Here is a 56,555-nt window from a genome sequence, read left to right as displayed (position 1 = left end):
TGACGGTGGTCACGACATGAAGCGCGGCGACGCGCCAGGCGTCCTCAGGCAGCCGCGCCTGCATTGCCGCGATCGCCGCCTCAGGTTGCTGAATGTGCATAATGCCTTCGGTCAAAATGAAATGCGCGCCGCGGTCCTCGGCAGCCCACCGCAGCACCGGGTCCCAATGCTCGCCCTGACGCGCGATCAGCGCATCGGGAAAACTCGCGCGATAGAACAAGAGGTCCGAGCCGACATACTTCGCAATATCGTCGGCAACCGCCGGCACGTCGTCGGCAACGCCGTCGATCACGCTGTTGGCGAGGCGCGTCAGCGGCATCGACATCGGATCGATGGTTTCCTTCTGGGCGTCCCATTCCGCCGCCATCGCCTCGGCCAGCGAACGAACAGGCGCGGCCAGCGGACGCTTGCCCGGCGTGCGCACAGTCTTGCCGTCCAGCGTCACCGCGAAGCTGCCCGCCTCCTCGCTCACGCCGGTCGTCTTGTAGAAACGATTGCGCAGCGGCGTGCGCGACGATTTGCGCGATGCCTCGCGCGGATCGAGCGGCGACTTGCCGGCGACTTCGTCGAACAGTTCACGCATCGAATCGGTCCATCTATCGGTTAGCGCAGCTGCGCGAATATTCAGAACGTTCGCTGGGCCCCAGCCCCATCGCCGCGCCCTCGTCCAGGCAGCGGGTGACGCGATCGCCGAACGACGAGCGTCTGGAGCCGCGCACGTATGGTGTCTTAGGCACTGTATCGGTGCGCACCCGGCCCGGTGTGGTGTTCTGCAGTTTGAACGGCGGCGGCGAGTCCATCCTCGGCACCTCCGGCACCTCGATCTTCGGCGGCGGTGGCGGCGGAGGTGGCGGCGGCAAGATCGACGGCGGTGGCGGCGGCGGAATCTGACTCACCGCGGCGACAGGCATGAATGCGAACGCGATGGCAGCAGCCACCAGGACGGAACGGATCATATGCATCGACATTATGTCGGAGCGCCGGACCATTCGCGCAAGGTCACTCTTCAGGTGCATCTTCGATCGGATCGAAGCGGTCAGCTTCGAGCCCAAGCAGGTTCCACGATTGCAGCATATGTGGCGGCAGCGGCGCGGTCACGTCGATCACGCCGCCGCGAGGATGCGGAATGACGATCCGCCGCGCCAGCAGATGCAACCGCTTCTGGATGCCGCCCGGCAACTGCCAGTTCTCCTTGTTGAAGTATTTCGGATCGCCGACGATGGCGTGGTCGATATGCGCCATGTGGGCACGCAACTGATGGGTGCGGCCGGTCACCGGCTTGAGCGATACCCAGGCGAGTTTCTGCGCCGAGGCTTCGACGACAGCATAATACGTCACCGCATGGGCTGCGCCCTCGTCTCCATGGGCGGCAACGCGCATGATCGAATCTTCTTCGTTCTCGTCCTTCGCGAGATAGGTCGAGATGCGGCCCTGCTTCGGCTTCGGTACACCGGCGACCAGCGCCCAGTAGATCTTGCGCGCGGAGCGATGGCGGAACGAACCGGTCAGCGTGGTCGCGGCGAAGCGCGTTTTCGCAACCAGCAGGCAGCCTGACGTTTCACGATCGAGGCGGTGCACCAGACGCGGGCGCTGGCCCTTGGCGTCGCGCATCGTCTCCAGCATCTGATCGACATGCTTCGACAGGCCCGAGCCGCCCTGCACCGCAAGGCCCGCGGGCTTGTTCAGCACCATGACATCGGCATCCTCGAACAGGATCATTTTCTGCAGTTCGTCGCGCACCTTGGTCGCAGCTTCCGACAGGGTTCCGGCCACCTTCGGCGCATCGAGCTTGAGCGGCGGAATCCGAACACTCTGCCCTTCCTCAAGACGATCCTTGCTGTCGGCGCGACGGCCGTTCACCCGCAGTTCGCCTTTACGGACGATCCGTTGGATATGAGAGAACGACAGACCGGGAAAGCGCGCCTCGAGAAAGCGATCGACGCGCATGTTGTTCTCGTCGGCGGTGACGGTGACCGTCTGCACCTTGGTAGGCAGCGGCGCGACAGGCGCGGCTTGGACGACCTCTTCCCTCACCTCATCACGCGGCGCGCGTGGTCGCGTTTCGGCGCCTGGCCGACGCGGCGCGAGCTTCGCTGAAGGACGCTTGTCGCCGAACCGCTGGTCGGCGGCGTGCTTGCTCATCACGCGTTTTTCGGCGCTGCGCGTGCTTTTCTCCGGGCTGCGTTTGGCCGGCGCACGCTTATCTCCGCGCTTCGCCTCACGCACCGACTTTTTCTCAAGGGGCTTCCGGAACCGGCGGCTCATGACGATCTGTCTTTTCTCAATTTGGCCCAGTATTCCAGGCGCTTCCTGATTTCACGCTCAAAGCCGCGATCCGGTGGATTGTAGAAGGTTTGCCGCCCCAAAGCTTCCGGGAAATAGTCCTGCCCCGAAAAAGCGTCCGGCGTGTCGTGGTCGTACTGATAGCCGTCGCCGTAGCCTTCGGACTTCATCAATTTGGTCGGCGAATTGAGAATGTGCTTGGGCGGCAGCAGCGAGCCGCCCTCCTTCGCCGTGCGCATCGCCGCGCCGAAGGCCTTGTAGGCGGCATTCGATTTCGGCGCGGTGGCGAGATAGATCACCGCCTGCGCGATAGCGAGTTCACCCTCGGGTGACCCGAGGAAATCGTAAGCGTCCTTGGCGGCGTTGGCGATCACCAGCGCCTGAGGATCGGCAAGACCAATGTCCTCCACTGCCATCCGCACCACGCGGCGAGCGAGGAACAGCGAGTCTTCGCCGGCATCCATCATGCGCGCGAGATAATACAGTGCCGCATCCGGGTCGGAGCCGCGCACCGCCTTATGCAGCGCGGAGATCAGATTGTAATGGCCGTCGGCGGATTTGTCGTAGATCGGCGCACGACGTTGCAGAATGTCCTGCAGCTCGGCTGCGCCAAACACTTCATCGGCGCGCGCCGAGCGCCAGACTTCTTCCGCCAATGTCAACGCGGCGCGGCCATCGCCATCAGCCATGCGCACCAGAACCGCGCGGGCCTCTGCATCAAGCGGCAGCTTGCGGCCTTCGACCTGCTCGGCGCGGGCATAAAGCTTTTCGATTGCCGCTTCGTCGAGCGACTGGAACACCAGCACACGCGCACGCGACAGAAGCGCCGCGTTGAGCTCGAACGACGGATTCTCGGTGGTGGCCCCGACCAGCACCACGGTGCCGTCCTCCATCACAGGCAGAAACGAATCCTGCTGGGCACGGTTAAAGCGATGAACCTCATCGACGAACAGCAGAGTGCCCTTGCCGGTTTCGCGACGGGCACGCGCGGCATCGAACACTTTTTTCAGGTCGGCGACACCGGAGAACACGGCCGAGATCTGCTCGAAATGCAGCTCGGTCGCGTCGGCCAGCAACCGCGCAACCGTGGTCTTGCCGGTGCCGGGTGGCCCCCAGAACACCAGCGAGCCGAGCGTGCGCGTTTCCAGCATCCGCGTCAGCGCACCGTCAGGCCCGAGAACATGATCCTGCCCCACCACATCGGCAAGCGTGCGCGGCCGCAGCTTCTCCGGCAGCGGACGCGGCGCATCCTTCTCCAGCCCCGCCGCGGCGAAGAGATTGGGTCCCGATTGTTTGAGACGCTCAGCCATATTGAACCATGAACTCGTCATGGCCGGGCTCGTCCCGGCCATCCACGCAAATCCCGGCATTGCGAAGACGTGGATGCCCGGCACAAGGCCGGGCATGACGACAACTCAAGCCGAGCCGTTATCCTCCCAGCGTCACCGATAATTGCTGGCCGCCGCGCATCACGGTGATGCGCCACAGCCGCGATGGTTCGCTGGTGATCCGTTCGAGGTCCCCGGTCTTCGAGATTTTCTTGCCGTTGACCGCGACAATGATGTCGCCCTTCTGGAAACCGACATTGGCCGCCAGCGCGTTATCCGCCAGCGCCGTCACCACCACACCCTCGGTACCGGAATCGAGCCGCAGTTCGTCGGCGAGCGCCGGGGAAATATTCGCGACCCTCGCGCCCTGGAACGGCGAGCGTGCTTTCAGCACGATCTCATCGCGGCCGGTGTCCGGCGCCACTTCCAGCGGCACTTTCAATTTGATGACCGTGTTCTGACGACGCACGTCGACTTCGGCCGCGCCGCCGAGCGGCCGGGTTGCGAAGCGATAGTCGAAGCCGTTGGGATCGTCGATCGGCTGGCCTTCGATCGACACGATCAGATCCGACACCTTCATGCCGGCCTTCGCGGCGGGACTGTTCGGCGCAACGTTGACCACCAGCGCGCCGGTCGGGCGCGGCAGGCCGAGCGTTTCCGCGATCTCCGGCGTCACCGCCTGCAGACGCGCGCCGAGCCATGGGCGCTTCACATCCTTGCCGCCGCTCTTCGCCGACGCCACGACGACGCGAACCATGTTGGCGGGAATCGCAAAGCCGATGCCCTGCGAGCCGCCCGAGCGCGAGAAGATCGCGGTGTTGATGCCGACCAGCTTCCCGGTCATGTCGACCAGCGCACCACCGGAATTGCCGGGATTGATCGCCGCGTCGGTCTGGATGAAGAACTGATAATCGGTGATGCCGACCTGGGTGCGCGCCAGCGCCGAGACGATACCGTGCGTCACGGTCTGGCCGACGCCGAACGGATTGCCGATCGCGAGCACGACGTCGCCGACCTGCAGCTGATCGGAATTGGCGAAATCCAGCGTCGGGAATTTCTCGTGCGCGCCTTTCAGCCGCAGCACCGCGAGGTCGGTGCGGCTGTCTTTCAACACCAGTTCAGCCTCGAACTCGCGCTTGTCGGACAGTGAAACCTTCACCTGATCCGCACCCTCGATGACGTGATTGTTGGTGACGACGAGGCCCGAGGAATCAACCAGCACGCCGGAGCCGAGTGAACGCTGGACCTGCTCGCGCTGCTGGCCCGGCACGCCGAAGAAGCGGCGGAAGACCGGATCATCGAGCAACGGATTGCGGTTCTTCACCGCCTTGGCGGCATAGACATTCACAACGGCCGGCTGCACATGCTGCACGATCGGCGCATAGGACAGCCGCAACTGGGTCTGCGATGACGGAACGATACGCTCCTGCGCCAGTACGGGACCGGCAACGATCGAAGAGACGGCAAGGATCGTGAGCGCGCGAGTAAAGTTCATGAATGAATTCCCGAATGCGATGGCAGAGATATAGTCGGCCTGCCGTTCAAAGAGAAGCGATGGCGTGGGCCGAATCGGATCGCCCGCCCGCCGTCATGCGGCCTGTTTCCGCAATGTTTTGGGCCTTTTCGCGGTGGCCGCAACGCTCTGCCGGGCCCGATGGTCCTCCCCCCAGGCGCGCAGCGCATCGATCACCGGCCGCAGACGCAGTCCGGTTTCGGACAACTCATAGTCCACGCGCGGCGGCACCTCGGCATAGACCTTGCGGATGATGAGATCGTCCTGCTCCAGTGCGCGAAGCTGCTTGGTCAGCATCCGCTGGGTGATGCCGGGCAGCCGCTTGCGCAGTTCACCGAAGCGGAGCCGGCCTTCCTGCAGATGATACAGGATCACGCCCTTCCATTTGCCGTCGATCAGGTCGAGCGTGACCTCGACCGGACAGCCCGGCCCGCAGCCGAAATCCTTGCGTTTCATGCGGCTTCTTTCATTAGTATACAATCGGGGCCTATATCACAAAAACGACAGTACTTGCAATAAACTGCCTACAAAGGCAGAACCAGCGGGCGCCGCGCCGGTGGCGCTTTTTCCGGAGACCGTTCCATGAAAGCCGTCGGATACAAGAAATCGCTGCCGATCGATGCCGCGGACTCGCTGATCGATTTCGAGACCGAAACACCCGAACCGCGCGGGCGCGACATCCGCGTCGCGGTGAAGGCAATCTCGGTCAACCCGGTCGATACCAAGGTGCGCAAGCGCGCCGAACCGCCGGCGGGCGAAACCAAGATCCTCGGCTACGATGCGGTCGGCGTGGTCGATGCGGTCGGGCCTGATGCGACGTTGTTCAAGAAAGGCGACGAAGTCTATTACGCCGGCTCGATCCAGCGCCAGGGCACCAATTCAGAATTTCATCTGGTCGATGAGCGCATCGTCGGCCACAAGCCGAAGTCGCTGTCGGTGGCACAAGCGGCAGCCTTGCCTCTCACCTCGATCACCGCATGGGAATTGCTGTTCGACCGCCTCGCGATTGCGCCGGGTAAAAAGATCGAGCCGCGCACGCTGCTGATCACCGGCGGCGCTGGCGGCGTCGGCTCGATCATGATCCAGCTCGCCCGCCGCCTCACCGGCCTTGCGGTCATCGCCACTGCCTCGCGCCCTGAATCGACCAAATGGTGCCTCGATCTCGGCGCCCATGCGGTGATCGATCATTCCAAGCCGATGAAGGAGCAGATCGAGAAACTCAAGCTGCCGCCGGTCGGCCTGATCGCCAGCCTCACCGGCACCGACCAGCATTTCCCGGCCCTGACGGACATCCTCGCGCCGCAAGGCAAGATCGGCCTGATCGACGATCCGGCAACGCTCAACGCGTCACTGCTCAAGGGCAAAGCCGGATCGTTGCATTGGGAATCGATGTTCACGCGCTCGTCGTTCCAGACCGCCGACATGGTGGCGCAGCATCGCCTGCTCGACGATGTCGCCAACCTCATCGACAACGGCGTGCTGCGCACCACGCTCGACAAAGTGGTCGGCAAGATCAACGCTGCGAACCTGAAGACTGCCCATGCCGCGATCGAAGGCGGCCGCTCGACCGGCAAGCTGGTGCTCGAGGGGTGGTGAGCGCAAGGATTTTGCGCTGCCGCTCTATCTCAGCGCGACCCCGCGCCATCAGGACTCTCAGTTGTCATGCCCGGCCCTGTGCCGGGCATCTCACTTAGGGACGCACGGTGCCCACCTAAGCGGGGTCACCGGGACAAGCCCGGTGACGACATCGGAGTTGGAGCAACCTACGTCCCAAATTGATTCCTCATCCTATGAGAATCATCACGCGATCGTCGGCACCAGCCCGCCTTCGGCCCGCAGCGCCGCGCCGTTGGTGACGGAGGCTTCGCGCGACGACACATAGACCACCATGTTGGCGATCTCGTCGACGCTGGCGAAGCGCTGGATCAGCGACGTCGGCCGGTGCTCCTTGATGAAATTCGCGGCGGCGGTCTCGATCGACTGGCCGTTCTGCTTGGCGAGATCCTTCACGAAAGTCTCGACGCCCTCCGACATCGTCGGCCCCGGCATCACCGCATTGACCGTGACTGCGGTGCCTCGGGTGAGTTCGGCAAGACCGCGCGAGACCGACAACTGCGCCGTTTTCGTCATGCCGTAGTGAATCATTTCCTTCGGAATCATGATGGCGGATTCGGACGCAATGAAAACGATGCGGCCCCAGTTACGCTTGAGCATGCCTTGCATATACGCGCGCGACAGCCGTATGCCGGACATCACGTTCACATTGAAGAAGCGCTGCCAGTCCTCGTCGGGAATATCGAAAAATTCCTTCGGCTCGAAGATGCCAGTGTTGTTGATCAGAATATCGACATCGGGCACCTCCTTGACCAGCGAGGCGCAGCCCTCCGCTGTCGACACGTCGGCTGCGACGCCCTCGATTGCCGCACCGCTCACGGCCTTCTTGAGCGCGGCCACCGCCGCATCGACCTTGGGCTGCGAGCGCCCGTTGATGACGACCTTCGCGCCCGCTGCCGCGAGCCCCTTGGCGATGGCATGGCCGATGCCCGAGGTCGAACCGGTGACGAGAGCCGTGGTGCCGGACAGATCGATCTTCATGGAGTGCTCCTGTGTGACAGCGCTCGATATGGTCGTGATGAAAACGAATGCCACTGCTGCGGCCGTCACGATGACGTGCGGCAAACTCTCGGACATCGTCCCGCGCAGGCGGGGACCCAGTCTGATCTGTTCTCAATATTACCAATGTAGCGATCTGGGGGAACCGGGCAGAGTATCCAAATCGCAAGCCGAATAGCTCTGGGTCCCCCGCCTGCGCGGGGACGACACCGAGGTATGTCCGGCCTCGGGTGACTCATGCGAGACCGCAACAAAAAAGCGGCGCCCGAAGGCGCCGCTTTCAAAACTCGATATCGGAGAAAGGCTTACGCCGCTTCCGATTGTTTTTCCTGCACCGGACCCGAATCCTGGCCCTTGGCGTCGACGTCGCGATCGACGAACTCGATCACCGCCATCGGGGCGTTGTCGCCGTAGCGGAAACCGGCCTTGATGATGCGGGTGTAGCCACCCTGACGATCCTTGTAGCGGGTCGCCAGCACGTCAAACAGCTTGCGGACCTGATCCTGGTCGCGCATTTCGCTGATGGCCTGACGGCGCAGCGCGAGGCCGCCCTTCTTGCCGAGTGTAACGAGCTTCTCGACAATCGGGCGAAGCTCCTTTGCCTTCGGCAGCGTGGTGACGATCTGCTCGTGCTTGATCAGCGCGGCCGCCATGTTGGCGAACATCGCCTTGCGATGTTCAGCAGTGCGGTTGAGCTTCCGATGAACCTTGCCGTGACGCATGATGACTTCCTTGTTCTCAATTTGTCACGACGGCTCGTCGGACATGTTGCTCAGGTGGGCTGCCTGCGTTCGCCCGTCGTGTCATGGCCGGAATGGTCCGGCCACAACGTACTTCGCTCAGTAGTGATCTTCGAAGCGCTTGGCCAGTTCGTCGATGTTCTCCGGCGGCCAGCCGGGCACTTCCATGCCGAGGTGCAGACCCATCTGGGCCAGCACTTCCTTGATTTCGTTCAGCGACTTGCGGCCGAAGTTCGGGGTACGGAGCATTTCCGCTTCCGACTTCTGCACCAGGTCGCCGATGTAGACGATGTTGTCGTTCTTCAGGCAGTTCGCCGAACGCACCGACAGTTCGAGTTCGTCGACCTTCTTGAGGAAGGCCGGGTTGAACGCGAGATCCGGAATGACTTCGGCGGCAACCTCCTTGCGGGGCTCCTCGAAGTTCACGAACACATTGAGCTGGTCCTGCAGGATGCGCGCCGAATAGGCCAGCGCGTCTTCCGGCGAGATCGCGCCGTTGGTCTCGATCGTCAGCGTCAGCTTGTCGTAATCGAGGATCTGGCCCTCGCGGGTGTTCTCGACCTTGTAGGAAACCTTGCGGACCGGCGAGAACAAGCTGTCGACCGGAATGAGACCGATCGGCGCGTCCTCGGGGCGGTTGCCGGCGGCGGCAACGTAGCCCTTGCCGGAATTGACGGTGAATTCCATACGGATTTCAGCGCCGTCGTCCAAGGTGCAAAGCTGGAGGTCTGGATTGAGAACGACGACATCGCCGACGGTCTGAATGTCAGCGGCGGTGACGGCGCCCGGGCCCTGCTTCTTCACAACCATGCGCTTGGGGCCTTCGCCCTGCATCTTGATCGAGATGTCCTTGATGTTGAGCACGATGTCAGTCACGTCCTCGCGCACGCCGGCGATCGAGGAGAATTCGTGCAGCACGCCGTCGATGTGAACGGACTGGACAGCAGCGCCTTGCAGCGACGACAGCAGCACGCGGCGCAGCGCGTTGCCGAGCGTCTGGCCGAAACCGCGCTCGAGCGGCTCCGCAACCAGGGTCGCGAAACGGGTCGGGTCCGAACCAGGCGTCACCTGCAACTTGTTCGGACGGATGAGTTCTTGCCAATTCTTCTGGATCGTCACTGGGTCACCCATGCCTTTCGGCGTCTTGGCGTTGGAGGGTTTGGCGGCGCGGAAGATTCCGCGTCATCGCTTTCAAAAACAAACGCGGGCACCAACCGCCCGCGGTAGAAAAATCAGACGCGCCGGCGCTTGCGCGGACGGCAGCCGTTGTGCGGGATCGTGGTCACGTCGCGGATCGACGTTACGGTGAAGCCCGCCACCTGCAGAGCGCGCAGTGCCGATTCACGGCCCGAACCCGGACCCGCGACCTCGACTTCGAGCGTGCGCATGCCGTGCTCTTGGGCCTTCTTCGACACGTCCTCGGCGGCAACCTGCGCCGCGTACGGGGTCGACTTGCGCGATCCCTTGAAGCCCATCGTGCCGGCCGACGACCAGGCAATGGTATTGCCCTGCGCGTCGGTGATGGTGATGGTCGTGTTGTTGAACGACGAATTCACGTGCGCAATGCCGGACGCGATATTCTTGCGTTCGCGACGGCGGACGCGAGTAGCCTCTTTAGCCATTGTAGTTCCTTCTTGCGATCTCAACGCCGCCGTAGTGCCAGCGGCTACACCAGAATGGAAAGCGCGGACGAAACCGCCCGCATCTTTCCGCTTGAATCAGGTCTCTTACTTCTTCCTGCCGGCGATGGCCTTCGCCGGACCCTTGCGGGTGCGGGCGTTGGTGTGGGTGCGCTGACCGCGCACCGGCAGGCCGCGACGATGGCGCAGGCCGCGATAGCAGCCGAGGTCCATCAGGCGCTTGATGTTCATGCCGACTTCACGACGAAGGTCGCCCTCGACGAGATAGTCGCGGTCGATCATTTCGCGAATCTGCAAAACTTCCTGGTCGGTCAGCTGCGAGACACGACGGTCCAGCGGAATCTTGACCTTCTCCATGATGTCGGCCGCGTTCTTCTGGCCGATTCCGTGGATGTACTGGAGCGCGATGACGACGCGCTTGTTGGTCGGGATATTGACGCCTGCGATACGGGCCACAGTCTTAACTCCTGTCACCGTCCATTCGGAGCGGCTGATGTTTATTGAAGCCAGAACATGAAGTTGTCCAAAAACCGCTTCACACGTTTCGGCCTCATGCTCCTGTCGGGCGTATGTCCACAAACGCGAACACGACGCCCTCCCCATTGTCCTTCGGGGCCCGGCATCGTCTGAAACTTATCCGACTTGATGCGGGCTTATTAAAGGATTCAACGACGTTTCGTCAACCGTTTGGCGGTATTGGCTCGCCCTTTCGTGACCTTTTTGGTGCTCTTCCGAGCCGGGTTCCGGGCGGCCTTCGCAGCCCGTCCGGACTTGGCCGTTGAGGGGCGCTTCCGGGCGGCTACAGCCATCCTTCCCGTCGCCTTCTTGACCCCCTTGGCGGCCTTCCGGGCTCCCTTGGGGGCCGATTTAGTCGCCTTGGAGGCCTTTTTCACGGTCTTTCCGGCCTTTTTCGTCGATTTGGCAGCCTTTTTGGGCGGCTTGGCAGTGGGTGTTTTGCTCTTCGCGGCCTTCCCGGGGGCGGCTTTGGCAGCCTTCCCGGACGGCTTTTTGGCGGCCTTCCGGGCTTTGGCAGCAGCCTTTTCCGCGGCAGAGGCGCTCAAGGCCTTCAAAACGTGCTCGATCTGGTGGCTGACCTGCTCGATGCTCATCATACCGTCGATGGTAACGAGCTTGCGCTTCTCCGAATAATAGTGAACCAGCGGCTCGGTCTGGGCGCGATAGCTCGCGAGGCGCTTCGACAGCACCTCCGGCGTGTCATCGATTCGCACCTCTTCACCGCGCTCGCGCATTTGCGCCACCCGGGCTTCGACCCGGTCGAGCAATGCGCTTTCGTTGACACGCAGTTCGACCACCGCGTCGAGCTTGAGATGTTTCTTCTTGAGCAGTTCGTCGAGCGCCTGTGCCTGCGGCACGGTGCGCGGAAAGCCGTCGAGAATGAAGCCGGCCTTGGCATCCGGCTGTTCGATACGGTCCGAGATGATACCAACCACGACTTCGTCGGGCACCAGCCCGCCGCTCGCCATGATGTCCTTCACCTTGAGGCCGACAGCTGTCTCCGCAGCGACTGCGGCGCGCAACATCTCACCGGTGGAGAGCTGAACGATGCCGTGTCGTTGAACCAGCTTGTGTGCTTGCGTTCCCTTGCCCGCCCCCGGCGGCCCGAGAAGAATCAACCTCATTTACGGCGGCCCCTCAATTTGGATTTCCGGATCAGTCCTTCATATTGGTGTGCGAGCAGATAGCCCTGCACTTGCGCCACCGTATCCATCGTCACGCTGACCACGATCAGCAGAGACGTGCCGCCGAGATAGAACGGCACCGAGGCGTATGAAATCAGGATTTCCGGAATCAGACAGACAACTGCCAAATAAATAGCACCGACGACAGTGATGCGAGATAGCACATAGTCGATGTATTCGGCGGTACGCTCGCCCGGACGGATGCCCGGAATGAAGCCGCCATGCTTCTTGAGGTTGTCCGCAGTCTCGGTCGGGTTGAAGACGATCGCGGTGTAGAAGAACGCGAAGAAGACGATCAGCGCGAGATAGAGCAGCAGGAACAGCGGCCGGCCATGGCTCAGCTGGGTGGTGAGCCACTGGAACCACTCCGGCCCGGTGCCGGCGTTGAAGCTTGCGATCGTGGTCGGCAACAGCAGCAGCGACGACGCAAAGATCGGCGGAATAACGCCCGAAGTATTGAGCTTGAGCGGCAGATGCGAGGACTGGCCCTCGAACATCTTGTTGCCGACCTGACGCTTCGGATACTGGATCAGCAGGCGGCGCTGCGCGCGCTCGACGAACACGATCAGGGCGATGACCGCAACGGCCATCACGATGATCGCGAGAATCAGGAATGTCGAGAGCGCACCCTGACGGCCGAGTTCGAGCGTGCCGGCGATCGCCGACGGCAGCTCGGCCACGATGCCGGCCATGATGATGAGCGAGATGCCGTTGCCGATACCGCGCGAGGTAATCTGCTCGCCGAGCCACATCAGGAACATGGTGCCGCCGGTCAGCGTGATCAGCGTCGAGATGCGGAAGAAGAAGCCGGGATCGGAAACGACGTTGCCCGCACCTTCGAGGCCGACGGCGATGCCGTACGCCTGGAACGCTGCGAGCACCACGGTGAGGTAACGAGTGTACTGGTTGATGACCTTGCGGCCCGCCTCGCCCTCTTTCTTGAGGGCTTCGAGCTGCGGCGACACAGTGGTCAGAAGCTGAATGATGATCGATGCCGAAATGTACGGCATGATGTTGAGCGCAAAGATCGCCATGCGGTTGATACCGCCGCCCGCGAACATGTTGAACATGCCGAGGATGCCGCCGGCCTGCGACTTGAAGATCTGACTCCAGATCTGCGGATCGATGCCGGGCAGCGGGATGTAAGTGCCGAGCCGATAAACAAGCAGCGCACCCAGCGTAAACCAGATGCGCTTCTTGAGTTCATCGGCCTTCGCGAGCGCCGAAAAATTGAGGTTTGCCGCTAATTGTTCAGCCGCAGAAACCATGTGCGAGGCTCCTCATTCTTTTGTTCGTCGTGAGCGGGCCCGCCCGGTCATCCACGCTCCGGAAACTTCTTACCAGAAGTAGCGTCGTGGGTGCCCGTCACAAGGCCGGGAACGACGAAATCAAGCCGCCTCGCCTTCGTCCTTCTTCGGCGCCAGGATCTTCACCGATCCACCGGCCTTTTCGACCGCTTCGATGGCCGATTTGGACGCGCCGTGGACTTCGATGGTCACCTTTGCCGTAATCTTGCCACGACCCAGCAGCCGCACGCCATCTTTCGAGCGGCGCAGGATGCCGGACTTCACCAGCGTCTCGGCGTTGATGGTGTCCTTGGCGTCGAGCTTCTTGGCATCGATCGCGGTCTGGATACGATCGAGGTTCACCTCGGTCAGATCGAGCCGGAAGATGTTGTTGAAGCCGCGCTTGGGCAGACGGCGATGCATCGGCATCTGGCCGCCTTCGAAACCCTTGATGCGCACGCCCGAACGCGCGGTCTGGCCCTTGCCGCCGCGGCCAGCCTGCTTGCCCTTGCCGGAGCCAATGCCACGACCGACCCGCATGCGCTTCTTGCGCGAACCCGGGTTATCGGCGATCTCGGTGAGCTTCATCGCCCTTCTCCTTACTTCTCGTCGACGATGCGAACGAGGTGCTGAACCTTGGCGATCATGCCGCGAATCGCAGGCGTATCCTGCAACTCGGCGACGCGGCCGATCTTGTTGAGACGAAGACCGATCAACGTCTCACGCTGCGAGTGTTGGCGGCGGATCGCGCTGCCGGTCTGCTCGACCTTGATTGTCTTTGCGGCCTTGGCCATCTTCAATCCTCTCGCCCGCGCCCTTAGTCGGCAGCGGCTTCTGCGTCGCCGCCGACACGGCGCGACTGCAATGTGGATACTTTCAGGTTGCGGCGGTTCGCGACCGAGCGCGGCGAATCCTGATGCTTCAGCGCGTCGAACGTCGCGCGAACCATGTTGTAGGGATTCGACGAGCCGACCGACTTCGCCACCACGTCCTGAATTCCGAGGGTCTCGAACACCGCGCGCATCGGGCCGCCGGCGATGATGCCGGTACCAGCCGGCGCCGCGCGCAGATAAACCCTGCCCGCGCCGTGACGGCCGGCAATGTCGTGATGCAGCGTGCGGCCTTCGCGCAGAGCGACGCGCGTCAGGTTGCGCTTCGCCGAGTCGGTCGCCTTGCGGATGGCTTCCGGCACTTCGCGTGCCTTGCCATGACCGAAGCCGACGCGGCCCTTCTGGTCGCCGATGACGACGAGAGCCGCGAAGCCGAAGCGCTTGCCGCCCTTGACGACCTTCGCCACACGATTGATGTGCACGAGCTTGTCGACGAATTCGCTGTCGCGCTCTTCCCGACCGCCCCGATCGCGTCCGCCGCGTTCGCGTTCACCTGCCATGGTGTTTTCCAATCCTTAAGAGGCGGATGCCTCTGTCCTTGTGTCCGTTTAAATCAGAAGCTCAATCCGCTTTCGCGGGCCGCATCGGCCAGCGCCTTGACGCGGCCGTGATAGAGATAGCCGCCGCGATCGAAGACCACTTCCTTGACGCCGTTCTTCACCGCGCGCTCCGCCAGCAGCTTGCCGACGGCCTTGGCCGCATCGATGTTGGCGCCGGTCTTGGCACCTTCGCGCATCGACTTTTCGAGCGACGAGGCCGACGCCAGGGTTTCGCCCTTCAGGTCGTCGATGACCTGGGCGTAGATGTGCTTCGACGAGCGAAACACCGACAGGCGCGGACGGCCGTTGGCCGAGCGGCGCAGCGAAAGCCGCACGCTCTTCTGGCGCCGGGCATTCGTAATCTTGAGTTTCGACATGACCGGCTCCGTTACTTCTTCTTGCCTTCCTTGCGGAAGATGAATTCGTTGGCGTACTTCACGCCCTTGCCCTTGTACGGCTCCGGTGGACGATAACCGCGGATTTCCGCGGCGACCTGCCCGACCTTCTGGGAGTCGTTGCCGGTAATGGTGATTTCGGTCGGCTTCGGCACAGTCACCGTGATCCCTTCCGGGATCGGATAAATCACATCGTGGCTGTAGCCGAGCGCGAGCTGCAGGTTCTTGCCCTGCAGCGCGGCGCGATAGCCGACGCCGGTGATTTCAAGCTTCTTTTCGAAGCCTTTGGTGACACCCTCGACCAGGTTTGCGACCTGGGCGCGGGCGGTGCCATAAAGCGAACGCGAACGCTTGGTTTCGAAGCGCGGCGCGACGCGAATCGTACCGTCCTTCATCTCGACCGCAACGTCGTCGTGCACGATGAACTGAAGCGCGCCTTTCGGGCCCTTCACCTTTACGGTCTGTCCTTCAACGGACGCGGTCACACCCGACGTTACCGCGACCGGTCGTTTGCCTACGCGAGACATCGTTCTTTCCTTCCTTAGAACACCGTGAAGAGAACTTCGCCGCCCACGTTCGCGTCACGCGCCTCGTGGTCAGCCATGATTCCCTTCGGCGTCGACAGCACCGAGATGCCGAGACCGTTCTTGACGCGCGGCAGGTTCTTCACCGATGCGTAAACCCGACGCCCAGGCTTCGATACCCGCTCGATCTCGCGGATCACGGGCTCGCCATCGAAATACTTCAGCTCGATCTCAAGCTCGTTCTGGCCCGACGCGTGTTCGACGCTGGCGTAGCCGCGGATGTAACCCTCGGTCTTCAGCACTTCGAGTACGTTGGCGCGCATCTTCGAGCCCGGGGTCGAAACCTTGGACTTGGCGCGCATCTGCGCGTTGCGGATGCGGGTGATGAGATCGCTGATAGGATCGTGCGTTGACATGACCGACCCTCCTTACCAGCTTGACTTGACGAGGCCGGGAACCAGGCCCTTGGAGCCGAGTTCACGCAGCGCGATGCGGCTGAGCTTGTTCTTGCGATAGACCGCGCGCGGGCGGCCGGTGATTTCGCAACGGTTGCGAATCCGGGTCGCCGACGAGTTGCGTGGCATCTCGGCAAGCTTGATGGTCGCCGCGAAACGCTCTTCCATCGGCTTGGTCTTGTCGGCGATGATCGCCTTCAGCTTCGCGCGCTTGGGAGCCGCGTTCTTCGTCATCTTCTGACGCCGGTTGTTCTTCTCGATCGAACTTTTCTTCGCCATACGAGTAGTCTCCATACCTTTCCGCGTTTGAGACGCTAAATCAGTGTCTCACTGCCGGAACGGAAAATTGAATGCGGTCAGCAGCGCCCTCGCCTGCTCGTCGTCGGGCGCGGTGGTGCAAACCGTAATGTCCATGCCCCAGCTCTCGCCGGATTTATCGTAGTCGATTTCCGGGAACACGATGTGCTCTTTCAGACCGAGCGAATAGTTGCCGCGGCCGTCGAAGCTCTTGGGATTGAGGCCACGGAAGTCTCGCACGCGCGGCAGCGCGACGTTCACGAGACGATCAATGAACTCATACATCTTCGCCTTGCGCAGCGTAACCTTGCAGCCGATGGCCTGGCCTTCACGCAGCTTGAAGGTCGCGATCGCCTTGCGCGAATGCGTCACGATCGGCTTCTGGCCGGCGATCAGTGCGAGGTCGCTGGCAGCCAGCTCGACCTTCTTGCGGTCGTTGACAGCCTCGCCGACGCCCATGTTGAGCACGACCTTCTCCAGCACAGGCACCTGCATGACATTGCTGTAGCCGAACTGCTCGGTCAGCTTGCCGCGGATTTCCTTGTCGAACTGCGCGCGCAGGCGCGGAACGTATGCGGTCTCAGCCATCGATCTCAGCTCCCGAACGCTTGGCGACCCGCACCTTGGTGCCGTCTGCCTGAATCTTGAAACCAACGCGGGTCGGCTTGCCGTCCTTGCCGACGATGGCAACTTTCGACAGGTGGATCGGCGACTCCTTGGAGATGATGCCGCCTTCCTGCGCCTGCGTCTGCTTCTGGTGACGTTTGACGAGGTTGACGCCACGCACCAGCGCACGACCCTCGGTGGGGCGCACTTCAAACACTTCGCCGGTCCGGCCCTTGTCACGGCCGGACAGCACGATGACCTTGTCACCCTTGCGGATCTTGGCAGCCATTACAGCACCTCCGGCGCAAGCGAGATGATCTTCATGTGGTTCTTGGCGCGCAGCTCGCGCGGCACGGGCCCGAAAATACGGGTGCCGACCGGCTCCGACTGGTTGTTGATCAGCACGGCCGCGTTGCGGTCGAAACGGATCACCGAACCATCCGCACGGCGGATGTCCTTGCTGACGCGAACGACGACCGCCTTCATGACGTCGCCCTTCTTCACCTTACCACGTGGAATGGCTTCCTTGATCGAGACGACAATAATGTCGCCCACCGTCGCATAGCGGCGCTTGGAACCTCCAAGAACCTTGATGCACATGACACGGCGCGCGCCGGAGTTATCGGCCACGTCGAGGTTGGTCTGCATCTGAATCATTGATGCACCTCGTCCTCTTTCTGATGCGCTACTTGCGCTTAAGCTGTTTTCTTCTTTTCACCCTGGACGACTGTCCAGCGCTTCAACTTCGAGAGCGGCTTGCTCTCTTCGATCCGGACCGTATCGCCCGACTTGAACTCGTTGTTCTCGTCGTGCGCGTGGTAGTTCTTGGAACGGCGGATCGTCTTCTTGTAGATCGGGTGGGTGAAGCGGCGGTCGACACGCACGACAACAGTCTTGTCTTGCTTGTCGCTGACGACGACGCCCTGGAGAGTACGCTTCGGCATCTTTCGCCCCTTACTTCTTCGTTTCCGCGGCGCGCTTCTGCGCCGCGACAGTCTTGATGCGTGCGATGTCGCGGCGAGCCTCACGCAGGCGCGAGGTGTTCTCGAGCTGCCCGGTGGCACGCTGGAAGCGCAGGTTGAACCGCTCCTTCTTCAGATTGAGGACAGCGTCCTCCATCTGGTCAGGGCTCATCGCGCGAATGTCTTCGACCTTCATCTGGGTCATGTCCTTACTCCGCAATGCGCGCGACGAAGCGCGTCTTGATCGGAAGTTTAGCGGCAGCCAGGGTCAGCGCCTCACGCGCGGTCTGGTCGGTGACGCCGTCGATCTCGAACAGGATGCGGCCGGGTTTGACCCGCGCCACCCACAATTCCGGCGCACCCTTGCCGGAGCCCATCCGCACTTCGGCGGGCTTCTTCGACACCGGAACATCCGGGAAAACACGGATCCAGACGCGGCCGACACGCTTCATGTGACGGGTCAGTGCACGGCGAGCGGCTTCGATCTGACGCGCGGTAATACGCTCCGGCGCCATCGCCTTCAGGCCGAACTGGCCGAAAGACAACGTCGCGCCCGACGAGGCGACGCCGTGGATACGGCCCTTATGCGCCTTGCGGAACTTTGTCTTCTTAGGTTGCATCATGGCTTACGCCCTCGAACTTTCTTGTCTTGACCTGATCAGGCTGCATCGCGACGCGGACGCCCGCTGTCGCCTTCAGCCATACGCTTGTCCTGGGCCATCGGATCGTGCTCGAGGATTTCCCCCTTGAAGATCCAGACCTTGACGCCGCAGGTGCCGAAGGTGGTGAACGCAGTGGCGACGCCGTAATCGACATCGGCGCGCAGCGTGTGCAGCGGCACCCGGCCCTCGCGATACCATTCCATGCGGGCGATTTCCGCGCCGCCGAGACGACCCGAGCAGTTGATGCGGATGCCTTCGGCGCCCAGACGCATCGCCGACTGAACGGCGCGCTTCATGGCGCGGCGGAAAGCCACGCGGCGCTCCAGCTGCTGCGCGATCGATTCGGCGACCAGCGTCGCATCGAGCTCCGGCTTGCGGATTTCGATGATGTTGATGACGACGTCGGACTCGGTAATCTCGGCAACCTTCTTCCGCAGCTTGTCGATGTCGGCGCCCTTCTTGCCGATCACCACGCCCGGACGGGCCGAGTGGATCGACACGCGGCACTTCTTGTGCGGGCGCTCAATGACGATGCGTGCGACAGCCGCCTGCTTCAGCTCCTTCATCAACACTTCGCGAATCCGCACGTCCTCATGGAGGAGCTTGGCGTATTCGGCCTTGTTGGCGAACCAGCGGGAGTCCCAGGTCCGGTTGATGCCGAGACGCAGCCCGATTGGATTGATCTTCTGACCCATCGTTCTCTCCCGCGCCTTAAGCGCCAGCCTCCGCCTCGACCTGACGAACAACGATCGTCAGCTGCGAGAACGGCTTGAATACACGACCCGAACGGCCACGGCCGCGCGGAGCAAAACGCTTCATCACGATGCCGTTGCCGACATGCGCTTCGGAAACGATCAGCGCGTCGACATCGAGGTCGTGGTTGTTCTCGGCATTCGCGATCGCCGATTCGAGGCACTTCTTAACATCGACTGCGATTCGCTTGCGCGAGAACTGCAGATCGGCGAGCGCCGACGACGCCTTCTTGCCGCGGATCAACTGCGCGACAAGATTCAGCTTCTGCGGCGAGACGCGAAGCATGCGGGCGACGGCCTTGGCCTCGTTATCCGGGAGAACCCGTTCGCGCTTTGGTTTGCTCATAACTCAGTCCTCAGGCCTTCTTGGCTTTCTTGTCGCCGGAATGACCGTGGAAGGTCCGGGTCGGCGAGAACTCACCGAACTTGTGACCGACCATTTCTTCATTCACGGCAACCGGAACGTGCTTTTGACCGTTGTAGACGCCGAACGTGAGACCCACAAACTGCGGCAGGATCGTCGAGCGACGGCTCCAGATCTTGATAACGTCATGACGGCCGGACGCGCGCGCGGCATCTGCTTTCTTGAGCAGCGAGCCTTCGACGAACGGGCCTTTCCAGACTGAACGAACCATGTCCGGCGATCCTTACTTCTTCTTCCGCTTGTGGCGGCTGATGAGAATGAACTTGTTGGTGGACTTGTTGGAACGGGTCTTCTTGCCCTTGGTCGGCTTGCCCCACGGAGTCACCGGGTGACGGCCGCCCGAGGTGCGGCCTTCGCCGCCGCCGTGCGGATGGTCGATCGGGTTCATGACAACGCCGCGGTTGTGCGGACGCCAGCCCATCCAGCGGGTTCGACCAGCCTTGCCGATCGAGGTGTTCATGTGATCCGGGTTCGACACCGCACCGATGGTGCCGGTGCAGCGGCCATGAACCAGGCGCTGTTCGCCCGAGTTGAGGCGCAGAATAACGTAGTCGTGGTCGCGGCCGACGATCTGGGCGTAGGTGCCGGCGGAACGTGCGATCTGCCCGCCCTTCCCGATCTTCAGCTCGACGTTGTGGACGATAGTGCCGACCGGCATGTTGCCGAGCGGCATGACGTTGCCCGGCTTCACGTCGACATAGTCGCCGGCGATCACAGTGTCGCCGACAGCCAGACGCTGCGGCGCCAGGATGTAAGCCTGCTCGCCATCTGCGTACTTGATCAGCGCGATGAACGCGGTGCGGTTCGGATCGTATTCCAGACGCTCGACCTTGGCCGCAACGTCGACCTTGGTGCGCTTGAAGTCGACCATGCGGTAGGTCTTCTTGTGACCGCCGCCGCGGAAACGCACGGTAATGCGGCCGGTGTTGTTGCGGCCACCGTTCGAGTGCTTGCCCTCGGTCAGAGCCTTGACCGGCTTGCCCTTGTAGAGCGCCGAACGATCGACCATCACCAGCTGGCGCTGGCCCGGCGTCGTGGGGTTGAATGTTTTCAATGCCATCGTCGTTCGCCTTACAGCCCGGTGGTCACGTCGATGCGATGACCCTCTTCAAGGGTCACGACCGCGCGCTTGGAATCCGACTGAGAACCGAACTGGCCGCGGAAGACTTTCGTCTTGCCCTTGCGGACCAGCGTGTTGACGCTCTTCACCTTGACGTCGAACAGCTTCTCAACCGCCTCTTTGATCTGTGGCTTGGTCGCCTTGGCGGCCACCTTAAACACCACCTTGTTGTGCTCGGATGCGACCGTCGCCTTCTCGGTAATCACCGGCGAGACGATCACATCGTAATGACGCGCATCCATCGTCTTCATTTGAAGCGCGCCTCCAACGCATCGAGAGCGGCCTTGGTCAGAACGAGTTTCTGACGGCGCAGAATGTCATAGACGTTGATGCCCTGGATCGGCAGCACGTCGATTTGCGGAATGTTGCGCGCGGCGAGCGCGAAACCGTTGTTGACCTCAGCGCCGTCGACGATCAGCGCGCTGGTCAGGCCGAGACCGGAGAAGTGCCCGATCAGCGCCTTGGTCTTGGGATCCTTCAGCTCGGCATTGTCGATCACGACCAAGCTGCCGTCCTTGGCCTTCGCCGACAGAGCATGGCGCAGGCCGAGCGCACGAACCTTCTTCGGCAGATCGTAAGCATGGCTGCGCACGACCGGGCCGAATGCACGGCCGCCACCGCGGAACTGCGGAACGCGGGCCGAACCGTGACGAGCACCGCCGGTGCCCTTCTGCTTGTACATCTTCTTGCCGGTCCGCCAGACCTCGGAGCGATCCTTGGTCTTGTGGGTGCCGGCCTGACGCTTGGCGAGCTGCCAGTTGACGACGCGCTGGATGATGTCAGCGCGCGGCTCGAGACCGAAGATCTCGTCCGAAAGCTGAACCGACCCGGCGGTCTTGCCTTCAAGAGTTGTGACGTTCAATTCCATGTCACGCGCCCTCCTGCTGGGCCGGGGCTTCCGCCGCCGGCGCTGCCTGATCGGTGCCGCCAGCCAGCTTGAACTTGCCGGGCTTCGGCGCATCCTTGGGCAACGACTTCTTCACCGCGTCACGAACTGTGATCCAGCCGCCCTTGGAGCCGGGAACGGCGCCTTCGACGAGCAGCAGGCCGCGCGCGACGTCGGTCTGGACGACGCGCAGGTTCAGCGTGGTGATGCGATCGACGCCCATATGGCCGGGCATCTTCTTGTTCTTGAAGGTCTTGCCGGGATCCTGACGGCCGCCGGTCGAACCGATCGAACGGTGCGAGACCGAGACGCCGTGGGTGGCGCGCAGACCGCCGAAGTTCCAGCGCTTCATGCCGCCCGCGAACCCCTTACCGACCGAGGTGCCGGTGACGTCGACAAACTGGCCGACGACAAAGTGGTCAGCCTGGATTTCGGCGCCGACCGGGATCAGGGAATCCTCGGAGACGCGGAATTCCGCGACTTTACGCTTGGGTTCAACCTTGGCGACGGCGAACTGGCCACGCTCGGCTTTGGGCATGTAAACGGATTTGCGCGCGCCCGAGCCGAGCTGGAGCGCGACATATCCGTTCTTGTCCGTGGTGCGGTGGCCGACAACCTGACAGTTGCCCAGCTTCAGCACGGTCACAGGGATATGTTCGCCGGCCTCTGTAAAGACCCGCGTCATCCCGACCTTTTGTGCGATCACTCCGGAGCGCATCGGCGTGCTTCCTGTTCTTTCTGTCCCGAGGGACTAACCAAAATTCGTGGCGGGCAAGGTCCGGTCCGAAAACCGGTGCCCACTATCGGGGTCTTAGAGCTTGATCTCGACGTCGACACCGGCGGCGAGATCGAGCTTCATCAGCGCGTCCACGGTCTGCGGGGTCGGATCGACGATATCGAGAAGGCGCTTGTGAGTGCGCATCTCGAACTGCTCGCGGCTCTTCTTGTCGACGTGCGGCGAACGGTTCACGGTGAACTTCTCGATGCGCGTCGGCAGCGGGATCGGTCCACGAACCTGTGCCCCGGTGCGCTTCGCCGTGTTCACGATCTCACGGGTCGACGTATCGAGAATTCGATGGTCGAACGCCTTGAGTCGAATGCGAATATTCTGGCCGTTCATTGCCGTTGTCTTTCTTGGTCCGTCCGGCCGGTCAGCCCGGCCACTCACGTCTACGATAGAAGGTCGGGAACACCCGGCCTTGCGGCCGGGCATTCGACGGATCGTTTATTACTCGATGATGCTTGCGACGACGCCTGCACCGACGGTGCGGCCGCCTTCGCGGATCGCGAAGCGAAGCTTTTCTTCCATCGCGATCGGCACGATCAGGTGCACTTCCATCGCGATGTTGTCGCCCGGCATCACCATCTCGGTGCCTTCCGGCAGATGAACCACGCCCGTCACGTCAGTCGTGCGGAAGTAGAACTGCGGGCGGTAGTTGGTGAAGAACGGGGTGTGACGACCGCCCTCTTCCTTGGTGAGGATGTACGCCTCAGCCTTGAACTTGGTGTGCGGCTTGACCGAACCCGGCTTGCAGAGAACCTGGCCGCGCTCGACTTCCTCGCGCTTGGTGCCGCGCAGCAGCGCGCCAATGTTGTCGCCAGCCTGGCCCTGATCGAGCAGCTTGCGGAACATTTCAACGCCGGTGACGGTCGTCTTGACGGTCGGCTTGAGGCCGACGATCTCGATTTCCTCGCCAACCTTGACGATACCGCGCTCGACACGGCCAGTGACGACGGTGCCGCGACCCGAGATCGAGAACACGTCTTCGACCGGCATCAGGAACGGCTGGTCAACCGGACGCTCCGGCTGCGGAATGTAGGCGTCGACCGCCTTCATCAGCTCGAGGATGGCGTCGTGGCCGAGCTTCGGATCCTTGTTCTCAAGCGCGGCGAGCGCCGAACCTTTGATGATCGGAATGTCGTCGCCCGGGAAGTTGTACTTCGAGAGCAGTTCGCGGACTTCCATCTCGACCAGTTCGAGAAGTTCCGGATCGTCGACCATGTCGCACTTGTTCATGAACACGACGAGCGCAGGCACGCCGACCTGACGGGCGAGGAGGATGTGCTCGCGGGTCTGCGGCATCGGGCCGTCGGCAGCCGACACGACCAGGATCGCACCGTCCATCTGCGCAGCACCGGTGATCATGTTCTTCACATAGTCGGCGTGGCCGGGGCAGTCGACGTGGGCGTAGTGACGGTTCGGGGTCTCATACTCGACGTGAGCGGTCGAGATGGTGATGCCGCGAGCCTTTTCTTCCGGCGCCTTGTCGATCTGATCATAGGCCGTGAACGTCGCACCGCCGGCTTCCGCCAACACCTTCGTGATAGCCGCGGTCAGCGACGTCTTGCCATGGTCGACGTGACCGATGGTGCCGATGTTGCAATGCGGTTTGTTACGTTCGAACTTCTCTTTAGCCATGACGTTCTCCGTTCAACTTTGACTTACGTCAAAGAAATCAAGCGAATTTCTTCTGGACTTCTGCCGACACGTTGGCCGGCGCTTCAGCGTAGTGATCAAATTGCATCGTGAAGGTCGCGCGGCCCTGACTCATCGAGCGCAAGGTGTTCACGTAGCCGAACATGTTCATGAGCGGCACCATCGCATTGATGACGTTGGCGTTGCCGCGCATGTCCTGCCCCTGGATCTGGCCGCGGCGGGAGTTCAAATCGCCGATGACCGAGCCGGTGTAGTCTTCAGGGGTCACGCACTCCACCTTCATGATCGGCTCGAGCAGCACTGACTTGCCCTTCTGCAGCGCATCGCGGAAAGCCGCGCGCGATGCGATTTCGAAGGCCAGCGCCGACGAGTCGACATCGTGGTAGGCACCGTCGATCAGCGTCACCTTGACGTCCACCACCGGGAAGCCGGCGACCACGCCCGAGGTCATCACGCTGTTGAGGCCCTTTTCGACGCCTGGGATGTATTCCTTCGGCACCGAACCGCCGACGACCTTCGATTCGAACTCGAAGCCCGCACCCGGCTCATTCGGCTCGACGATAAACTTCACGCGCGCGAACTGGCCGGTACCGCCGGTCTGCTTCTTGTGCGTATAGTCGACCTCGGCGCGCTTGGTGATCTTCTCGCGGAACGCAACCTGAGGCGCGCCGATGTTGGCATCGACCTTGTAGGTGCGCCTGAGAATGTCGACCTTGATGTCGAGATGAAGTTCGCCCATGCCCTTGAGGATGGTCTGACCGGATTCATGATCGGTCGACACACGGAACGACGGATCTTCCGCAGCCAGCTTCGCCAGAGCGACGCCGAGCTTTTCCTGGTCAGCCTTCGACTTCGGCTCGATCGCGATTTCGATGACCGGCTCCGGGAATTCCATCTTTTCAAGGATGACTGGTTGATCCGGATCGCACAGCGTGTCGCCGGTGCGAGCTTCCTTGAGGCCGGCCAGCGCGACGATGTCGCCGGCATAGGCTTCCTTGATGTCTTCGCGGTTGTTCGCATGCATCAGCAGCATACGACCGATACGTTCTTTCTTCTCGCGGGTCGAGTTGACGACGCCGGTGCCGCTCTGAAGAACGCCGGAATAGATGCGGCAGAACGTGATGGTGCCGACGAACGGGTCGTCCATGATCTTGAACGCGAGCAGAGCCAGCGGCTCCTTGTCGTCAGCATGACGAACGACTTCGTTGCCATCTTCGTCGACGCCCTTGATCGCAGGCACGTCGAGCGGCGACGGAAGATAGTCGACCACGGCGTCGAGCAGCGGCTGGACGCCCTTGTTCTTGAAGGACGAACCACAGAGCACGGGATAGAACGCGCCGGTCAGCACAGCCTTGCGGATGAGGCGCTTCAGGGTCGCCACGTCCGGTTCGTTGCCGTCGAGGTAAGCAGACATGGCGTCGTCGTCGAGTTCGACGGCGGCTTCCACCAGCTTTTCGCGATATTCCTTCGCCTTGTCGGCGAGATCGGCCGGGATTTCGGCGACGTCATACATCGCGCCCAGCGACTCGTTGTTCCAGACGAGCGCCCTCATCTCAACGAGATCGACCATGCCCTTGAAGTTGTTCTCGGAACCGATCGGCAACTGGATCGCAACCGGCTTGGCGCCGAGACGATCGATAATGTCCTGCAGACACTTGTAGAAGTCAGCGCCGGTCTTATCCATCTTGTTGGCGAAGACGATGCGCGGAACTTTATACTTGTCGCCCTGACGCCAGACGGTTTCGGTTTGCGGCTCGACGCCCTGGTTGGAGTCGAGAACGCAAACGGCGCCGTCGAGCACACGCAGCGAACGCTCGACTTCAATAGTGAAGTCGACGTGGCCGGGGGTGTCGATGATGTTCAGGCGCTTGCCGTTCCAGAACGCGGTGGTCGCAGCCGAGGTGATCGTGATGCCACGCTCCTGCTCCTGCGTCATCCAATCCATCGTCGCGGCACCTTCGTGCACTTCGCCGATCTTATGGCTCTTGCCGGTGTAATAGAGGATGCGCTCAGTCGTCGTGGTCTTGCCAGCGTCGATGTGCGCCATGATACCGAAATTACGGTAGTCCTCGATGGCATGAAGGCGGGGCATGGGTTGTCCTTAAATATCCGTTCGTTTCGCCGTTACCAGCGATAGTGCGAGAAGGCACGGTTGGCTTCCGCCATCTTGTGCACGTCTTCCCGCTTCTTGACCGCGTTCCCCCGGTTGTTCGACGCATCGAGCAACTCCGCGGAGAGACGCTCGGTCATGGTCTTTTCGTTACGGCCGCGCGCGGCTGCGATGATCCAGCGGATCCCCAGCGCCTGACGGCGGGTCGCACGAACCTCGACCGGAACCTGATACGTGGCACCGCCGACGCGGCGCGAACGCACTTCGATGGTCGGCATCACGTTATCGAGCGCCTGCTCGAACACGGTGATCGGGCTCTGCTTGGTCTTGGACTCAATGGTGCCGAGCGCGCCGTACACGATGTTTTCGGCGGCAGACTTCTTGCCGTCGTACATGATCGAATTCATGAACTTCGTGATGACGATGCTCCCGAACTTCGGATCCGGGTTCACTTCACGCTTTTCAGCAGAATGGCGACGAGACATCGATATTCCCCGGTTACTTCGGACGCTTCGCGCCGTACTTCGAACGACGCTGCTTACGGTTCTTGACGCCCTGCGTATCGAGAACGCCGCGGAGGATGTGATAACGCACGCCCGGCAAATCCTTGACGCGGCCGCCGCGGATCATGACCACCGAGTGCTCCTGAAGGTTATGGCCTTCACCCGGAATGTAGCCGATGACCTCGAAGCCGTTGGTCAGGCGCACCTTGGCGACTTTACGAAGCGCCGAGTTCGGCTTCTTCGGAGTGGTCGTATAGACGCGCGTGCAAACGCCACGCTTCTGGGGCGACTGCTGCAGAGCAGGCACCTTCTTGCGCGACTTCTGCGCTTCGCGTGGATTTGCGATCAGCTGGTTGATCGTCGGCATCGTTCGCCTTCACCCTTGTTCGCGCGAAACCTTCAAGTGAGCCCTGAAGCCTTCGCAAATTTCGTTGGAGCAACCTGCCCCGCTCGCCTCCGCTCCACACGTTCGACCGCGCAAAACGAAATCGCGCCATCCGTTCATCGCTGACCGGAAAGCGCTAAACCGCCACAGAGGACCTCAGCTCGCCTGCAGGGTTTGCACCCGAGACTGACCGAGGTCGTGCATCCCAAACGAGTCTCAAGAGCGGTTGCCCGAGAGACCAACATCGTCCTGGCATTGCCTGGCTAGTACCGACAGCGTTTGAGCGACATTCGTCGAGGTTGGTGCCCACTCATCTCATTGGCGAACCAATGGGATAAGGGGTGATCCGTTCCGACGCAGGGAAGCTCACCGCCTGTCGAGAAGTGGCCGGGTTTTATAAGCCGAGTCCGCTTAAGTCAAGGATAAACGCATCATCAAAAGCGCAAGCGGCAGAGCCACTTCTTGCATCCCTCTCGCGAACGCAAAACACGTTTGCGCAATCTTATCCGGGATCGGATTCGGCGGCAGAATCACCCGCCCCACTGGCCTGATGGAGGCGGCAGCGCACCGCCTGACACCTGCCATCCGCCCGACCCGGACTTTGGCCTGGTCGCCACGACGAGCACCCAGATCGACGAATATCGATGAATTACAGCAGCTTAGATAGGGAGACTCGACCGGAGAATCAACTCGTTCCGGTCTGGCGCTTCCTGGCCGGCAGCCACTTCGCCGCCCGGAGCGTGTCCCGCAGGGCCTTGAGCTTCGTATAACCGAGTTGCCGTGCGGCTTCGGCAATGAAGGCCGCCGATCGCCGGGACCCGACATCCACCAGCAGGCCAACCATCGTCCGGCGCCCGGCCCAGATCTGCCCCATGAAACCGCCGGCCGGCGAGCAGGAATCGATCGCCTGAACCGGACCGGAAGCCAACAACTCCCCCGTCAACCGGTCGATCAGAAGCATGCCCGGCGAATACCGGGCGTAGGCCGGGTCGAACGCGGTTTTCCACGTGTAGGCCACTGACCCACAGTACAAGACCACCTGCGCCGCGATGGCGCGGCCGTCGAGCATCAGCAGCGCCACCGAGGCATTGCCCTGCTCTGCCAGATTGCCGATCAGCCGCCGGACGAAAGCCGCGTCGCGGTCATCGCACAGCAACGCCGTCCCCTCGGCCCCCTTCCAGCTTCCGTGTTCGAGTTCGAGGAAGGTCTCGAAGGCCTTGAGCACGTCCTCACGTTCATTGACGACGTCCAGCGCCCCTAGCGCCGACAGCCTGTTCCAGTCCTGCCGCAGTTTCTTGCGGGTCGAGCCGGAAGATTTGACGCCGAATTCCCGCGATACCACCGGCCGCACACCTTCGGAAAATTCGAGACACGGGTGGCGCCCCGCGCCGACCGTTTTGCGGATCGCGGCACAAGACGCGGCCTCGCCGTTCATCTCCTTGATGCTGATCACGTTCGGCAACGCTTTGCTGTCGCGGATCGCGGCGAAGAACGCGGCTATCACCCCATCGGTGAACGCCGGATCGATCACCGGGCTTGAGAGGAAGGCGTAATGAAACGGCAACGCCTCAAGCAACGCCGGCCAGAACGGCAGGGTGCTGCGCTCCTGCAGCCCCCACAGCCCGACCAGCCGTGGCGGCTCGACGGCCATATCCCATGCCAGCAGCACATGAACCACCGCGAACAGCGTGTCCGCTGCAGCCTTCAGCGCGGCCGGATTCATGAACACGTTCGCCGACGCCCGCTGGACAAGATCATCCCACTCCGCGGCGGAAACCGCTTCAGGCGAACGACGTGTGACTGAGATCATGAACCGAGTATCCGCAGCGAGTGCCGGCACCGCATCGTTAGATTGGCGGCATTGCGGTTCCGTTAAATCGATTGCAGAGAGACGGCCATATGCCACTCAGGCAATCCGCGCCTTAAACGCGGTGGCGGTGCAACCGTTCGTTAACCATACCCTCGGATCGTTTACCCTTTTTTATTCAAATCCATCGTTTCAGGAACCGTAATGGTACTGTGCGTCGAAGAGGCGCACATGCGAGTGACAGACATTGCCATTGTTGGCGGCGGCCTTGCCGGATCGACGGCGGCGGCGATGCTCGGACGCGCCGGAATCTCCACCATCCTGATTGATCCGCATACAGCGTACCCACCGGATCTGCGCTGCGAAAAACTCGACAGTTCGCAGGTCGACATCCTGAAGAAAACGGGGCTTGCACCATCGGTGCTGCCGGCGACGACGCGGGACGACACGGTTTGGATCGCGCGCTTCGGCCGCGTCATCGACAAACGGCCCGGCGATCAGCACGGCATCATGTATCATGATCTCGTCAACACCATGCGCGCGGCAATTCCAGCGACTGTCGAAATCATCCACGACAAGGCCGTCGACATCGCAACCGGCAGCGAGCGGCAATGCATCAGGCTGTCAAATGGAGACGAAGTTTCAGCGCGCCTGATCGTGCTCGCCAACGGCCTCAATGTCGGCTTGCGTCACAACATCGGATTGACCCGCACCATCATCAGCGCATGCCATTCGATCACGATTGGATTCGATCTCAAGCCGGTTGCGCGCCCGCGGTTCGATTTCGGCGCCCTGACCTACTATCCGGAAAGCGCCGCCGATCACGCCGCGTACCTGACGTTATTTCCGATCGGCTCATCGATGCGTGCCAATCTCATGGTCTATCGCCCGATGGAGGATCCATGGCTGCGCGAGTGCCGCAGCGATCCGCAGAAGGCGCTGTTCGATCTGATGCCAAACCTGCGGCGCATCACCGGTGAAGTCGACATCGTCGGCCCGGTGAAAGTACGACCGGCCGATCTCTACGTCACCGAAGGTCATCGCCAGCCGGGCATCGTTCTCGTCGGCGACGCCTTCGCAACCTCGTGCCCCGCAGCGGGGACCGGCACCAGCAAGGTGTTCACCGATGTCGAACGTTTGTGCAACGTCCACATTCCGTCATGGCTTGCGACCAACGGTATGGGCACCGACAAGATCGCAACGTTCTACGACGACCCGGTGAAGCAGGCTTGCGATAGCGCCTCGCGCGAAAAAGCCTACGATTTGCGTTCGATCTCGATCGGCACCGGTTTGACATGGCACGCACACCGCTGGCTGCGCTTCGTCGCACGTCTCGGTGTCGGCACACTGCGTCAAATGCGCGAGGCGATGTCTCCACGCGTCCCCGCCCGGCAATAAACCAATCCCGCCAGCGTTTCGGCCGACGTTGACTGCTGTCCTGAAGATGGGGTGGCGGAGCGGATGGCAGGAATTGAACCTACACCTTCGGCCTGGAAGACCAATGCTCGACCGTCAAGCTACATCCGCACGGGATGACAATAGCACCGGGCCGAACCGGCGTAAGTAAAGCTGGCGTGCTACACAAAATCAGAGTTAACGCGCACCTCGTCGAAAGACGAAACCTGCTATTCATCCTCGTCGTCATCATCGTCGTCGCCGTGATGCGATTTGTGGAGTTGGTCGTCCCATAGCCGGCGATACACTCCGCCCTTCGCCAGCAATTCCTTGTGCGATCCACGCTCGATCGCCTGACCGCCGCTGATCACGATAATTTCGTCCATGTCGACCACCGACGTCAGACGATGCGTCGAGAAAATCATGGTGCGCCCCTTGGCGACCTTGAGCAGCGTGCGATTGATTGCCGCCTCCGTGGTCTGGTCGAGCGCCGATGTCGCCTCGTCGAGCAGCAGCACAGATGGATCGCGGATGATGGCGCGGGCAATCGCGATGCGCTGGCGCTGGCCGCCGGACAGCGTGTCGCCGCGTTCGCCGACCAGCGTGTCATATTTCTGCGGCAGCGACATGATGTGGCGGTGGATCTCGGCCTTTTTCGCGGCCACCTCGACTTCCTTATCGGTCGCTCCCTCCTTGCCGAGACGAATGTTCTCGCGGATCGACATGTTGAACAGCATGTTTTCCTGGAACACCACCGCCATGCTGGCGCGCAGCGAGTCGCGCGTCACCTTGCGGATATCGACGCCGTCGATCGTCACCTTGCCTTCGCTCGGCATATAAAGCCGCAGGATCAAATTCAGCAGCGTGCTTTTGCCCGAGCCGCTCGGGCCGACGATGGCGATGTGCTTGCCTGCCTTCAGCTTCAGGCTTAGTCCATCCAGAACATTGGTGTCGCTGCCTTCATAGGCGAATGTCACACGCTCGAACGCGATGTTGTCGGTGATGCGCGGCAGATCGGGCGCGCCGGGGCGGTCGCCACCGCGCGTCGGCTCGTCGAGCAGTTCCTCCATATGGCGAACCGATGCCGCCGCCTGAATCGCGGTCGGAATGAAGTGCATCAGGTGCCCGATGTTGTAGGAAATTTCCCAGAACGCGCTTTCGAAGGTGACGAAAGTGCCGATGGTGATCTGACCCTTGGTGGCAAGATACGCGCCGATCGCCAGCACGATGAGATGGAGCAGCAGCACCGAAATGGTGACGGTGCGTTCGACCATCGTCGACAGGAAGGTCGCATCGGCCATCGTCTGCCGCGCGAGATCGTTGCGAAAACGAAACCAGCCGAACGCTTTGCGCTGCAGTCCGAACGCTTTCACCACCATCTGCGCGGCGATGTTTTCCTGCACGACGCCGAGGATAGCCGACTCGTTGACCTTCTGCTGATAGTTCGCATGCACCGCCTTCGGCGTCAGCATCCGCGGACCGATCAATGTGATCGGAAAGATCAAAAGCGCGACGGCGGCAAGTTGCCAGTTCAGCCAGATCATCAATCCGATACCGGCGATCAGTTCGAGCATAGGCAGCATCGCGCTGTTGGCGAAATACTTCACCGACGATTCATACCCGGCCATATCGACGGAGAAGCGCGACAGGATTTCGCCGCGCTTGGTGCAACCGAAATAGGCAGCCGGAAGATTCTGGACGTGATCGAACAGCTTGGTCCGCACATCGGAAATGACGCCTGCGGTGAGACGGGCATCCCATCGCTCGTACCAGACCGCCACGATCGACGTCATGATGCCGGCGACGGCCAGCACCGACAGGATCGTGTAAAGCGCCTGGAAATCCTCTTCGCCGAGCGCATCGTCGATCAGGTATTTGAGGCTGAGCGGCATGATGACGTTGAACAGCGTCTCAATGAACAGGCCGATTCCGACGAACGTCACACCACGCCGGTAACGCCGCATGAGCGGCCAGGTAAAGCGGTAGACCGTCGCCAGTGCGCCGGCCGCCTCGCTAGCCGTATAGACGACGAGTTCCTCGTCATCATCCTCGTCGTCATCATCATCGTCCCCGGCATCGTCGCCGAGATCGTCAGATGCTGGCGCAGCATGGATGTCCGTCGCGGTTCCTGCCGGGCGCAACTTGTCGTCGTCGGACGGCTTGCCGGGCGCGCCAGCCGCCGGACTTTCGCTATCGGGCGCTGGGGACTTGGGCGGCATCAAACACCGTTGTGAAAAACCGGAAACCGGGCGGCAGGCCCCAAAGCGGACCTGCCATCCCTGTGCCGTTAATCGTCTGCCTCGACCTTGTCAAAGAACGAGTAACGCAGGCTGTCAGCGTCGGCGTACCAGTTGCCCGGCCCCTTGTTGGCGGCCAGGGTCGCGGCCCACACCTCGTCGGTGCAATCGTGACGGTGCATCGCGAGATCGAAGCCGTTGCCGAAGAACAGTTCCGACCATTCCCACCAGGTGCCAAGCTTCCTGACACCGCGCAGCAAATCGTAGCGGTCGATGATCGGGATCGCCATGTCGCTGGTAACCGATCCGAACACGAAGCCGGTCTTGACGACGCGGTTGAGTTCACGGATCGCGCGCGTGACCTGTTTCGGCGCGACGTGGCACAGGCTGGTCTCGAACACGAAGTCGAACGAATTGTCCTTGAACGGCAACTTGGTGATCGAGCCGAGCTTGTTGTATTTCTTCAGCGCCTTCGGCGTCCTGGCATGGATGGTCCGATTGTTCTCGATGCCCCAAGCATCGATGCCCATGTCGCGCAACGCGCCGACCAGTTCGCCGCTCGCGGAGCCGGCGACCAGCAGCTTGTAGCCCTTTGCGCGATTCCAGACGATCTTGATGAGGTTCGTCAGATAGTCCGGATCGGTAAACTGGTTCCAGACCTCGTGATACGGACCGGCATTGCGGTAGTTGTCAAAATACGCCCGGTCGATCTTGTCGGACGGAACGCTGCCGCCCTCGCCGCGCTCATAGCGCAGCTTCATCATCTGGGTGACGATGATGTCGGTGGCGGCGTCCGAGGAATCCAGCAGCCCGTTGAGCGTCGAATCGAACAGGTAGTCGCCGACGACGACGAAGCCGGCATGTTCCTTCGGTTCGGGATGATGATTGGTCATCACGTCGCGCGCCGGCAGGCCTCCGGGAATAGCGTTCACCGACGACAGCCAGCGATGGATCTTGCCTTCGACGAAATGCGACCGCGCGTTGCCGAATGATGCCGGCAGCGACTTGATCGCCGCGTCGATCAATTCCTTGTCGCTCAGATTTGCAAACGCCAGCGCGTCGGAACCGGCGATCAGCCAGTTGAGCACGCCGTTGCGGCCGACGTCGTGGCGCGCACCCTCGACATAGACGCAGCAGCCGCCGAACGCTTCGGACATCCACCAAGCGCCCGACACCTTGTCGCCCCAGAACGGCGAGTCGAACAGGATCGACACCCGCAGATAGTGCGCCGGGCGATCGAAATAAGCGACGTGCTTGACCATCGAGTGCCGCAGCAGTTCGCCGTCCCAGCGCATCGTCGCGAGCCACGAATGCGGCAGGCACATCACGACGAGATCGTGCTCCTTGGTGATCGGTCCCTTGCCGTTCATCATGTTGACGGCGTAACGGCCTGAGCCGTTCTTGCCGACCTTCAGCACGCGATGATTGAGCTCGATGTTGGCGTCGATTTCCGACTTCAGCCCCTCGACCAGTTGCTCGTTGCCGTTCTGGATCGAATAGAGGCCGATATAGCCCTCAACATCCATCACGAAGTTCTTGAGCGCGTTCAGCCCGTTGGTGTTGTGGCTTTCGGTTGCGATGTCGGAGCGCGCCATCACCTTGAGGAAACGCTTGGCAACGGGATCGTCAACTTGACGGTCGAGCAGTTCCTCGGCGCTGATGTAGGCCCACGGATGCTCGTTATCGTGGGCACCGACGCCTTCGTAGTATTCGATCGGCGATACCATCGTGGAGCAGAGCGTGCGGAAATCCTCGATCGCACGAGCGGTCTTGTCGCCGTATTTGCGGCGCATCCCCGGCACGTCGTCGAGCAGTTCGCCGTCGAGCTGAATCTGCTCGGCGTCCATCGGGATGGTCTGCAGGCCGAAGTGCTGGATCAATTCCCGCAGGGGATCCGGCCCCGTCATCGAGTAATCGTAGATTTCGGCGACGCCGGCTTCGTACATCGCCGGGGAGCTGTCGAACGTCTTGGTCAGGATCTTGCCGCCAAGGCGGTCGGACGCTTCATAAATGGTGATGCGGCACTGGCCCCCAAGCTTCTTCTTGAGATACCAGGCAGACATCAGCCCGCCGGGGCCACCGCCAACAATTGCCAGATCGATCATGACTGTCCTTCGCCCCCGACCGGCTTCTAGCTTGAACCGGTCTAAGTCGCACTAAGGAGAAGCCATTTTCATCTGAAGGGAAGATGAACAAGACGCTCGGGACCCGGAAAAATTATTCTCCGCACCCAGAATCGGATTTGGCCGGCTTTCGGGGCCGGTTTGCTTCTCTAGCGCGGCCGACGGGCACCCGAAAGGGGAAGCATCTTGCCGGCCAACAAGCTGATCAGTTCCTGCTGCCTGGTCAGCCCGGTTTTCGACAGGACGGCCTTGAGCTGGCTGCGGACCGTCTCCACGGAAACCCCGGCCGACAATGCCAGAACCTCGACGGTCTGCGCTTCGCCAATGCCGCGGGCGATCCGAGCCTCGGCCGGCGTCAAATCGAACAATCCCTGCAGGACTTGTGCGGTCGGAATCACTGCCCGGTCGACCGGCGTGACCACCAGCAGGAACTTCGCCTGTGCGAAGAAATCATGCGCGATCCCGCAAACCGGCAGCACATGCAGGATCATGGGTGGCCGATCTTCGGTGGCTGCGACCGGAATGGAATTCACCACCGCCTGCGCCGGTACAATCGTGGCGCGCAGCAACGCGGCGCCAAGCAGGCCATCGGAGGCCGGATCGGTCAGGCACAACCGTTGGTGGCGATCCTGCACGAGCGCCGGCATCAGTTGCTCGAACAGGCGGTTGGCGGCGGTGAGCCGGCCGCTGCCTTGCAGCACCGCGCCGGGTAATCCCAGTGATTCCAGAGCATCAGCCATCGCCCGCGCACGCTCGAGACCGAGCCGCGACGACAGCAGCGCACTGCGCGCCAGGTGCGGACGCAACATGTCGAATTGCCGGACCGTCTCGACCGGGACAGGCCCTTTTTCATAGGCCCGCTCGAACGAGAAAATAATCGAGTCGCCCGAGGGGGTTTCGAGCATCGTCCCGGTCGCCCAGCCGAGGCCGCGCTTGCGATAGAAGTCGCGATAGACCGGCTCGTTGTCGAGTTCCTCGTCGGTGAATACGTCGCTGTCGCGGATGAAGCCGGCGTGATTGATGGCGCCGAGACGGACCGGGCGCGGGTTGATCGCCGCCCAGCCGTCGCGAAGAAATTCCTCGAAGGTCGACTTGATGTCGGCCGAGGTCACCCCTTGAACCTGTTCCGCGTAGGATGTGAACAGGATGCCGCCAGCGCCATCGACAGCCCTGGACATTTCACCAAGAACATCGGGCCATAGCTCAGGCACCACAGCCGCTTCGTAAATACGATCCGGCAGTTTCTCGTCAAACAGGTCGGCCACCACCGCACCCCGAACTACTTATGGGAGCAAATACTAAGGCAGGGCTGGACCAGGCAGCAATTGCCATCTCCGTGAAGGAACCTGCCGCCACACCAGTACCCTCGCAAAAAAGGCCAGCTCACGCTGGCCTTTAAGGTAGTCCGCTAATGACAAGTCACGGGCACCAAAATCATCCCCCGGAGGCGATCGTGTCCTATGGCTACAAGTTATGAGTGTCTTATTTACAATTCCCCTGCCCAAATCGCTTCGCGGTATTTGATGGTCACAGAATGGCTTGAAACTACCCTCCTGCGTAAAGTCCGCGCATCCCCCAAACAGGGTATATCGCCAGATCCCGGGATCCCCACATAGTCGCGCTTCGCATGTCAAAAAGGCCGCCCAAAAGGCGGCCTTTTTTCAGTCCCATGTCTAGGGCGAACTACTCCGCCGGCGGAAGGGCCAGAGGCTCCTCCTCCGGAGCCGAAGGCACGATCGCCGCCTGCTTCTCGCGTTCGTCGAGGATCAGCTTGTCGCGCTTGACCGCGACTTCGCGAATCTTGGCCATCGAGGCGCCTGTGCCTGCCGGGATCAACCGGCCGACAATGACGTTCTCCTTGAGACCTTCCAGCGGGTCGACCTTGCCGTTGACGGCAGCTTCGGTGAGCACGCGTGTCGTTTCCTGGAACGAGGCCGCCGAGAAGAACGACCGCGTCTGCAGGCTCGCCTTGGTGATGCCGAGCAGCACCGGGGTTCCGGTCGCGGGCTTCTTGCCCTCTTCCTTCGCCTTGGCGTTGAGCTGGTCGAACTCGATCTTGTCGATCTGCTCGCCCGAAATCATGTCGGTCTCGCCCTGATCGGTGATCTCGACCTTCTGCAGCATCTGACGAACAATCACTTCGATGTGCTTGTCGTTGATGAGCACGCCCTGGAGCCGATAGACTTCCTGGATTTCGTTGACCAGATAGGCAGCGAGTTCCTCGATGCCCTTGATCGCCAGGATGTCGTGCGGCGCCGGGTTGCCTTCAACGATGAAATCGCCCTTTTCGACGATGTCGCCGTCCTGCAGATGGATGTGCTTGCCCTTCGGAATGAGGTACTCGCGAGTCTCCTCATTCTTGTCGACAGGCTCGATCGAGAGCCGGCGCTTGTTCTTGTAGTCGCGTCCGAAGCGGATCGTACCGGCGATTTCCGCGATGATGGCGGCATCCTTCGGCTTGCGGGCTTCAAACAGTTCGGCCACGCGCGGCAGACCGCCGGTGATGTCTCGGGTCTTGGCGCTTTCCGTCGAAACACGCGCGAGGATGTCGCCGGCCTTCACCTTGGCGCCGAGATCGACCGACAAAATGGCGTCGACCGAGAGCATGTAACGGGCGTCGCCGCCGCGTGCCAGCTTCAGCACCTTGCCATCCTTGCCCTTGACGACGATCGCCGGACGCAGATCGGCACCACGGCCGGTCGTGCGCCAGTCGATAACCACGCGCTTTGCAATACCCGTGGATTCGTCAAGCGTTTCCGAGATCGACTGGCCTTCGACCAGATCCTCGAACCCGATGGTGCCTTCGACTTCGGTCAGAATCGGGCGTGAGTATGGATCCCACTCCGCGATGCGCTGGCCGCGCTTGATCATATCGCCGTCATCGACGCGCATACGCGCGCCGTACTGAATGCGATGCGTCGCGCGCTCGGTACCGTCAGGATCGACAACCGCAACCACCATGTTGCGGACCATCGCGGCATTGAAGCCTTCGCTGTTGGTCGCGATCGCCTTGTTCTTGATGACGATCTTGCCGTCGAAGTTCGACTCGATGAACGACTGCTCGTTGATCTGGGCAGCGCCGCCGATGTGGAACGTGCGCATCGTCAACTGCGTACCCGGCTCACCGATCGACTGCGCGGCGATAACGCCGACAGCTTCACCGTGGTTCACCGGCGTGCCGCGGGCGAGATCGCGCCCGTAGCACTTGCCGCAGATGCCGTTGACCAGCTCACAGGTCAGCGCCGAACGGATCTTCACCTCCTGGACGCCAGCCTGCTGGATGGCGTCGACATGCGACTCTTCCATCAGCGTGCCGCGCTTGACGATGACCTTGTTGTTGGTCGCGTCGCGGATGTCCTCGCCCGTGGTGCGGCCGAGAATGCGCGACCCCAGCGAGGCCACGACCGTGCCCGCGTCGATGATCGCACGCATCTTGATGCCGAGCTTGGTGCCGCAATCGTCCTGCGTAATGATGCAGTCCTGCGCCACGTCCACCAGACGGCGGGTCAGGTAGCCCGAGTTCGCGGTCTTCAACGCCGTATCCGCGAGGCCCTTGCGGGCGCCGTGGGTGGAGTTGAAGTACTCCATCACGGTCAGGCCTTCCTTGAAGTTCGAGATAATCGGCGTTTCGATGATCTCGCCCGACGGCTTGGCCATCAGTCCGCGCATGCCGGCAAGCTGGCGCATCTGCGCCGGCGAACCACGCGCACCGGAATGGGCCATCATATAGATCGAGTTGATCTGAGCCTCGCCGCCCTTCGGATTTTTCTTCACCGAAGAGATTTCCTTCATCATCTCGTCAGCGATCTTTTCCGTGGCCTTGGACCAGGCGTCGACGACCTTGTTGTACTTCTCACCCTGGGTGATCAGGCCGTCGTTGTACTGCTGCTCGAATTCCTTGGCCATCGAGCGGGTGTCGTCGACGATCTTCCACTTGCCGTGCGGCACGACCATGTCGTCCTTGCCGAACGAAATGCCCGCCTTGAAGGCGTTGTAGAAGCCGAGCGCCATGATGCGATCGCAGAAGATCACAGTCTCTTTCTGGCCGCAGTGACGATAGACCTGATCGATGACGCCCGAGATTTCGCGCTTGGTCATCAGCTTGTTGATGGTGTCGAACGGCACCTTGGAATGCTTCGGCAGCACCTGGCCGAGCATGACGCGGCCGGCCGTGGTTTCGTACCAGCGGCTGACCATCTTGCCGTCTTCGTCCAGACCTTCCCACCGATACTTGATCTTGGTGTGGAGGTGAATGACCTTCGAGTACAGCGCGTGCTCGATTTCGGCCATTTCGCCGTAAATCTTGCCCTCGCCGCTCAGGCCTTCGCGCAGGATCGACAGATAGTAGAGGCCGAGAACGATGTCCTGCGACGGCACGATGATCGGCTGACCGTTCGCGGGATGCAGGATGTTGTTGGTCGACATCATCAGGACGCGCGCTTCCAGCTGCGCTTCAAGCGACAGCGGAACGTGCACGGCCATCTGGTCGCCGTCGAAGTCGGCGTTGAACGCGGCGCAGACCAGCGGGTGAAGCTGAATCGCCTTACCCTCGATCAGCACCGGCTCGAATGCCTGAATGCCGAGACGATGCAGCGTCGGCGCGCGGTTCAGCAACACCGGATGCTCGCGGATCACCTCGTCGAGAATATCCCAGACCTCGGGACGCTCCTTCTCGACCAGCTTCTTCGCCTGCTTCACGGTGGTGGACAGCCCCTTGGCGTCGAGCCGCGAATAGATGAACGGCTTGAACAGTTCGAGCGCCATCTTCTTCGGCAGGCCGCACTGGTGAAGCTTGAGCTCGGGACCGACCACGATCACCGAACGGCCGGAATAGTCGACGCGCTTGCCGAGCAGGTTCTGACGGAAGCGGCCCTGCTTGCCCTTGAGCATGTCGGCGAGCGACTTCAACGGACGCTTGTTGGCGCCGGTGATGACGCGGCCGCGGCGGCCGTTGTCGAACAGCGCATCGACCGCTTCCTGAAGCATGCGCTTCTCGTTGCGGATGATGATGTCCGGCGCGCGCAGCTCCATCAGCCGCTTCAAACGATTGTTGCGGTTGATAACGCGGCGATAGAGGTCGTTGAGGTCGGAGGTCGCGAAGCGGCCGCCGTCCAGCGGCACCAACGGACGCAGGTCCGGCGGAATAACCGGGACCACGGTCATGATCATCCATTCCGGCTTGTTGCCGGAATGGCGGAAGGCCTCGACGATCTTCAGGCGCTTGGCGAACTTCTTGTGCTTGATGTCGGATTCAGTCTCCGCCATATCGGCACGCAGCTGAGCCTCGAGCTTCTCGAGCTCAAGACCTTTCAGCAGTTCGCGGATCGCCTCGGCGCCGATCATGGCGGTGAAGGAATCCTGGCCGTATTCGTCCTGGGCGCGGAGATACTCTTCTTCGCTCAGCAGCTGACGATCCTTCAGCGCGGTCAGACCCGGCTCGAGGACGACGTAGTATTCAAAATAGAGAATCCGCTCGAGATCCTTCAGCGTCATGTCGAGCAGTAAGCCGATGCGCGACGGCAGCGACTTCAGGAACCAGATGTGCGCGACCGGCGCAGCCAGCTCGATATGACCCATGCGCTCGCGCCGGACGCGTGACAGCGTCACTTCGACCGAGCACTTCTCGCAGATGATGCCCTTGTACTTCATGCGCTTGTACTTGCCGCAAAGACATTCGTAGTCCTTGATCGGCCCGAAGATGCGCGCGCAGAACAGGCCGTCACGCTCGGGCTTGAACGTGCGGTAGTTGATGGTCTCCGGCTTTTTGATTTCGCCGTAGGACCAGGACAGAATCTTCTCCGGCGACGCGATCGAAATCCGGATCTGGTCGAAGACCTGGGCCGGCGTCGTCGGATTGAAAAGATTCATAATCTCTTGGTTCATGGTCTTCTCCTTGCGTACCGGTCGTCACCGGCAGCGAATTCGAAATTCTTCTGTCATCGTCGCGCCCCGCCCTGATGCCGGGAAAGGCGCAAATGCCCGGCGATGTCGCCGGGCATGAATGGGTTGCGTTATTCGGCCGCCTCGGAGGTGGACGCCGGGCCCAGCTTCGAATTGTGCAGATCGACGTTGAGGCCGAGCGAGCGCATTTCCTTGACCAGCACGTTGAACGATTCCGGAATACCGGCCTCGAACGTGTCGTCGCCGCGCACGATCGCTTCGTAAACCTTGGTACGGCCGGCCACGTCGTCGGACTTCACGGTCAGCATTTCCTGGAGCGTGTACGCCGCGCCGTAAGCCTCGAGCGCCCACACTTCCATTTCGCCGAAACGCTGTCCGCCGAACTGCGCCTTGCCGCCCAGCGGCTGCTGGGTGACGAGCGAGTACGGGCCGATCGAACGCGCATGGATCTTGTCGTCGACCAGATGGTGCAGCTTGAGCATGTAGATGTAGCCCACCGTCACCTTGCGATCGAACTCGTCGCCGGTGCGGCCGTCAAAGACGGTCGACTGGCCCGACTTGTCGACACCGGCAAGCTCCAGCATGTCCTCGATGTCCTTTTCCTTGGCACCGTCGAACACCGGCGTCGCGATCGGCACGCCGGGCTTCAAGTTGTGAGCTAGCTCAAGCAGTTCGCTATCGTTGAGCGACTTGATGGTCTCGTCGTCGCCGTAGACCTTCTTCAAGGTTTCCTTCAGCGGCTTGAGATCCTGCTTCGCCAGATACGCATCGACCGTCTGCCCGATCCGCTTGCCGAGGCCTGCACAGGCCCAGCCGAGATGCGTTTCGAGAATCTGGCCGACGTTCATGCGCGAAGGCACGCCGAGCGGATTGAGCACGATGTCGGCATGCGTTCCGTCTTCCAGGAACGGCATGTCCTCGATCGGCACGATCTTCGACACGACACCCTTGTTGCCGTGACGTCCGGCCATCTTGTCGCCGGGCTGGATCTTGCGCTTCACCGCGACGAAGACCTTGACCATCTTCATCACGCCGGGCGGAAGTTCATCGCCGCGCTGCAGCTTCTCGACCTTGTCGAGGAAGCGCTGTTCAAGGCCCTTCTTCGACTCGTCGTACTGCTTCCGCATCGCTTCGATTTCGGTCATCAGCTTGTCGTTCGGCGACGCGAACAACCACCACTGGGACTTCGGATACTCGTCGAGCACGCTGCGCGTGATCTTGGTGTCCTTCTTGAAGCCCTTCGGACCTGCGATGCCCTGACGGCCCTCGAGCAACTCGGCCAGACGGCCGTAGACGTTGCGGTCGAGAATCGCCTGTTCGTCGTCGCGGTCCTTGGCGAGGCGCTCGATCTCTTCCCGTTCGATCGCCAGCGCACGCTCGTCCTTGTCGACGCCGTGACGGTTGAAGACGCGGACTTCGACGATGGTGCCCTGCACGCCCGGAGGCACGCGCAGCGAGGTATCGCGAACGTCGGAAGCCTTTTCACCGAAGATGGCGCGCAGAAGCTTTTCTTCCGGCGTCATCGGGCTTTCGCCCTTCGGCGTGATCTTGCCGACCAGAATGTCGCCGGCATGAACGTCGGCGCCGATGTAGACGATGCCGGCTTCGTCGAGGTTCTTCAGCGCTTCTTCCGAAACGTTCGGAATGTCGCGCGTGATTTCCTCTGGGCCCAGCTTGGTGTCGCGGGCCATCACCTCAAACTCCTCGATGTGGATCGAGGTGAAGACGTCGTCCTTCACGATCCGCTCGGAGAGCAGGATCGAGTCTTCGAAGTTGTAGCCATTCCACGGCATGAATGCGACGAGCACGTTGCGGCCGAGCGCGAGTTCGCCGAGATCGGTCGACGGACCGTCGGCAATGATATCGCCCTTCCTGACGATATCGCCAACCTTCACCAGCGGACGCTGATTAATGCAGGTCGACTGGTTCGAGCGCTGATACTTCATCAGGCGGTAGATATCGACGCCCGACTTGGTGGGATCGAGATCTTCCGTGGCGCGGATCACGACGCGGGTCGCGTCGATCTGGTCGATGACGCCCGAGCGGCGCGCTGCGATCGCAGCGCCCGAGTCGCGGGCCACGACACCTTCCATGCCGGTGCCGACGAACGGCGCTTCAGCACGCACCAGAGGCACGGCCTGACGCTGCATGTTCGAGCCCATCAGCGCGCGGTTGGCGTCGTCGTTCTCGAGGAACGGGATCAGCGCCGCGGCGACCGAAACGAGCTGCTTCGGCGACACGTCCATGTAGTCGACCTTGTCCGGGGTCGCCTGGATGACTTCGCCGGCGTGGCGGCAGATCACCAGGTCCTCGGTGAAGCGGCCGCGGTTGTCGAGCGGCACGTTGGCCTGCGCGACGTAGTGACGGCCCTCTTCCATCGCCGAGAGATAGACGACGTCGTCGGTGACGCGGCCGTCCTTCACCTTGCGATACGGGGTTTCGACGAAGCCGTATTTGTTCACGCGCGCGAAAGTCGCGAGCGAGTTGATCAGACCGATGTTCGGGCCTTCCGGCGTCTCGATCGGGCAGATACGGCCATAGTGGGTCGGATGGACGTCGCGGACTTCGAAGCCCGCGCGTTCGCGCGTCAGACCGCCCGGTCCAAGCGCCGAGAGACGGCGCTTGTGGGTGATTTCCGACAGCGGGTTGGTCTGGTCCATGAACTGCGAGAGCTGCGACGAGCCGAAGAACTCGCGCACCGCGGCAGCGGCAGGCTTCGCGTTGATCAGGTCCTGCGGCATGACGGTGTCGATATCGACACTCGACATGCGCTCCTTGATCGCGCGCTCCATGCGCAGGAGGCCGACGCGGTACTGGTTCTCCATCAACTCGCCAACCGAGCGAACGCGGCGGTTGCCGAGATGGTCGATGTCGTCGATCTCGCCCTTGCCGTCGCGCAGGTCGACCAGCGTCTTGATGACCGCCAGAATATCTTCCTTGCGCAGCGTGCGATGGGTATCCGGCGCGTCGAGTTCGAGGCGCATGTTCATCTTGACGCGACCGACCGCGGACAGGTCATAGCGCTCGCTGTCGAAGAACAGCGACTGGAACATGTTCTGCGCGGAGTCGAGCGTCGGCGGCTCACCCGGACGCATCACGCGATAGATGTCGAACAGCGCGTCTTCACGCGTCATGTTCTTGTCGGCGTTCAGCGTGTTGCGGATGTAGGGGCCGACGTTGACATGGTCGATGTCGAGGATCGGCAATTCCTTGTAGCCAACCTCGTTCAGCGCCTTGAGGCCCTTTTCGGTGATCTCTTCGCCGGCCTCGGCGTGGATTTCGCCGGTCTTCGGGTTGACGAGATCCTCGGCGAGGTACGAGCCGACGAGTTCCTCGTCGGACATCCGCAGCGCCTTGAGGCCCTTTTCCTGCAACTGACGCGCCGCGCGCACGGTGAGCTTCTTGCCCGCCTCGAGCACGACCTTGCCGGTGTCGGCGTCGATCATGTCGTTGACGGTCAGGTAGCCGCGGAAGCGGTTGGCGTCGAACGGCACGCGCCAGCCATCCTTGGCGCGCTTGTAGTTGATCTTCTTGTAGAAGGTCGAAAGGATTTCCTCGCCGTCGAGACCGAGGGCGAACATCAGCGACGTCACCGGAATCTTGCGGCGACGGTCGATACGCGCGAACACGATATCCTTGGCGTCGAACTCGATATCGAGCCACGAACCGCGATACGGAATGACGCGCGCGGCGAACAGCAGCTTGCCCGACGAATGGGTCTTGCCCTTGTCGTGATCGAAGAACACGCCCGGCGAACGGTGCATCTGCGAGACGATAACGCGCTCGGTGCCGTTGACCACGAAGGTGCCGTTCATCGTCATGAGCGGAATATCGCCCATGTAGACGTCCTGCTCCTTGATGTCCTTGACCGAGCGTGCGCCGGTTTCCTCATCGATATCGAACACGATCAGGCGCAGCGTCACCTTCAGCGGCGCAGCGTAGGTCATGCCGCGCTGGCGGCATTCGTCGACGTCATACTTCGGCGGCTCGAATTCGTAACGCACGAATTCCAGCATCGAGGTGTTCGAGAAATCCGAGATCGGGAAGACCGAACGGAACACGGCCTGCAAGCCTTCGTCCAGGCGACCGCCCTCCGGCTCGTCAACCATCAGGAACTGGTCGTAGGATGCCTTCTGAACCTCGATGAGGTTCGGCATCTCGGCGACTTCCCGAATATGTCCGAAGAACTTGCGAACTCGCTTGCGACCGGTGAACGTCTGCTGCGCCATCGTGGCCTCTCATTTGGCCGCCCTTGACCGGCGGCATCTTCCGGAGTGCGATGGGCACCGCCTCCGGGTTGAATGTCGAAATCGCCCGAGTTCCAAAAAGCTGAATCTCAAGACGCAAAATGACGCGCGGGGCGCTGGTAGCGCCCTGCCCGTCAAAACAAAATCTACGGACCAGTAAAGCCCGAAATCGCTCGTCTCCCGACGTCCCGCCCTGAATTCGATCCGCGCTTCAGTGGCGTGCGTCCTTTTCGTGCCTCCACCCATGTGGGTGGTCTTTGCCACGATTCGAGGTCTGAATTCGTCGAATCGTCACACAATCGCGTGTTTCAGGCCGGCCCCGAGGGCCGGCCTGAAATGTGTCGTCTTACTTGAGTTCGACCTTGGCGCCAGCCTTCTCGAGCTGAGCCTTGATCTTGTCGGCTTCGTCCTTGGCAACGCCGTCCTTGACGGGCTTCGGCGCGCCTTCGACGAGGTCCTTGGCTTCCTTGAGGCCAAGGCCCGTGATCGCACGGACTTCCTTGATGACTTCGATCTTCTTGTCGCCGGCCGCAGCCAGCACGACAGTGAACTCGGTCTTTTCTTCAGCAGCAGCAGCGCCAGCGCCGCCAGCGGCAGGAGCAGCAACCGCAACAGCGGCAGCAGCCGAAACGCCCCACTTCTCTTCGAGAAGCTTCGCGAGTTCAGCAGCCTCGAGAACCGTGAGGCTCGAGAGGTCGTCCACAATCTTCTGCAAATCAGCCATTTTGTCTTTCCTTAGCGTATCAGTTCGAACCAGTTGAGATGGAGAATGGCGTCACGCCGCTTCACCCTTCGAGGCATAAGCCTGAACCACACGAGCGAGCTTCGCAGCCGGCGCGGTGGAGAGCTGAGCGATCTTGGTCGCCGGCGCCACAAGGAGGCCGAGGATCTTCGCGCGCAGTTCATCGAGCGACGGCAGCGAGGCGAGAGCCTTCACCGCGTCGGGATTCAGGACAGTGGTTCCCATCGCACCACCAAGGATGACGAACTTTTCGTTCGCCTTGGCGAATTCGACGGCAACCTTCGGTGCTGCCACCGGATCGTTTGAAGTCGCGATCACGGTCGGCCCCTTCAGCAGGGAACCGATGGAGACAACATCCGTGCCTTCAAGAGCAATTTTGGCGAGACGGTTCTTCGAGACCTTCACCGATGCACCCGCCTGCTTCATCTGCGTACGCAGAGTCTGCATTTGAGCCACGGTGAGGCCGGAATAATGAGCAACGACCGCAACGCTGGTGGTCTTGAAGACCCCGTTCAGCGTGTCGACCGCCTGCTTTTTTGCCGCTCTTTCCACAGCAAGCTCTCTCCGGTTGGCGGCCTTGTCAGAACCAAGGCTCAGAGTCGGGACCGCCGGGTTGCAACAATCGTCAACCACGGCCTGACTCGAGACACATCATCTCTCGACACGCCGGGGCACGACGACATTTCGGAAGCCTGCCCACTCGCCCTGGCGCGCCTTGCGGCTCACCCGAACGAGGTGTCGAGGTTCGAACCGAAGCCCGCAGGCCCGCTTGACGCGGGCACACAAAATCCGGTTTTCACCCGTCTGTGCAGGCCATGCAATTAAGCCGTTGAAGAAACTCTCGTTTCGCCGCGGGCGCCTGCAGTCTCGGACAGGATCGAAGCCCACCGGAAACCGGGGGCCTCTGCTCGTTTCGTCAAACCCGCAAGGTTTTCCTTTCCTGATCGAACAATCCACGCGGACAGCCGATGAGGAATGGTCTCCTATACGAATGGTTTTTGGAAAACGAGCACGGACGCGCCAGCGATAGCCAGCACGCCCGGAAAGGAATGTTTAACGGGTTGAGGTGGCCTTGCCAAGGGGATTCTGTCGTCCGAAAGCATTTTTCGGGCCAATCCGGTCATTAATCGCCGTCCCGGAGGCCCCTGTTCTATCGGCGGCTTCAAAACAGCGAATAAATTGCTGTTCCGGTTCGAATTTCCGAGGCTCGCCCCGAATCGCGCCCCGCCCGATTGGCCCGCTCCCTTTATGCGACTGGATAGGCGAGCGGCTTGCCGGCAAAGAACGCGTCGAGATTGGCGATCACACAATCCTGCATCCGGCGGTGGCCGTCCAGAGTGTGGCCGCCGACATGAGGTGTCAGCACCACGTTCGGAAACCCGGTCAGCGCGTCCGGCGCATGCGGTTCCTTTTCGTAAACGTCGAGACCGGCGCCGGCGATCACCTTGTTGTCCAACGCCTCAACCAGTGCCTTTTGATCGATCACCGACCCGCGCGAGATATTGATCAGCGTGCCGTCGGCGCCAAGACGTTTCAGCATCGCGGCGTCGATCATGTGATGCGTGTCCCGTCCGGCGCGGACCGCGATGATCAGCACGTCGCACCACTCCGCCAGCGCTTCGAGACTCGGAAGGTAGGTGTAGGGCACATCGTGCCGGCTGCGGCTGAAGTAGCCGACCTCGGTTTCGAACGCCGCCGCGCGCACCGCGATCTTGCGGCCGATTTCGCCCATGCCGTAGATGCCAATTTTTCGCCCCGTCATGCCGGGCGGCGGCGTCATCAGCGGCGACGGCTTTGCCGACGCCCACGCGCCGCTGCGCAGATAGTCATCGGCGGGCAACAGCTTGCGCGTCACCGCGAGCATCAGTGTCAGCGCAAGGTCTGCAACCGAGGCCGCATTCGCCGCGGGACTGTTGCCGACCGCAATGCGGCGCGCCTTTGTCTCGGCGAAGTCGATGCCGTCATAACCGGTGCCGTAGCAGATGATCGCCTCCAGCGAGGGCAGCGTATCGAGTACCGCGGCGGGGATGACCTGACCGCCCGCAGTGAGCATGGCGCGGATCGGCTTGAGCTGTTCCGAGCTGAACGTCTCGATCGGCGCCTTGCCCCTGCCGTCGAGCAGATCGAAGCGCTCGCCGATGCGAACCATCTGGGCCTTGGGAAAACGCGAATAGATCAGGACTTGGTGCGGCATCGTTCAGCTTCCAGCACAACTTGAAAACAGAAAAGGCGGAGCGGGTTTGATCCCGCCCCGCCTTTGATTTTTCTCAGTCCATCGCTCCGATCAGGAGTTCAGGCTGCCTGGCTCAACCTTGACGCCCGGGCCCATCGTCGAGGAGACCGCGATGCGCTGGACATAGGTGCCCTTGGAACCCGCCGGCTTCGCCTTCACCACTGCGTCGGCGAGCGCCTTGATGTTCTCGACCAGCTTCTCTTCCGAGAACGAGGCCTTGCCGATACCGGCCTGCACGATGCCGGCCTTCTCGACGCGGAACTCGACCGAACCGCCCTTGGCGCCCTTGACGGCGTTGGCGACGTCCATGGTCACCGTGCCGATCTTCGGGTTCGGCATCATGCCGCGCGGGCCGAGCACCTTACCGAGGCGGCCGACCAGCGGCATCATGTCAGGGGTGGCGATACAACGGTCGAAATCGATGCTGCCGCCCTGCACTTTCTCGACGAGGTCTTCAGCACCGACAACGTCGGCGCCTGCAGCCTTGGCTTCTTCCGCCTTGGCACCGCGTGCGAACACGCCGACGCGGAGCGTACGGCCGGTGCCGTTCGGCAGCGTGACGACACCACGGACCATCTGGTCGGCGTGACGCGGATCGACGCCGAGATTGATTGCAATCTCGATGGTTTCGTCGAACTTCGACTTGGCGCGTTCCTTCACCAGCTTGACCGCATCTGCGATCGGGTAAAGCTTCTCGCGGTCGATGCCCTCACGGGCCTTAGCAAGCTTTTTTCCAATTGCCATGACCGTTACCCCGCCACCTGAAGACCCATCGAACGGGCAGAGCCCTCGACCATCTTCATGGCCGACTCGACGGTATCGCAATTGAGATCCTTCATCTTCTTTTCGGCGATCTCGCGCACCTGCGCCTTGGTCACCTGGCCGGCCGAGTCACGGCCCGGCAGCTTCGAGCCGGACTGGATCTTGGCCGCCTGCTTGAGGAAGTAGGACATCGGCGGCGTCTTCATCTCGAAGGTGAAGGAACGATCCGCGTAAATGGTGATCACCACCGGAATCGGGGTGTTCTTTTCTTCTTTCTGCGTCTGCGCGTTGAACGCCTTGCAGAATTCCATAATGTTGAGGCCGCGCTGACCGAGCGCGGGGCCGATCGGTGGCGACGGGTTCGCCGCACCGGCCGGCACCTGAAGCTTCAGGTATCCGGTCACTTTCTTTGCCATGGTTCACTCCTCTTTCGAGCCCGGCTCATCCGGACTTTCAGGGACCGTGGTTCGGTTCGATGGGATGACTGGCGATCATCCCTCCCCTCCCACGGCATTCTCACCGCCCCCGCCGATATCCGGCGCGGACGAAAACGATCAGACCTTCTCGACCTGACCGAATTCCAGTTCGACCGGGGTCGCACGGCCGAAGATCGACACCGCGACCTTCACGCGCGAACGCGCCTCGTCGATTTCCTCGACCACACCGGAGAACGAGGCAAACGGGCCATCGGCCACACGCACGTTCTCGCCGATCTCGAACGACACCGACGCCTTCGGCCGCTCCACGCCTTCCTGCACCTGATGCAGGATGCGCATCGCCTCGGCCTCCGAAATCGGCATCGGCTTGTTTTCCGCGCCGAGGAAGCCGGTCACTTTCGGGGTGTTCTTGATGAGATGAAACGCCTCGTCGGTGAGGTTCATCTTCACCAGCACGTAGCCCGGGAAGAACTTGCGCTCGGCATCGACCTTGCGGCCGCGGCGCACTTCGGTGACCTTCTCGGTCGGAACCAGAACCTGTTCGAACAGGTCCTCCAGCCCACGCTGCTTGGCCTGCTCGCGAATGGATTCGGAGACCTTCTTCTCGAAGTTCGAGTAAGCGTGAACGATGTACCAGCGCATGCTCATTGTGTCAGTTCCGCGCCTGTCAGGTATTGATGCCGAGAATGAACGTCACCAGGATCCGGATCATCTGATCGGCGACGAAAAAGAAAATCGAGGCCAAAGCGACCATCACGAACACCATCAGGGTGGTGATCATGGTTTCCCGCCGGGTCGGCCACGTGACCTTTGAGGTCTCGGTGCGAACTTCCTGCAGGAATTTGAACGGGCTCATAGCCATCGTTTGCGATCCAGGTCTGATCTCGAAAAACTGCGAATCTTCTTGAATCCGGACAGCCCTCTCGTGTGCCCAACCTCTTTTGAAGGATGAGCCGCCAAGCGGGCTCGATTGTCCGGGGATGTAAAGCCGCGCCGGAAATCCGCAAGCGGGCCGACAGCAGGTGGCGTTCTCTACTGCGGGACGGCCGCAAGGTCAAGGTCGCGGCCTGCGCGCCCTGCCCCGGAATCAGCTTTCGAGCCCGAAAACCGGCATGGATCCCTCGGGACGGCCCAAATCGAGGTCAGATGTGCCGCCCAGTCCAAATCCTCGGCGCTTGTCCGCCCGCCAGTCCAAGACGACTGGTCTGGGCTGACCTATCAACGCTGCGGTCAGATTTCCCCTGACCGCCCAGCGACCACCACCCCAGAGGGCCGCCGCACCGGATGATGGTGAATTTCGTCCAGAGACCGCAACAATCAAGGAAACGATCCATGACAAAAATCTTGCCGCCGCCCTGCTCCTGCTCCTGACCGCTTCAGGGCTGGGCTCCGCTACCATCGCGGCCCCTATGGTGGCTGCCGCCGCAACTTTGCGCCCCGGCACGACCCACGCCTGCCCTCGGGGTTTTCACATCGGGCCGTGTGGCCGCTGTCACTGCAACGGACGATAGCCGATGCTTCGGGCTTCATAGAGGTTGTGGAACCAAACATGCTCGCGCAGGACCATGACCAGCAGGCATAGATTTCAGAAAGCCAAACCTGATGTGCGAATGAGCGCTCATCGATTTCAATAAGGTATCCTGTTAAGCTGTACACAGACTGGATGAGAAAGGAGCTGAGTAGTAAGATCGGTCCTATTAGGACTTAAGGTTTTTTTCAGATGATTTATTTTTTGATTGCTGGCGCAGTCGCGCTGGCCGTTGTCTTTTTTATTTATAGTGGCCAACATCATCGCAGTACTGCGATCCTCGTAAACCACGCCAACGGACATCAAGTGAAGCGCGCTGTAACCGCGCTGGCTTTGCTTGTGGCAGGATTCGCAGGCTGGAAAATCAGCGACCATCGCGCTCACTTAAGAGCCGACCGGTTACTTCAGGCAGCGGCGTTAGCTGATGCCGCCGAAGACCGATCAGACCTGAAAGATATTCGCCTTCTGTCGATTGCATTGGAGCCGCGCCTTGCGAAGGAGCGCGACCCATTGACAGTTTCCTTGCTCCTGAGAAATCTGATCTACACTCGCGTCGTCTTCAAAGAAGGCCACAAGCCTCGCGTCACCGGCTACAAATGGGATGACCTTGACGACAGTTACCGCAAGACCCTTCTTGATCCGACTTGCAGCCATTACTGCGGCGGCCTCACCATCGAGTATCTGGCTGCTCTCAAAGCCTTTGGCATACCCGCCCGCAAAATTGGCATTTATCCCAAAGTCAACGATCTGCCTGAGGTGGCCGATAGCCACGCAAGCGTCGGGTCTCTGATAAGCGGCAAGTGGATCGCGCTCGATCCAACGTTCAACATATCGATCAAAAATACTAACGGAGAGCGCATCGGCTGGCTCGATGCCGGGAAGCTGGCAAACAAAGGTATGGCTGTTTCGTTTGATGCTGACGGATTCAAACAAAAACAAGGGCGTTCCCTCGCCGCCTATCTTGCCAAAGCTGGCCTCACGTTCCGCGATCTGACGCAATACCTAAACACTTCTCCTTATTGGGACGGCGCAGTTGCAATGCCAGCGACGAAGTATCCAGCCGATTGGGATGGGATACTTCACTATGCTGACGGAACAGCATTTGACGCTGTCAGGACTGACTCGCAGGCCATCTACACGCTGTTGGCGGGAGATTTGTCGCCAGATGAATAGATGGCTACTCGCATGTGCTGCCCGGCATGCAGCAGGATACAGCGGCCAAGGTCGATGCTGACTTGATCGCTGCGCGGTCGAAGTCGTGAACGATACGGCTGGGCTGAGAAGTCGCCAGTGCATTGGATAGCAAATCGGTGACAGGCCCGACTTTAAAGAACAGATCCAGAATCAATTTTTGATGGAATACCAGTGACTTACGCTGGCAGGAGTGGCAGGGCTCGAACCTGCGACCCCCGGTTTTGGAGACCGGTGCTCTACCAATTGAGCTACACTCCTATCGGCCGCTTCTATAGCGAACCCTTTTCGCCGCGTCACGCCCCTTGTCTGGCATTTTTGGGAACCGCTCGCATCGCGGACCGTGCCTTGACTTGATGGCCATGCACTTTCCTAATGGTTCGATCGAACCAAGCGGACGGACGGAATGGCTGGGATCACGGCGTGAAAAATGTTTCTTTCATCCGCCGGATGTCCCTCACCCAACGCCTGCTGGCTCTGACTCTGGCAGCCACCCTGCCTGGCCTGATTGCGCTGATCTACAGCGCGATCGATCTGCGCAACACGCGCTATGCCGAGGTGCGGACCGAGGCGCTGCGCAATACCCAGTTCATCGTTTCCGAACTCGATCACATCTTCGACGGCGTCGAAGCCACGCTGCACGCGGTGTCGCAAGCTGCCGATGTCCGGCATGGCGATCCGCAGGCCTGCTCCGCCTATATCAGCCGGATCCGGGAAAAGGTGCCGGCATTGACCTCGCTTCTGGTCGCTAACGTCGACGGCACCGTGCGCTGCTACAGCGAAGGCACGTCGGATGCCAACTTTTCCGACTGGCCGTACTTCCAGAATATGCTGAAGAGCAAGACGTTCTCGATCGGCACCTATACCGCCAGCCGCATCTCCCGGCTCAACGCCGTGCCGGTCGCTTTGCCGGTGCTGTCGGCAGACACTGTCGAAAGCGTCGTGATGGCCGGCATCAATCTCGACTGGCTCAACACCGAGATCAGCCATCGCGGCACGACCCGGGGCGGCACCATCGTGATCGCAGATCGAGACGGGATCATTGTTTCACGCTCGCCCGCCCCTGAAAAATACGTCGGGACAAAAATCACCGAGCGCGCTGCTGCTCTGGTCAATGCGGACAAGGCCGGCGTCGCCGACGTCCTGAGCCCGGACGGAACCCAGCGAATCGCGGGCTACGTTCCTGCCTCTCTGACGCCGTTCGGTTTTTACGTCAGCGCCGGGACATCGCGCGCCGAGGCATTCAAATCGATCGACAGTGCGCTCTATGCCAGCATCCTGCTGTTCGTGTTCGGCAGCGGGATCGCGCTGATCCTCGCCTGGCTGGTGGGCGAAGGCTTCATCCGAAGGCCGCTGATGCGCCTGGTGGCGACCGCCGAAGCCTGGCGGAAGGGTCATGACGCCGCACGCACCGGCATCGTCAACCGCGACGACGAGATCGGAATCCTTGGCCAGACTTTCGACCGGCTGATGGATGAGAACGCAAGCCGCGAGGAGCAGCGCAACCTCGCCGAGGCCCGGCGCGAAATCCTCGTCCATGAACTCGCTCATCGCGTCAAGAACACGCTGGCGACGGTGCAATCCATCGCCTCCCTCTCCTTCCGGAACAGTCAGGGGCCGGAGGCGCTGCGCGGTTTCCACGACCGGCTGCAGGCGCTGGTGCGCAGCCACGACCTGCTGACCCACCGGCACTGGGAGCACGCCGATTTTCAAGAGATGGCCGAGGCCGCGCTGGCGCCGGCACGCGAGGATCGTGCCCACCGCTTCACTCTGTCGGGTCCGCGCGTCAATCTGCCGCCCGGCACGGTGGTGCCGACCTCGATGATCCTGCACGAGCTTTGCACCAACTCGCTGAAATACGGCGCACTGTCGAACGACCACGGCCGCATCGTGATCCGCTGGACCACAACGCCGGACGAACGCGGCACCGCGCTCGATATCGTCTGGAGCGAGGAAGGCGGGCCACCGGTCAAGCCGCCCGAGCAGGAAGGCTTCGGCACCAAACTAATCGCGAGCCTGACTCGCCAGATGAATGGCGGCTTCGACGTCGAATACGCGCCTGCGGGCATCGTTTGCGAGATACGTCTGGTGACCCCGCTGAACGAGCCGCGCCAATAAACTCCGCCGTAGCCCGGCCTGACCCTGCTCAGGCCGCATGGCCGCCCCGCATTATGTCCAAAACGTGGCGTCTTAACCGCCTGTTGACTCAAAATCCCTAGAAATTTCGGCAGTTGAATTTGTCAAATTGTCGAATTTCCTGGAGGCAGAATGCACAGGCTTTGGTCCGTTTCCGCTCGCATCATGATTGCAATTTCGCTGGTGGCCGCCGCCTCCTGCATCGGTCTTGCCACCTTCGGACTGTGGCGTCAGCAGACCGCAATCGACCTTGCCCTGCATCGCGAACTGCAATCCGATTACGTCAACATGCTGAGCGCAATGGAAGCCGACACCCGCACGGTCCAGGTGGTCGCCAACGCGCTCGCCACCATGCCGGAACTGAAAAAGGTCGTTGCAGCCAAGGATCGGGAAGCGACACTCAAGCTCCTGGACAGCACGCTGGCCTCAATCAAGCCGCTCGGCGTCGAACTGATCACCATTCAGCTTCCTCCGGGCGTCACGCTGGCGCGCGTCCATAACCCGAAGGTGTTCGGCGACAACGTCACTGCCCGGCGCAAGATGGTTGCTCAATCGATCTCGACCAACAAGGCGCTCGGCGGCATCGAGGCCGGTCATGACATCCTCAACATCTTCGGCACCACGCCGATCGTCGATAACGGCACCGTGCTGGCCACGGTCGATGTCGGCGCGCCGTTCGGCAAGGCTTTCGTCAAGTCGATGAAAGAACGCTTCGGCGTCGATGTTGCGATTCACCAGATCAGCGACAATGCCGTGAAGACGCTCGCCTCCACGACCAATGCCGCCCAGCCGTCGCTCGACACCATCAAGCGCGCTCTGGCCGGTGAAACGATTTTCACCGAAGCTGAGGCCGCAGGTCATCCGACGTCCACCACCTATGGCCAGATCAAGAGCTTTTCCGGGCAACCCATCGCGGTCATCGAAATCGTCCGCGATACCTCGGCCTACAGCGAACTGGCGCGCACTTCGGCGATGTGGCTCGCGGCCGGTGCCGTGGCCGCTGTCCTGATCGCGATCCTGATCGCAGCCTGGGTGGGACGCAGCCTCGCCCGTCCAATCCTGACGCTCGAGAGCACCATGCGCGCGATCACATCCGGCAAGCACGACATCGTCGTGCCGGGTGGCGAACGCCGCGACGAGATCGGCTCGATGGCCCGTGCGGTCGACGTGTTCAAGGATGGGTTGATCGAAACCGGCCGGCTGCGCACCGCGCAGGAAGGGCAACGCATCGCGGCGGAGACTGAGCGCCGTGAGGCGGTTCTTGCCCTCGCCGCACGCTTCGAAGCCGGCGTCGGCGGAATCGTCAACGCGGTCGGCAGCGCGGCGACCGAACTGCGCAGCACCGCGGTGTCGATGGCAAGCACGGCGGAAGAAGCGACCCACCAGACCACCACGGTCGCCGCCGCGTCCGAGGAGGCCTCGCAAAACGCACAGGCCGTCGCCGCCGCGATCGAGGAACTGAATGCGTCGATCAACGAGATCGCCCAACAGGTCAACGAGTCGGCTCAGGTCGCCGGTCAGGCCGTCAATCAGGCGACCCAGACCAACGCCGAGGTTCAAGGCCTTGAGGAAGCGGCCCAGAAGATCGGCGACGTCGTCAAGCTGATCAACGAGATCGCCGAGCAGACCAACCTGCTTGCGCTCAACGCGACCATCGAGGCCGCGCGCGCCGGTGAAGCCGGCCGCGGTTTCGCCGTGGTGGCATCCGAGGTGAAGGCGCTGGCGACGCAGACGTCGAAAGCGACCGAGGAAATCTCCTCGCAGGTCGGCGCCATTCAGGCAGCGACCCGCACGTCGGTCGAGGCGATCTCCGGCATCACCCACACCATCGGCAAGGTCAACGAGATCGCCAGCGCAATCGCCTCCGCTGTCGAGGAGCAAGGTGCGGCGACCCGCGAGATCGCGCACAATGTCGCCCAGGCCGCACGCGGCACCGGCGAGGTTTCGGCCAACATCGCCGGCGTCAAGGAAGCCGCGCGTGAAACCGGCATTGCCGCAGATCAGGTGGTAGCGTCAGCAGCCGAACTGTCGAAAAACGGCGAGACGCTCAAGCAACAGGTCGATGCCTTCCTGAGCGAGGTTCGCGCGGCCTGACCGCTTCATCGATGCGAGAATAAAAAGCCGCCCTCACCGGGCGGCTTTTTATTTGGCGGTCCCGGACCACTTGTCCCGGACGCGATGCAGCGTGCAACGCTGCTTCGCAGAACCGGGACCGTTTCAGAAGCGGAGTGTGGAACGGCCCCGGATCAGTAGCGCACCGCTAATGCGCTGCGCATCGTCCGGGGCACGGCTTCCCGAGCTCCTAACCCGGCCCTTTCATCGCCTTGAACACGCCGTTCGCCATCGCAACGCAACGGCCGTCGACGCTCAGTTCGGTGTTCATGAAAATCAGCGTCCGCGTGCTGCGTACGACGCGCGGCTTCGACACCAGCAGCTCACCGATCTTCGCCGCGTCGATGAAATGCGTATCCATCTGGATCGTCACCACGGCGCTCGATCCGCTGCCGATCCGCGCCGCCATGCCGAGCGACCGGTCGGCCAGCGTCATCAGCAACCCGCCCTGCACGAAGCCGCGCCGGTTCTTGTGCTTGGGCTGAGCGACAATGGCATAGTCGTACGTGTCGCCATTTGTTCTCTGCCAAAGAGGCCCAACCAGATGAATGAAGCCGTCGTCATCGACGATCGTCCAGCCGTCCTTGATCATTTTCTTGGAGCTTGCATCGCTCATTGTTCATTTCATTCCAGATTTGCGATGAATGGCCGCGC

57 protein-coding genes, 2 tRNA genes and 1 pseudogene (1 of these 60 running past the window's edge) are annotated in these 56,555 nt (G+C 61.6%); 7 read left to right on the top strand and 53 right to left on the bottom strand.

The window, feature by feature from the left end; translation table 11 throughout:
* A protein-coding gene (locus ASC80_RS04380) for an ATP12 family chaperone protein (protein WP_056293148.1) crosses the window boundary here: on the bottom strand, positions 1–583 show its 5' portion. It extends 191 nt beyond the left edge of the window; 583 of the gene's 774 nt are visible here — the first part of the coding sequence; the start codon lies at positions 581–583; the stop codon falls past the left edge of the window.
* A gap of 161 nt (positions 584–744) precedes the next feature.
* On the opposite strand from ASC80_RS04380, the gene ASC80_RS23530 reads away from it, so the two are divergent.
* Complete coding sequence (locus ASC80_RS23530) at positions 745–891, top strand: hypothetical protein (RefSeq protein WP_156464252.1); 147 nt, start codon at positions 745–747, stop codon at positions 889–891.
* Positions 892–999: 108 nt separating this feature from the next.
* Here the strand turns inward: ASC80_RS23530 and ASC80_RS04370 are convergent, their stop codons facing one another.
* The 4 genes from ASC80_RS04370 to ASC80_RS04355 form a co-directional block, all read right to left on the bottom strand.
* Complete coding sequence (locus ASC80_RS04370) at positions 1,000–2,265, bottom strand: RluA family pseudouridine synthase (RefSeq protein WP_056293145.1); 1,266 nt, start codon at positions 2,263–2,265, stop codon at positions 1,000–1,002.
* Positions 2,262–3,614, bottom strand: coding sequence for a replication-associated recombination protein A (locus tag ASC80_RS04365; protein ID WP_502690928.1), 1,353 nt, complete (start codon positions 3,612–3,614; stop codon positions 2,262–2,264). The genes ASC80_RS04370 and ASC80_RS04365 overlap by 4 nt, the downstream gene beginning before the upstream one ends.
* A gap of 97 nt (positions 3,615–3,711) precedes the next feature.
* Positions 3,712–5,106, bottom strand: coding sequence for a DegQ family serine endoprotease (locus ASC80_RS04360; protein ID WP_056293143.1), 1,395 nt, complete (start codon positions 5,104–5,106; stop codon positions 3,712–3,714).
* 93 nt (positions 5,107–5,199) lie between these two features.
* Entirely contained in the window at positions 5,200–5,580 is a 381-nt protein-coding gene (locus ASC80_RS04355) for a winged helix-turn-helix transcriptional regulator (protein WP_056293140.1), read from the bottom strand.
* Positions 5,581–5,706: 126 nt separating this feature from the next.
* On the opposite strand from ASC80_RS04355, the gene ASC80_RS04350 reads away from it, so the two are divergent.
* On the top strand, positions 5,707–6,720 hold the full coding sequence (locus tag ASC80_RS04350; RefSeq protein ID WP_056293137.1) for a zinc-binding alcohol dehydrogenase family protein: 1,014 nt from the start codon (positions 5,707–5,709) through the stop codon (positions 6,718–6,720).
* 204 nt (positions 6,721–6,924) lie between these two features.
* Here the strand turns inward: ASC80_RS04350 and ASC80_RS04345 are convergent, their stop codons facing one another.
* The 33 genes from ASC80_RS04345 to ASC80_RS04185 form a co-directional block, all read right to left on the bottom strand.
* Positions 6,925–7,719, bottom strand: coding sequence for an SDR family NAD(P)-dependent oxidoreductase (locus tag ASC80_RS04345; protein ID WP_056295592.1), 795 nt, complete (start codon positions 7,717–7,719; stop codon positions 6,925–6,927).
* A 323-nt stretch (positions 7,720–8,042) separates the two neighbouring features.
* Positions 8,043–8,459: a 50S ribosomal protein L17 gene (rplQ, locus tag ASC80_RS04340; protein ID WP_056293135.1), complete on the bottom strand. Its 417-nt coding sequence runs from the start codon at positions 8,457–8,459 to the stop codon at positions 8,043–8,045.
* A gap of 117 nt (positions 8,460–8,576) precedes the next feature.
* The gene (locus tag ASC80_RS04335; protein ID WP_056293134.1) at positions 8,577–9,608 is read right to left on the bottom strand and encodes a DNA-directed RNA polymerase subunit alpha; all 1,032 of its coding nucleotides are present in this window, start codon (positions 9,606–9,608) and stop codon (positions 8,577–8,579) included.
* A 101-nt stretch (positions 9,609–9,709) separates the two neighbouring features.
* The gene (gene rpsK, locus ASC80_RS04330; protein WP_056293131.1) at positions 9,710–10,099 is read right to left on the bottom strand and encodes a 30S ribosomal protein S11; all 390 of its coding nucleotides are present in this window, start codon (positions 10,097–10,099) and stop codon (positions 9,710–9,712) included.
* Positions 10,100–10,204: 105 nt separating this feature from the next.
* The gene (gene rpsM, locus ASC80_RS04325) at positions 10,205–10,573 is read right to left on the bottom strand and encodes a 30S ribosomal protein S13 (protein ID WP_056293128.1); all 369 of its coding nucleotides are present in this window, start codon (positions 10,571–10,573) and stop codon (positions 10,205–10,207) included.
* A 209-nt stretch (positions 10,574–10,782) separates the two neighbouring features.
* Positions 10,783–11,757 carry an adenylate kinase gene (locus ASC80_RS04320; protein WP_056293125.1) on the bottom strand — a complete coding sequence of 325 codons (975 nt, stop codon included), beginning with the start codon at positions 11,755–11,757 and terminating at the stop codon, positions 10,783–10,785.
* Complete coding sequence (secY, locus tag ASC80_RS04315; protein WP_056293122.1) at positions 11,754–13,085, bottom strand: preprotein translocase subunit SecY; 1,332 nt, start codon at positions 13,083–13,085, stop codon at positions 11,754–11,756. The genes ASC80_RS04320 and secY overlap by 4 nt, the downstream gene beginning before the upstream one ends.
* 120 nt (positions 13,086–13,205) lie before the next feature.
* Positions 13,206–13,691, bottom strand: coding sequence for a 50S ribosomal protein L15 (rplO, locus tag ASC80_RS04310; protein ID WP_056293119.1), 486 nt, complete (start codon positions 13,689–13,691; stop codon positions 13,206–13,208).
* A gap of 11 nt (positions 13,692–13,702) precedes the next feature.
* On the bottom strand, positions 13,703–13,897 hold the full coding sequence (gene rpmD, locus ASC80_RS04305; RefSeq protein ID WP_056293116.1) for a 50S ribosomal protein L30: 195 nt from the start codon (positions 13,895–13,897) through the stop codon (positions 13,703–13,705).
* A gap of 23 nt (positions 13,898–13,920) precedes the next feature.
* Positions 13,921–14,493, bottom strand: a complete 573-nt coding sequence (gene rpsE / locus ASC80_RS04300) for a 30S ribosomal protein S5 (protein WP_056293112.1) — start codon at positions 14,491–14,493, stop codon at positions 13,921–13,923.
* 53 nt (positions 14,494–14,546) lie between these two features.
* Complete coding sequence (gene rplR / locus ASC80_RS04295) at positions 14,547–14,909, bottom strand: 50S ribosomal protein L18 (protein ID WP_056293110.1); 363 nt, start codon at positions 14,907–14,909, stop codon at positions 14,547–14,549.
* A gap of 11 nt (positions 14,910–14,920) precedes the next feature.
* Positions 14,921–15,454: a 50S ribosomal protein L6 gene (rplF, locus tag ASC80_RS04290; RefSeq protein ID WP_056293107.1), complete on the bottom strand. Its 534-nt coding sequence runs from the start codon at positions 15,452–15,454 to the stop codon at positions 14,921–14,923.
* Positions 15,455–15,468: 14 nt separating this feature from the next.
* Positions 15,469–15,867, bottom strand: coding sequence for a 30S ribosomal protein S8 (gene rpsH, locus ASC80_RS04285; protein ID WP_056293104.1), 399 nt, complete (start codon positions 15,865–15,867; stop codon positions 15,469–15,471).
* 12 nt (positions 15,868–15,879) lie between these two features.
* On the bottom strand, positions 15,880–16,185 hold the full coding sequence (gene rpsN, locus ASC80_RS04280; RefSeq protein WP_056293100.1) for a 30S ribosomal protein S14: 306 nt from the start codon (positions 16,183–16,185) through the stop codon (positions 15,880–15,882).
* Between the two features lie 48 nt (positions 16,186–16,233).
* Positions 16,234–16,791: a 50S ribosomal protein L5 gene (gene rplE, locus ASC80_RS04275; protein WP_056293098.1), complete on the bottom strand. Its 558-nt coding sequence runs from the start codon at positions 16,789–16,791 to the stop codon at positions 16,234–16,236.
* Positions 16,784–17,098 (bottom strand): 50S ribosomal protein L24, encoded by a 315-nt coding sequence (gene rplX / locus ASC80_RS04270; protein ID WP_056293095.1) that lies wholly within the window; start codon positions 17,096–17,098, stop codon positions 16,784–16,786. Before rplX ends, rplE begins: the two co-directional genes overlap by 8 nt.
* The gene (rplN, locus tag ASC80_RS04265; RefSeq protein WP_009797128.1) at positions 17,098–17,466 is read right to left on the bottom strand and encodes a 50S ribosomal protein L14; all 369 of its coding nucleotides are present in this window, start codon (positions 17,464–17,466) and stop codon (positions 17,098–17,100) included. Before rplN ends, rplX begins: the two co-directional genes overlap by 1 nt.
* 38 nt (positions 17,467–17,504) lie before the next feature.
* The gene (gene rpsQ / locus ASC80_RS04260; protein ID WP_056293094.1) at positions 17,505–17,753 is read right to left on the bottom strand and encodes a 30S ribosomal protein S17; all 249 of its coding nucleotides are present in this window, start codon (positions 17,751–17,753) and stop codon (positions 17,505–17,507) included.
* Positions 17,754–17,763: 10 nt separating this feature from the next.
* A complete protein-coding gene (rpmC, locus tag ASC80_RS04255) occupies positions 17,764–17,976 on the bottom strand; it encodes a 50S ribosomal protein L29 (protein ID WP_056293093.1) in 213 nt (70 codons plus the stop codon).
* Between the two features lie 4 nt (positions 17,977–17,980).
* Positions 17,981–18,394, bottom strand: a complete 414-nt coding sequence (gene rplP, locus ASC80_RS04250) for a 50S ribosomal protein L16 (protein WP_056293090.1) — start codon at positions 18,392–18,394, stop codon at positions 17,981–17,983.
* 35 nt (positions 18,395–18,429) lie between these two features.
* Positions 18,430–19,128 (bottom strand): 30S ribosomal protein S3, encoded by a 699-nt coding sequence (gene rpsC, locus ASC80_RS04245; RefSeq protein WP_056293088.1) that lies wholly within the window; start codon positions 19,126–19,128, stop codon positions 18,430–18,432.
* Between the two features lie 16 nt (positions 19,129–19,144).
* Positions 19,145–19,531: a 50S ribosomal protein L22 gene (gene rplV / locus ASC80_RS04240; RefSeq protein ID WP_056293085.1), complete on the bottom strand. Its 387-nt coding sequence runs from the start codon at positions 19,529–19,531 to the stop codon at positions 19,145–19,147.
* 10 nt (positions 19,532–19,541) lie between these two features.
* Entirely contained in the window at positions 19,542–19,820 is a 279-nt protein-coding gene (rpsS, locus tag ASC80_RS04235; RefSeq protein WP_008136357.1) for a 30S ribosomal protein S19, read from the bottom strand.
* Between the two features lie 12 nt (positions 19,821–19,832).
* The gene (gene rplB / locus ASC80_RS04230) at positions 19,833–20,669 is read right to left on the bottom strand and encodes a 50S ribosomal protein L2 (RefSeq protein ID WP_056293083.1); all 837 of its coding nucleotides are present in this window, start codon (positions 20,667–20,669) and stop codon (positions 19,833–19,835) included.
* A gap of 11 nt (positions 20,670–20,680) precedes the next feature.
* Positions 20,681–20,980, bottom strand: coding sequence for a 50S ribosomal protein L23 (locus ASC80_RS04225; RefSeq protein WP_056293081.1), 300 nt, complete (start codon positions 20,978–20,980; stop codon positions 20,681–20,683).
* Positions 20,977–21,597 carry a 50S ribosomal protein L4 gene (gene rplD / locus ASC80_RS04220; protein ID WP_056293078.1) on the bottom strand — a complete coding sequence of 207 codons (621 nt, stop codon included), beginning with the start codon at positions 21,595–21,597 and terminating at the stop codon, positions 20,977–20,979. Before rplD ends, ASC80_RS04225 begins: the two co-directional genes overlap by 4 nt.
* 1 nt (position 21,598) lies before the next feature.
* On the bottom strand, positions 21,599–22,333 hold the full coding sequence (gene rplC, locus ASC80_RS04215; protein WP_056293077.1) for a 50S ribosomal protein L3: 735 nt from the start codon (positions 22,331–22,333) through the stop codon (positions 21,599–21,601).
* A 93-nt stretch (positions 22,334–22,426) separates the two neighbouring features.
* A complete protein-coding gene (rpsJ, locus tag ASC80_RS04210) occupies positions 22,427–22,735 on the bottom strand; it encodes a 30S ribosomal protein S10 (protein WP_002712302.1) in 309 nt (102 codons plus the stop codon).
* Between the two features lie 108 nt (positions 22,736–22,843).
* Positions 22,844–24,034, bottom strand: a complete 1,191-nt coding sequence (tuf, locus tag ASC80_RS04205; RefSeq protein ID WP_056293074.1) for an elongation factor Tu — start codon at positions 24,032–24,034, stop codon at positions 22,844–22,846.
* A 37-nt stretch (positions 24,035–24,071) separates the two neighbouring features.
* Positions 24,072–26,144 carry an elongation factor G gene (gene fusA, locus ASC80_RS04200; protein WP_056293072.1) on the bottom strand — a complete coding sequence of 691 codons (2,073 nt, stop codon included), beginning with the start codon at positions 26,142–26,144 and terminating at the stop codon, positions 24,072–24,074.
* 32 nt (positions 26,145–26,176) lie between these two features.
* Positions 26,177–26,647, bottom strand: coding sequence for a 30S ribosomal protein S7 (gene rpsG, locus ASC80_RS04195; RefSeq protein WP_056293070.1), 471 nt, complete (start codon positions 26,645–26,647; stop codon positions 26,177–26,179).
* Positions 26,648–26,660: 13 nt separating this feature from the next.
* Positions 26,661–27,032, bottom strand: coding sequence for a 30S ribosomal protein S12 (gene rpsL, locus ASC80_RS04190; protein ID WP_002712306.1), 372 nt, complete (start codon positions 27,030–27,032; stop codon positions 26,661–26,663).
* A 703-nt stretch (positions 27,033–27,735) separates the two neighbouring features.
* Positions 27,736–28,860: a GNAT family N-acetyltransferase gene (locus ASC80_RS04185; protein WP_056293067.1), complete on the bottom strand. Its 1,125-nt coding sequence runs from the start codon at positions 28,858–28,860 to the stop codon at positions 27,736–27,738.
* A gap of 228 nt (positions 28,861–29,088) precedes the next feature.
* On the opposite strand from ASC80_RS04185, the gene ASC80_RS04180 reads away from it, so the two are divergent.
* A complete protein-coding gene (locus ASC80_RS04180; RefSeq protein ID WP_056295589.1) occupies positions 29,089–30,255 on the top strand; it encodes an FAD-dependent oxidoreductase in 1,167 nt (388 codons plus the stop codon).
* A gap of 58 nt (positions 30,256–30,313) precedes the next feature.
* Here ASC80_RS04180 and ASC80_RS04175 read toward each other — a convergent pair.
* The 13 genes from ASC80_RS04175 to secE all read right to left on the bottom strand — a co-directional run bounded on the left by ASC80_RS04175 (position 30,314) and on the right by secE (position 49,796).
* A tRNA-Gly gene (locus ASC80_RS04175) sits at positions 30,314–30,384 on the bottom strand.
* 98 nt (positions 30,385–30,482) lie between these two features.
* Positions 30,483–32,471, bottom strand: a complete 1,989-nt coding sequence (locus tag ASC80_RS04170) for an ABC transporter ATP-binding protein (protein ID WP_056293065.1) — start codon at positions 32,469–32,471, stop codon at positions 30,483–30,485.
* Between the two features lie 68 nt (positions 32,472–32,539).
* Complete coding sequence (locus ASC80_RS04165; RefSeq protein ID WP_056293062.1) at positions 32,540–34,594, bottom strand: FAD-dependent oxidoreductase; 2,055 nt, start codon at positions 34,592–34,594, stop codon at positions 32,540–32,542.
* A 167-nt stretch (positions 34,595–34,761) separates the two neighbouring features.
* Complete coding sequence (locus tag ASC80_RS04160; RefSeq protein WP_156464251.1) at positions 34,762–35,877, bottom strand: helix-turn-helix transcriptional regulator; 1,116 nt, start codon at positions 35,875–35,877, stop codon at positions 34,762–34,764.
* 418 nt (positions 35,878–36,295) lie between these two features.
* On the bottom strand, positions 36,296–40,495 hold the full coding sequence (rpoC, locus tag ASC80_RS04155) for a DNA-directed RNA polymerase subunit beta' (RefSeq protein WP_056293057.1): 4,200 nt from the start codon (positions 40,493–40,495) through the stop codon (positions 36,296–36,298).
* Positions 40,496–40,623: 128 nt separating this feature from the next.
* Entirely contained in the window at positions 40,624–44,742 is a 4,119-nt protein-coding gene (gene rpoB / locus ASC80_RS04150; protein WP_056293055.1) for a DNA-directed RNA polymerase subunit beta, read from the bottom strand.
* A gap of 364 nt (positions 44,743–45,106) precedes the next feature.
* Positions 45,107–45,484 carry a 50S ribosomal protein L7/L12 gene (rplL, locus tag ASC80_RS04145; RefSeq protein WP_056293053.1) on the bottom strand — a complete coding sequence of 126 codons (378 nt, stop codon included), beginning with the start codon at positions 45,482–45,484 and terminating at the stop codon, positions 45,107–45,109.
* Positions 45,485–45,535: 51 nt separating this feature from the next.
* Positions 45,536–46,054: a 50S ribosomal protein L10 gene (gene rplJ / locus ASC80_RS04140; protein WP_056293050.1), complete on the bottom strand. Its 519-nt coding sequence runs from the start codon at positions 46,052–46,054 to the stop codon at positions 45,536–45,538.
* Between the two features lie 694 nt (positions 46,055–46,748).
* Positions 46,749–47,696, bottom strand: a complete 948-nt coding sequence (locus tag ASC80_RS04135) for a 2-hydroxyacid dehydrogenase (RefSeq protein WP_056293047.1) — start codon at positions 47,694–47,696, stop codon at positions 46,749–46,751.
* Positions 47,697–47,786: 90 nt separating this feature from the next.
* The gene (rplA, locus tag ASC80_RS04130) at positions 47,787–48,479 is read right to left on the bottom strand and encodes a 50S ribosomal protein L1 (RefSeq protein WP_056293044.1); all 693 of its coding nucleotides are present in this window, start codon (positions 48,477–48,479) and stop codon (positions 47,787–47,789) included.
* A gap of 5 nt (positions 48,480–48,484) precedes the next feature.
* Positions 48,485–48,913: a 50S ribosomal protein L11 gene (rplK, locus tag ASC80_RS04125; RefSeq protein WP_056293042.1), complete on the bottom strand. Its 429-nt coding sequence runs from the start codon at positions 48,911–48,913 to the stop codon at positions 48,485–48,487.
* A gap of 138 nt (positions 48,914–49,051) precedes the next feature.
* A complete protein-coding gene (nusG, locus tag ASC80_RS04120) occupies positions 49,052–49,582 on the bottom strand; it encodes a transcription termination/antitermination protein NusG (RefSeq protein ID WP_011441168.1) in 531 nt (176 codons plus the stop codon).
* Between the two features lie 19 nt (positions 49,583–49,601).
* Positions 49,602–49,796 (bottom strand): preprotein translocase subunit SecE, encoded by a 195-nt coding sequence (gene secE, locus ASC80_RS04115; RefSeq protein ID WP_056293039.1) that lies wholly within the window; start codon positions 49,794–49,796, stop codon positions 49,602–49,604.
* Positions 49,797–50,318: 522 nt separating this feature from the next.
* Here secE and ASC80_RS24705 point away from each other — a divergent pair.
* Together ASC80_RS24705 and ASC80_RS04110 are read left to right on the top strand one after the other, a co-directional pair.
* A pseudogene (locus ASC80_RS24705) lies at positions 50,319–50,445 on the top strand (GCG_CRPN prefix-to-repeats domain-containing protein); the annotation flags it as partial.
* 209 nt (positions 50,446–50,654) lie between these two features.
* A complete protein-coding gene (locus ASC80_RS04110) occupies positions 50,655–51,635 on the top strand; it encodes a transglutaminase-like domain-containing protein (RefSeq protein WP_056293037.1) in 981 nt (326 codons plus the stop codon).
* A 203-nt stretch (positions 51,636–51,838) separates the two neighbouring features.
* Here ASC80_RS04110 and ASC80_RS04105 read toward each other — a convergent pair.
* Positions 51,839–51,914: transfer RNA gene (locus ASC80_RS04105), tRNA-Trp, on the bottom strand.
* 162 nt (positions 51,915–52,076) lie between these two features.
* Between ASC80_RS04105 and ASC80_RS04100 the strand changes: the two genes are divergently transcribed.
* The gene (locus ASC80_RS04100; protein ID WP_349509647.1) at positions 52,077–53,771 is read left to right on the top strand and encodes a sensor histidine kinase; all 1,695 of its coding nucleotides are present in this window, start codon (positions 52,077–52,079) and stop codon (positions 53,769–53,771) included.
* Positions 53,772–53,921: 150 nt separating this feature from the next.
* Positions 53,922–55,883 carry a methyl-accepting chemotaxis protein gene (locus ASC80_RS04095; protein ID WP_056293033.1) on the top strand — a complete coding sequence of 654 codons (1,962 nt, stop codon included), beginning with the start codon at positions 53,922–53,924 and terminating at the stop codon, positions 55,881–55,883.
* A 208-nt stretch (positions 55,884–56,091) separates the two neighbouring features.
* Here ASC80_RS04095 and ASC80_RS04090 read toward each other — a convergent pair whose 3' ends face one another.
* Entirely contained in the window at positions 56,092–56,517 is a 426-nt protein-coding gene (locus ASC80_RS04090; protein WP_056293031.1) for a PaaI family thioesterase, read from the bottom strand.
* Positions 56,518–56,555: the final 38 nt, after the last annotated feature.

The organism is Afipia sp. Root123D2, from assembly GCF_001425835.1.
Taxonomy (GTDB): domain Bacteria; phylum Pseudomonadota; class Alphaproteobacteria; order Rhizobiales; family Xanthobacteraceae; genus Afipia.
Note: the sequence above shows the minus strand (reverse complement) of the source record. Positions and strands in the feature narration are given on the sequence as shown.

Coding starts and splice junctions, on each gene's coding strand:
- rpmD (WP_056293116.1), bottom strand. CDS start 13,897: ATGGCCAAGGCCGCAAAGACAATCAAGGTCGAGCAGACCGGCAGCGCG.
- ASC80_RS04320 (WP_056293125.1), bottom strand. CDS start 11,757: ATGAGGTTGATTCTTCTCGGGCCGCCGGGGGCGGGCAAGGGAACGCAA.
- rpsH (WP_056293104.1), bottom strand. CDS start 15,867: ATGTCAACGCACGATCCTATCAGCGATCTCATCACCCGCATCCGCAAC.
- nusG (WP_011441168.1), bottom strand. CDS start 49,582: ATGAGCATGCGCTGGTACATCGTTCACGCTTACTCGAACTTCGAGAAG.
- rpsS (WP_008136357.1), bottom strand. CDS start 19,820: ATGGTTCGTTCAGTCTGGAAAGGCCCGTTCGTCGAAGGCTCGCTGCTC.
- rpsE (WP_056293112.1), bottom strand. CDS start 14,493: ATGGCAGGTGAACGCGAACGCGGCGGACGCGATCGGGGCGGTCGGGAA.
- rplC (WP_056293077.1), bottom strand. CDS start 22,333: ATGCGCTCCGGAGTGATCGCACAAAAGGTCGGGATGACGCGGGTCTTT.
- ASC80_RS04225 (WP_056293081.1), bottom strand. CDS start 20,980: ATGAAGACGATGGATGCGCGTCATTACGATGTGATCGTCTCGCCGGTG.
- rplE (WP_056293098.1), bottom strand. CDS start 16,791: ATGGCTGAGACCGCATACGTTCCGCGCCTGCGCGCGCAGTTCGACAAG.
- rplB (WP_056293083.1), bottom strand. CDS start 20,669: ATGGCATTGAAAACATTCAACCCCACGACGCCGGGCCAGCGCCAGCTG.
- fusA (WP_056293072.1), bottom strand. CDS start 26,144: ATGCCCCGCCTTCATGCCATCGAGGACTACCGTAATTTCGGTATCATG.
- rplP (WP_056293090.1), bottom strand. CDS start 18,394: ATGATGCAACCTAAGAAGACAAAGTTCCGCAAGGCGCATAAGGGCCGT.
- ASC80_RS04370 (WP_056293145.1), bottom strand. CDS start 2,265: ATGAGCCGCCGGTTCCGGAAGCCCCTTGAGAAAAAGTCGGTGCGTGAG.
- rplF (WP_056293107.1), bottom strand. CDS start 15,454: ATGTCTCGCGTAGGCAAACGACCGGTCGCGGTAACGTCGGGTGTGACC.
- rplD (WP_056293078.1), bottom strand. CDS start 21,597: ATGGAATTGAACGTCACAACTCTTGAAGGCAAGACCGCCGGGTCGGTT.
- secE (WP_056293039.1), bottom strand. CDS start 49,796: ATGGCTATGAGCCCGTTCAAATTCCTGCAGGAAGTTCGCACCGAGACC.
- ASC80_RS04090 (WP_056293031.1), bottom strand. CDS start 56,517: ATGAGCGATGCAAGCTCCAAGAAAATGATCAAGGACGGCTGGACGATC.
- rpoB (WP_056293055.1), bottom strand. CDS start 44,742: ATGGCGCAGCAGACGTTCACCGGTCGCAAGCGAGTTCGCAAGTTCTTC.
- rpmC (WP_056293093.1), bottom strand. CDS start 17,976: ATGACCCAGATGAAGGTCGAAGACATTCGCGCGATGAGCCCTGACCAG.
- secY (WP_056293122.1), bottom strand. CDS start 13,085: ATGGTTTCTGCGGCTGAACAATTAGCGGCAAACCTCAATTTTTCGGCG.
- rpsG (WP_056293070.1), bottom strand. CDS start 26,647: ATGTCTCGTCGCCATTCTGCTGAAAAGCGTGAAGTGAACCCGGATCCG.
- rplA (WP_056293044.1), bottom strand. CDS start 48,479: ATGGCAATTGGAAAAAAGCTTGCTAAGGCCCGTGAGGGCATCGACCGC.
- ASC80_RS04095 (WP_056293033.1), top strand. CDS start 53,922: ATGCACAGGCTTTGGTCCGTTTCCGCTCGCATCATGATTGCAATTTCG.
- rplL (WP_056293053.1), bottom strand. CDS start 45,484: ATGGCTGATTTGCAGAAGATTGTGGACGACCTCTCGAGCCTCACGGTT.
- ASC80_RS04350 (WP_056293137.1), top strand. CDS start 5,707: ATGAAAGCCGTCGGATACAAGAAATCGCTGCCGATCGATGCCGCGGAC.
- rpsN (WP_056293100.1), bottom strand. CDS start 16,185: ATGGCGAAGAAAAGTTCGATCGAGAAGAACAACCGGCGTCAGAAGATG.
- rplR (WP_056293110.1), bottom strand. CDS start 14,909: ATGTCGAAACTCAAGATTACGAATGCCCGGCGCCAGAAGAGCGTGCGG.
- rpsL (WP_002712306.1), bottom strand. CDS start 27,032: ATGCCGACGATCAACCAGCTGATCGCAAATCCACGCGAAGCGCAGAAG.
- rplK (WP_056293042.1), bottom strand. CDS start 48,913: ATGGCAAAGAAAGTGACCGGATACCTGAAGCTTCAGGTGCCGGCCGGT.
- ASC80_RS04110 (WP_056293037.1), top strand. CDS start 50,655: ATGATTTATTTTTTGATTGCTGGCGCAGTCGCGCTGGCCGTTGTCTTT.
- tuf (WP_056293074.1), bottom strand. CDS start 24,034: ATGGCTAAAGAGAAGTTCGAACGTAACAAACCGCATTGCAACATCGGC.
- rplN (WP_009797128.1), bottom strand. CDS start 17,466: ATGATTCAGATGCAGACCAACCTCGACGTGGCCGATAACTCCGGCGCG.
- rplV (WP_056293085.1), bottom strand. CDS start 19,531: ATGAGCAAACCAAAGCGCGAACGGGTTCTCCCGGATAACGAGGCCAAG.
- rpsC (WP_056293088.1), bottom strand. CDS start 19,128: ATGGGTCAGAAGATCAATCCAATCGGGCTGCGTCTCGGCATCAACCGG.
- ASC80_RS04135 (WP_056293047.1), bottom strand. CDS start 47,696: ATGCCGCACCAAGTCCTGATCTATTCGCGTTTTCCCAAGGCCCAGATG.
- ASC80_RS04355 (WP_056293140.1), bottom strand. CDS start 5,580: ATGAAACGCAAGGATTTCGGCTGCGGGCCGGGCTGTCCGGTCGAGGTC.
- rpsK (WP_056293131.1), bottom strand. CDS start 10,099: ATGGCTAAAGAGGCTACTCGCGTCCGCCGTCGCGAACGCAAGAATATC.
- rplO (WP_056293119.1), bottom strand. CDS start 13,691: ATGAAGCTCACCGAGATCGCCGATAACCCGGGTTCGCGCAAGAAGCGC.
- ASC80_RS04170 (WP_056293065.1), bottom strand. CDS start 32,471: ATGCCGCCCAAGTCCCCAGCGCCCGATAGCGAAAGTCCGGCGGCTGGC.
- rplX (WP_056293095.1), bottom strand. CDS start 17,098: ATGGCTGCCAAGATCCGCAAGGGTGACAAGGTCATCGTGCTGTCCGGC.
- ASC80_RS04335 (WP_056293134.1), bottom strand. CDS start 9,608: ATGGGTGACCCAGTGACGATCCAGAAGAATTGGCAAGAACTCATCCGT.
- rpsJ (WP_002712302.1), bottom strand. CDS start 22,735: ATGAACGGCCAGAATATTCGCATTCGACTCAAGGCGTTCGACCATCGA.
- ASC80_RS04165 (WP_056293062.1), bottom strand. CDS start 34,594: ATGATCGATCTGGCAATTGTTGGCGGTGGCCCCGGCGGGCTGATGTCT.
- rplQ (WP_056293135.1), bottom strand. CDS start 8,459: ATGCGTCACGGCAAGGTTCATCGGAAGCTCAACCGCACTGCTGAACAT.
- rpsQ (WP_056293094.1), bottom strand. CDS start 17,753: ATGCCGAAGCGTACTCTCCAGGGCGTCGTCGTCAGCGACAAGCAAGAC.
- ASC80_RS04345 (WP_056295592.1), bottom strand. CDS start 7,719: ATGAAGATCGATCTGTCCGGCACCACGGCTCTCGTCACCGGTTCGACC.
- rpoC (WP_056293057.1), bottom strand. CDS start 40,495: ATGAACCAAGAGATTATGAATCTTTTCAATCCGACGACGCCGGCCCAG.
- ASC80_RS04185 (WP_056293067.1), bottom strand. CDS start 28,860: ATGATCTCAGTCACACGTCGTTCGCCTGAAGCGGTTTCCGCCGCGGAG.
- ASC80_RS04365 (WP_502690928.1), bottom strand. CDS start 3,614: ATGACGAGTTCATGGTTCAATATGGCTGAGCGTCTCAAACAATCGGGA.
- ASC80_RS04360 (WP_056293143.1), bottom strand. CDS start 5,106: ATGAACTTTACTCGCGCGCTCACGATCCTTGCCGTCTCTTCGATCGTT.
- ASC80_RS04180 (WP_056295589.1), top strand. CDS start 29,089: ATGCGAGTGACAGACATTGCCATTGTTGGCGGCGGCCTTGCCGGATCG.